Here is a 57,671-nt window from a genome sequence, read left to right on the forward strand (position 1 = left end):
GTCGAGGGCGCCGAAACGGACTAGGCGAAGCCGTGGTTCGTTTCGGCGCCCTCGACACCACCTTCTCGGGGGCGCAATCCACGCCGTGCCGCAGGCGCGGCCATGGGCAAGGACTAGGCGAAGCCGTGGTTCGTTTCGGCGCCCTCGACACCACCTTCTCGGGGGCGCAATCCACGCCGTGCCGCAGGCGCGGCCATGGGCAACAGATAGAAAAGATCTTCCCGATGCATCTCCGCCACTGGCTCCAACAGGTCGGGGTGGCGCAGGAGGATGGAGGCGGCGCTCTCGCGCTCGTCCGGGGCCGTCAGGCGCTGGAATTCGGCGGGGAGGTCTCCCGCGAAGCGGCGGGGGCGCGGGCGGGTGCCGGCCGGGTCGTGGCCCGGTGGGACGGCGGCGGCGACCGCGTCGACCGCGCGGGCGGCCAGGAGCGGGTCGGCGAGCAGGCAGGCGGCCCAGCTGACGACGACCTCGTCGACCCAGGTGCGCCAGCCCTCGTCCTCGGCCAGGTCGTCGTCGGGTTCGCTGCCGGTGCGCCAGTCGAGCACCGCGGAGCCGCCCGGGCCGGCCATGGCGACGAGTTCGGCGTCGACCGGCGTCGGGTAGCGCAGCCACGCCGCCACGGTGATCGCCTGGCGGGCCTGGAGTTCGTTGAGGGTGGGCGCGACCCGGTCCCCGCCGGTCGCCGGGTAGGCGCGGACCAGCCAGTGCGTGCTGGCCGCGATGACCGGCGAGAGCGCGGTCGACGGACCCGCCATGTTTCCCCCAGGGCTCGGTGCGCCCCGTGACGGGGTGCCTCACCGCTATTGCTCGGCGGCTCGGGCCGGACCGTGAGCACCCTCTCCCGATGGCAACGCACGGCAACCGGCGCGCAACGGTCGTCGCGCGGGTGGTGTCCGGCACCGTCACCCCGAAACCGGACCCCGCGCGCTCCGAGGGCTGGACCGTGTGCGTGGACGGGGTGCCGCAGTCATATGTCGATCTGGGCGATCCCACGTTCCTGGCCTTCGAGTACGTGCGCCGGTTGGCGACGGTGCTGCGGGTGGGTGCGCCCACGGCCGTACCGTTGCGGATCTTGCATTTGGGGCGCGGTGGGCTGACGCCGCCCCCGCTTGATCTCCGCGACGCGGGCGCGCGATCCACAGCCCGCTCGGGTGTGGCACGGCACGGTTTTGAGCGACTTTCTCCGGTGGGGCAAAGGCGCGCCTCGACGGGTAGGTCTGAGCTCGCTCCGGTAGGTTGAACAGCGCCGAACGCACTGCCGTTTGCGGTTGCTCCATTGCGGAGAAACTAGCGTGAACGGCCGATGCATTTCGCCCGTCTCCGAGCACCCTCCCGCGCATTCTGACTACGGTGGAGATCATGACCGGACGCTTTCCCATCGACGACGTGACACCGTCCGTGTCCTGCGGCCGCTATCCGGCGAAGGCGGTGGTGGGCGAGCTCGTCCCGGTCTCGGCGGTGTCCTATCGGGAAGGCCACGACGCGCTGGGCGTGAACGTGGTATGGACCGGTCCGGACGGCGAGGCCCAGCCGTTCACCCGGCTGCGGCCGGGCGAGCCGGGCCTGGACCAGTGGCACGGGGTGATCAAGCCGGACCGGGTGGGCCGGTGGACGTTCACGATCGAGGCGTTCGACGACCCCTATCAGACCTGGCGCAACGCGGTCACCAAGAAGATCGGCGCCGGGCAGGGCCTCGAGGACCTCGCCAACGACCTGGCCGAGGGCGCCGAGGTGCTGGACCTGGCCGCCAAGATCGTGCCGCAGGAGGCGGAGGAGCGGGTCCGCGACGCCGCCGCCGCGCTGCGCGACGACCAGCGCTCGCTGTTCTCCCGGGTCTCCCCCGCCCTCGAGCTGGAGGAGCTGCTCTGGGACAACCCGGTGCGCCAGCTCGTGACCACCACCCGTTCCTACGTGATCTGGGTCGACCGCAAGCGCGCCCTCTACTCCGCGTGGTACGAGTTCTTCCCGCGCTCGGAGGGCGCGGAGATCGGACCCGATGCGATCCCGATCAAGCACGGCACGTTCGCGACCGCCGCCGGACGGATCCCGGCGGTGGCGGCCATGGGCTTCGACGTGCTGTACCTGCCGCCGATCCACCCGATCGGCAAGATCAACCGTAAAGGCCGCAACAACACGCTGGTGGCCCGTCCCGAGGACGTCGGCTCGCCCTGGGCGATCGGCTCCGACGAGGGCGGTCACGACGCCATCGAGCCCCGGCTGGGCACGTGTGAGGACTTCCGGGCCTTCATCCGTACGGCGAACGAGCACGGCCTCGAGGTCGCCATGGACCTCGCCCTGCAGGCCGCGCCGGACCACCCCTGGGTCCGCGACCACCCGCAGTGGTTCACCACCCGCGCCGACGGCACCATCGCCTACGCCGAGAACCCGCCCAAGAAGTACCAGGACATCTACCCGCTGAACTGGGACAACGACCCGAAGGGCCTGCGCGAGGAAGTGCTGCGCGTCGTGCTGCACTGGGTCGCGCAGGGCATCAAGATCTTCCGGGTCGACAACCCGCACACCAAGGCCCTGAACTTCTGGCAGTGGTGCATCGCCAAGGTCAAGGCCGTCGACCCCGACGTGCTGTTCCTCGCCGAGGCGTTCACCCGACCCGCGATGATGAACGGGCTCGGCAAGATCGGCTTCTCCCAGTCGTACACGTACTTCACCTGGCGCACGACGGCCTGGGAGATGCGCGAGTACGTCAACCAGCTCAAGGCGTCGATCGACTGGATGCGGCCGAACTTCTGGCCCAACACGCCGGACATCCTGCACGAGACGCTGCAGCACGGCGGCCCGCCGATGTTCAAGATCCGGACGGTGCTGGCGAGCATGCTCTCGCCGTCCTGGGGCATGTACTCGGGGCTGGAGCTGTTCGAGCACGTGGCCCGCCCGGGCGCGGAAGAGTACATCGACAACGAGAAGTTCGAGCTGAAGCCGCGGGACTGGGCCGGCGCGGAGCGGGCCGGGCGGTCGCTGGCGCCCTACATCACCCGGCTGAACGCCATCCGGCGCGACAATCCGGCGCTGCACTGGCTGCGGAACACCGAATTCCACGAGATCGACAACTCCGAGCTGCTGTGCTGGTCCAAACGCGATCCGGAAACGGGCAACACCGTTCTGGCGATCTGCTCGTTCGACTCGGCGAACGTGCAGTGGGGCAACACGACCCTCGACATGCCGGCGTTGGGCATGGACTGGCACGAGCGCTTCGACGTGGTCGACCAGATCACCGGGGCGTCGTACGAGTGGGGCCAGCACAACGCCGTGCGGATCGATCCGTACGTCGAGCCGGCACATGTCTTCGTGGTGCACCCGCGCCGCTGAAGGCGCACGCGATGCAAGTTCCTGCGGGGTTGGGGTAGGTGAAACGTCTGATGGATCTGACGAACGACCTCGGCGATACCGTCGAGCACGATCCCGCGGAGGGCAGCCACGTCGAGGACGGTGTGGTCGAGCACCCCACCGCCGATGACTTCGGGCACGCCCGCGCGTTGCCGGCGGACCGCACGTGGTTCAAGCGCGCGGTGTTCTACGAGGTGCTCGTCCGGGCCTTCTACGACTCCAGCGCCGACGGGTCCGGCGACCTGCGCGGGCTCATCGAGCGCCTGGACTATCTGCAGTGGCTGGGCGTCGACTGCCTCTGGCTGCCGCCGTTCTACGACTCGCCGCTGCGCGACGGCGGCTACGACATCCGCGACTTCTACAAGGTCCTACCGGACTTCGGCACGGTCGACGACTTCGTCGCGCTGCTCGACGCGGCGCACAAGCGCGGCATCCGGGTCATCACCGACCTGGTCATGAACCACACCTCGGACTCGCACGCGTGGTTCCAGGAGTCGCGCCGCGACCCCGACGGCCCGTACGGCGACTACTACGTGTGGAGCGACACGAGCGAGCCGTACTCCGAGGCGCGGATCATCTTCGTGGACACCGAGGAGTCGAACTGGACTTTCGACCCGGTGCGCCGGCAGTTCTACTGGCACCGCTTCTTCAGCCACCAGCCGGACCTCAACTACGACAACCCCCGGGTGCAGGAGGCGATGCTCGACGTCCTGCGCTTCTGGCTCGACCTCGGCATCGACGGCTTCCGGCTGGACGCCGTGCCCTACCTCTTCGAGCGCGAGGGCACCAACTGCGAGAACCTGCCCGAGACGCACGCCTTCCTCAAGCACTGCCGCAAGGTGATCGACGACGAGTTCCCGGGTCGGGTGTTGCTCGCCGAGGCCAATCAGTGGCCGGCCGACGTGGTCGAGTACTTCGGCGACCCGGAGACCGGCGGCGACGAGTGCCACATGGCGTTCCACTTCCCGCTGATGCCGCGCATCTTCATGGCGGTGCGCCGCGAGTCGCGCTTCCCGATCTCCGAGATCCTGGCCCAGACGCCCGGCATCCCGGACATGGCGCAGTGGGGCATCTTCCTGCGCAACCACGACGAGCTCACGCTCGAGATGGTCACGGACGAAGAACGCGACTACATGTACTCCGAGTACGCCAAGGACCCGCGGATGAAGGCGAACGTCGGCATCCGCCGGCGCCTCGCCCCGCTGCTGGAGAACGACCGCAACCAGATCGAACTGTTCACCGCCCTGCTGTTGTCGCTGCCCGGCTCGCCGGTGCTGTACTACGGCGACGAGATCGGCATGGGTGACAACATCTGGCTGGGTGACCGCGACGGCGTCCGTACGCCGATGCAGTGGACGCCCGACCGCAACGCCGGCTTCTCGACCGCCCACCCGGGCCGGCTCTTCCTGCCCGCCAACCAGGACCCGATCTACGGCTACCAGTCCGTGAACGTGGAGGCCCAGCGCGACAGCTCCACCTCGCTGCTCAACTGGACCCGCACCATGCTGGCCGTACGGCGACGCCACGACGCGTTCGCCATCGGCACGTTCCGCGAGCTCGGCGGCTCGAATCCGTCGGTGCTGGCATACCTGCGCGAGGCGGGCGACGACGTGGTGCTCTGCGTCAACAACCTCTCGCGGTTCCCCCAGCCCATCGAGTTGAACCTGCAGCACTGGAACGGGTACACCCCGGTCGAGCTGACCGGCCACGTGAACTTCCCGCGCATCGGCCAGCTGCCCTATCTGCTGACGCTGCCGGGCCACGGGTTCTACTGGTTCCAGCTCTGCGGGTCCGAGGAGAAGCAATGACGCTGCCCTTCGCCGAATGGCTGCCCCAGCAACGCTGGTACGCGGGCCGCAGCCGGACCCTGGCCTCCGCCGAGCCCGGCTCGGTGACGGCCCTGCGCGACGACCTCGACCTGATGCTCGTCGACGCCACCTACACCGACGGCAGCTCGGAGCGCTACCAGGTGCTGGTCGCCTGGGACAACGGCCCGATCTCCGAATACAGCACGGTCGCCACGATCGGCACCGACAACGACCGCACCGGCTACGACGCCCTCTACGACACCGGCGCCGCCAAACACCTGCTGTCCCTCATCGACTCGTCGGCGATCGTCGGCGACGTGGTCTTCGCCAAGGAGCCCGGCACCACGCTGCCGGTGGACGCGGCACCCCGGGTCTTCGACGCCGAACAGAGCAACACCAGCGTGATCTTCGAGCAGGAGGCCATCCTCAAGATCTTCCGGCGGGTCGACTGCGGGATCAATCCCGACATCGAGCTCAACCGCGTGCTCGGCCGGGCCGGAAACCCGCACGTCGCCCGGCTGCTCGGCTCCGTCGAGATGGGCTCCGAGAGCTCGCCCTGCCCACTGGGCATGGTCACCGCGTACGCGGCCAACTCGGCCGAGGGCTGGGCGATGGCCACGGCCAGCGCCCGCGACCTGTTCGCCGACGACGCCGAACTGCGCGCCGACGAAACCGGCGGCGACTTCGCCGGCGAGTCGTACCGGCTGGGCGAGGCGGTCGCCTCGGTGCACCGGACCCTCGCCGAGCAGCTGGGCACCGGACCGTCGCCGTTCCCGGTCGACGCCGTCGTGGCCCGGCTGAACGCCGCCGCCGGCACCGTGCCGGAGCTGCGCGAATACATCCCCGTCATCGAGGAACGGTTCCGCAAGCTGACCGGCGAGCAGGTCACCGTCCAGCGCGTGCACGGCGATCTGCACCTCGGTCAGGTGCTGCGTACCCCGCAGGCGTGGCTGCTCATCGACTTCGAGGGCGAGCCGGGCCAGCCGCTGGAGGAACGCCGGATGCCGGACTCGCCGCTGCGGGACGTCGCCGGCGTGCTGCGCAGCTACGAGTACGCCGCGTACCAGCTGCTGGTGGACCAGGCCGACGAGGATCATCTTGCCGCGCGGGCCCGCGAATGGGTCGACCGCAACCGGGCATCCTTCTGTGACGGGTACGCGGCCGCCGCCGGTGCCGACCCGCGCGAGCAGGGCGCGTTGCTGGCGGCGTACGAGCTCGACAAGGCGGTCTACGAGGCCGCGTACGAAGCCCGGCACCGGCCCGGATGGCTGCGGATTCCGCTGCGGTCCATCGCCCGGCTCGTCGGCTGACACCCCGGAGGAAGAACCGATGATCGGGCAAGCCCCGCCCCCGTCCGCACCATCCAACGTCCCCGGCGGCGCCGACCAACGCCTGCTGCACGCCGTCATCTCGGGCGACACCCACGACCCGCACTCGCTGCTCGGCGCGCATCCCACCGGCGACCACACGGTGATCCGGACGATGCGCAAGGGCGCGAAGACCGTCACCGTCATCGCCGGGGACGAGCGCACCGAGATGACCCAGGTGCACCCCGACGGCGTCTTCGCCGCCGAGGTGCCGGGTTCCGTGTTCGACTACCGCGTCGACGTGGACGGCACGGTCTGCGACGACCCGTACCGGCATCCGCCGACGCTGGGCGAGCTCGACCTGCACCTGATCGGCGAGGGCCGGCACGAGAAGCTGTGGACGGTGCTCGGCGCCCACCCGCGCGGCGAGGGCGTCGCGTTCGCCGTGTGGGCGCCGTCCGCGCGTGGCGTGCAGGTCATCGGCGACTTCGCGGGCTGGGGGCCGTACGACGGGCTGCCGATGCGCTCCCTCGGCAGCAGCGGCGTCTGGGAGCTCTACCTCCCCGGCGCGGCGGCCGGCACCAAGTACAAGTTCAAGATCCTCGGCCGGGACGGCGTGTGGCGCGAGAAGGCCGACCCGATGGCCCAGTACACCGAGGTGCCGCCGGCCACGGCGTCGGTGGTCTTCGAGTCCTCCTACGAGTGGCAGGACGGCCAGTGGATGGCCGAACGCGCCACCCGGCACTGGCACCAGGAGCCGATGAGCGCCTACGAGGTGCACCTCGGCTCGTGGCGGCCGGGCCTGTCCTACACCGAGCTGGCCACCCAGTTGGTCGACTACGTGGTCGAGACCGGCTTCACCCACGTCGAGCTGATGCCCGTGATGGAGCACCCGTTCGGCGGCTCCTGGGGATATCAGGTCACCGGCTACTTCGCGCCGACCTCGCGCTTCGGCAACCCGGACGAGTTCCGCTACCTGGTCGACAAGCTGCACCAGGCGGGCATCGGAGTGATCCTGGACTGGGTGCCGGCCCACTTCCCCAAGGACGAGTGGGCCCTGGCCCGCTTCGACGGCACCCCGCTCTACGAACACGAGGACTGGCGGCGCGGCGAGCACCCGGACTGGGGCACGTACGTCTTCGACTTCGGCCGCCGCGAGGTCCGCAACTTCCTGGTCGCCAACGCGCTCTACTGGTGCGAGGAGTTCCACGCCGACGGCCTGCGCGTCGACGCGGTCGCCTCGATGCTCTACCTGGACTACTCGCGCAAGGACGGCGAGTGGACCCCGAACCAGTACGGCGGCCGCGAGAACCTCGACGCGATCAGCTTCCTGCAGGAGATGAACGCGACGGTCTACAAGCACAACCCCGGCGTGGTCACCATCGCCGAGGAGTCGACGGCCTGGCCCGGCGTCACCCGCCCGACCCACCTCGGCGGCCTCGGCTTCGGCTTCAAATGGAACATGGGCTGGATGAACGACACCCTCTCCTACATGGAGAAGGAGCCGATCTACCGGCAGTGGCACCACCACCAGATGACCTTCGCCACCGTGTACGCCTGGAGCGAGAACTACATCCTGCCGATCAGCCACGACGAGGTCGTGCACGGCAAGGGCTCACTGACCGGCAAGATGCCCGGCGACCTCTGGCAGAAGCTGGCGAACAACCGCGCCCTGCTGGGCTTCATGTGGGCCTTCACCGGCAAGCAACTGCTGTTCATGGGCGCCGAAATGGGCGACGAACGCGAGTGGAGCGAGGAACGGGGCCTCGACTGGGACCTGCTCGCCGACGAGAGCCGCGGCGGCGGCATCCACCGCCTGATCAAGGACCTGAACCGCGAGTACCGGCAGACCCCGGCGCTGTGGACGCAGGACACCACCCCGAGCGGCTTCCGGTGGATCACCTCCGAGGACTCGCAGCACAACACGTTCTCGTTCCTGCGGTTCGCCCCCAACGGCGACACCCTCGCCTGCATCATCAACTTCGCGGCGGTCCCGCACGAGGGCTACCGCATCGGCCTGCCACGCGCGGGCGTGTGGCGCGAGATCATCAACACGGACAGCTCCCTTTACGGCGGCTCCGGCGTGGGCAACCTGGGCGAGGTGCACGCCGAGGCCCTGCCGTGGCACGGGCTGAACGCGTCGGCGTCGCTGCGGGTGCCGCCGCTCGGCGCGGTCTGGCTGCGCCTCGAGAGCTGAACCCGGACCCGGACGGCGGCGAACCCGCCGCAGGGCGCGGCCTGGGCGCGCCTCGAGAGCTGAACCCGGACCCGGACGGCGGCGAACCCGCCGCCGTCCGCCGGTGCCGGTCAGCGCAGAGTCAGGGCCATCCCCTCCGAGGCCGGCGCCGTCGGCTGGAAACCATGCCGTTCGTAGAGCCGGCGGCCCGGCGGATCGGCCAGCAGATTCACGTACGCACCGGGCGGCGCCTCCCGCCGGATGGCCTCCAGGAGCGTGCTGAGCACCGCGTCCCCGATCCCGCGGCGTTGATGCTCGGGCAGGACAGCCATGTCCACCACGTGGAAATACCAGCCGCCGTCGCCGAGCACCCGGCCCATGCCGACCGTCGTCCGGGTCTGCTCGTGCACCACGTGCACGGCCGCCCAACTGCCGCCGAGCGCGGCCGCCGCCTGGTCGGGCCGGCGCGGCGACAGTCCGGCCCGCTCGCGGAGACCCAGGTAGTCGTCGACCTCCGGCGGGCCACTGACCAGGCGGTAACCAAACGGCACCGAGTTAGTTGTCATGACCGATATTGTGCCCCACCCCTTACACCAGGGCTGCTGTCAGCCCGCCCAGACCTCCTGGATGAGCCAGAAGCCCAGACAGAAGGTCATCCAGCTGGTGACAGCCGCGACGGATCCCGCCAGGATCGGCATCTCCCACTTGCGGGCGAGACGCACGCAGAGCGGCACCGCCATCAGAAGACTCGGCGCCAGGACCATCGCCGTCCACAACAGGACGCCGCCGAGGCCGATCGGCTCCGAGGGGCACCCGAACTCGCCGACGCACCGCGTCACCCGGCCCTGGACCTCCGTGTAGCCGGGGGTGTCGCCGACGTTCGAAATGTTGATCAACGTCGCCAGAACCGCCGGCGCGAGCCACACCGCCGCGTACCAGCAAGCGAGCGCCACGTAGGCGCGCCGCATCCGGACGCCCGCCCGCTCCTCGGTCATGATCCGCAGCCTAGAACCGACACGCTCCCGGCAGCCTGGAAACAACACAGCCCGGCTGCATGCCAATGCTCGACGCGATCGACGCGTCGACGGCCTCGAACCGACACGTCAAGGCCTCGCGTGCCCGCTGTCCCCGTCGGCACGGTCGTCGGCGCATGTCTTTCTCCAGCAGCAGGGTCACCGTGCCGCCGCCGGACAACAACCCGGGCCATGGCCGCACCGGCCCCGGAATGCGCTCGCGTCGCGGGCCCGCCGCATGAGCCGGTCGCGTCTTCACGTGCTCACCCGCCTGCTTCGCGTGTGCGGACTCCACGCAAACGGGGTGACGAGATCAAGCGCCGTAGCATGATCTCGAGATACTTTCCGGCCCGCACCTGGAGGTCCGCCAGCCCCGCCGCCCGGGACTACGGGTGGAGGTCACCGGTGGGCGGAGACTGCCGGATAGCACCCCGCGCTCCGCGCGAGACACTCAAGCCGCGCGGCAGCCTCAGGACGGGTCGGTGCGCCGCTGTTCGACCGCGGCCCGCAGCGACTTCGGGGCGACCGTCTGGAACGCGTCCTCGCACAGCTCCGCGATCTCGCCCCAGTCCACCTCACCGTCCAGCCGCACGCCGAGCCAGCCCCGATGGCCGACATACGGCGGCCGGAAGAAGCGGTCGGGGTCGGCCGCGATCAGCTCCTCCTGAGCGCCCGGCGGGGCGGCACACCACAGGTGCGGGAAGTGCAGGTCGTGGTGGCCGTCCGCCATGAGCGACACGAAGGACCGCTTGCCCCGGACGAACCAGGTCGGCGATCCGTGGCTGAGCCGCTCGGTGACCTCCGGCAGGGCGAGGCAGATCCGGCGGAGTCGCTCCAGCACCCGTCAGGATTTCGCCGTGATGTTGACCATCCAGTCGACGCCGAAGCGGTCCTTGCACATGCCGAACTCGTCGCCCCACATCTGCTTCTCCAGCGGCATGGTCACCGTGCCGCCGTCGGACAGCTTCTCCCAGTAGCCGCGCAGCTCGTCGGCGTCGTCGCCGCTGAGGCTGACCGAGATGCTGGTGCCGGCGACGTGTGGCATGCCCGGTGGCGTGTCGGCGCCCATCAGGGTGAACCCGCTCGGGGTCTCCAGCATGCCGTGCATGATCTTGTCGGTCAGGCTGGGGTCGGGCGCACCGTACTCGCCGAAGGTGCTCACGCGCAGGTCGCCGCCGAAGACCGACTGGTAGAACTCCATCGCGGCATGCGCGGTGCCGTCGGGAAACGAGATGTACGGGTTCAGGCGACTGGTCATGACGGCTCCTTTGCCGGACGGACGGGCGGTGACGCACGAGCACCATAGCTCCGGCCGGCCCCGCCGCGCCCTGGTTCCCGCCGAGACTGTGGACAACCGCTCGACCGGGTGGCGAACTACCGGCGCGCGCTCTCCCAGTCGCTCGACAGCAGGCCGTAGAGCAGGTCGTCGGTCCACTCGTTCTTGATCCAGGTGTGCTGCCGGCGCAGACCCTCGCGGGTGAAGCCGACCCGTTCCAGCAGCCGCGCCGACGCCGTGTTGCGGGCGTCGCACTCCGCCGACACGCGCGCCAGCCCCGCCACGGAGAAGAGGTGACCGAGGACGCCGCGAACCGCTTCCGACGCGTAGCCGTGCCCCTGCCAGCGCGGGTCGAGGGTGTAGCCGATCTCGGCCTGCCGCAGGTTGTCGGCCAGGTTGACGCCCACGTCGCCGATCAGCGCCGCCTCACCCGGGAGCTCGACGGCGTACTGAAACCAACCGGGCTGACCGGGATCGGCCGCGACCATCGTCTGGACCGCGTAGCGGGCCTTGTCGAGCGAGTAGGGCGAGCGCCACGACTGGTAGCGGGCGACCTCGGGATCGGAGCGGTACCGAGCCAGCGCCGGGACGTCCTCGAGCCGGAACCGGCGCAGCACCAGACGCTCGGTGGTGATCAGCACCGGTCGATTCTAGTCGTCCGCCGGCTCGAGATCGGCGACGATCACGGTGACGTTGTCCGGCGCGCCCGCCTCCAGCGTCCGCGCGATCAGCTCCGCCGCGCAGACCTGCCGATCCGGGTACGCCCGCAGCGTCGTCGCGATGACCTCGTCCTCGACGTAGTCGCTGAGCCCGTCGCTGCACAGCAGGAACCGGTCGCCCTTCTGCACCGGCACCATCCGCCCGGCCGGCCGGAACGGTCCGCCCTGCACGGCCTGGGTGACCAGCGCGCGCTGCGGATGCCGCCGGGCGTCGTCCGGGGTGAGCACCCCCTGGTCGACCAGGGCCTGCACGTACGTGTCGTCGCGGGTGATCTGGGTCAGGCTCCCCTCGCGCAACAGGTAGCAGCGGGAGTCGCCGACGTTCAGGGCCGCGACGCGGTCACCGGCCAGCAGCAGCGCCGTCACCGTCGTACCCATGCCGTCGCGGGCGTCGTCGTCCGCGACCGCGGCCTCGATCCGCTCGTTCGCCGTGCCGAGCGCGGCGATCAGATCCTGCAGGGGTTCCCCCGTGTCGGGCAGGTCGTCGACGACGGCGACCGAGGTGACCAGGATGTCGCTGGCGAGTTCCCCGGCGGGCAGGCCGCCCATGCCGTCCGCCACGACCAGCAGCCGTCCACCGACGAAGACCGCGTCCTCGTTGTTCGACCGGACCAGCCCCTGATCGGAGGCGGCGACCGCGCGTAGCACCATGCTCATGCTCCAAGACTGCCAAAGGGCGGAGAGCATGTCTGTAGTACGTACTACGTAGTGTTGGGTGGTGATGCCGGTACCGATGGTGGGCCGGGCGGCCGAGCTGGAGGAGTTACGGCACGCCTGGGAACGTGTGCGCGGCGGCGGCCGCTGTGTCCCCGCCGTCCTCACCGGGCTGCCCGGAACCGGCAAAAGCACCCTGGCCGCCGCCGCGGCGCAGGTCGCGGGCGCTGAAGTGGTGCTGTCCGGGTCGGCGCGGCTGCACTCCCCCGCGCCCTACGACTGGCTGGCCGCCGTGCTGGCCACCCACGGGCCGCGCCCGGACCTGCCGGTGCCGCCGGACGCGCTGGCCTGGCTCGCCCAGGACCCCGATGTCCCCCGTGAGCGGTACGCGCCGGACGCCCTGCTGCGGCTGGCGGTGACGGCGGTGCGCGCGCTGGTCGCCGGTCGGCCGGCCGTGCTGCTGGTCGAGGATCTCCACGCGCTGGACCCGGCGAGCCTGAGCCTGATCGCCGAGCTGGCCGGCGCGGATCTTCCCGCGCTGCTCGTGGTGACCTCCCGGCCGCCGGACACCGCGGCCGACCCGGCGCTGGCCGTCCGGGCACTGGAGCGCCTGGCCGGCGCCCCGGGAGCCGTGCGCCGCCACCTGGGTCCGCTCTCCGCCGGGCACGTAGCCCAGATTCTCGGCTACGCGTACGGGGACGACGGGCCACCGCGCGAGCTCTCGGACGCGGTGTGGCGCCGTACGGGCGGCAACCCGTACCGGCTGACCGAGCTGCTGGCCGTCGCCGGAGGGCGGGACGACCTCGCCGAGCACCTGCGCGAGCCTGAGTTGACCGCGCGTGAGCGGGAGGTGCTCGGCTGCCTGGCCGAGGGCAGGAGCAACAAGCAGATCGCCGGAGCGCTCGGCATCTCGGTGCGTACGGTCACCGTGCACGTCTCCAACCTGCTGCGGAAGACCGGTGCCGCGTCCCGGACGGAGGCGGCGCTGTGGGCCGTGCAGCGCGATACGGGCGCCCGGACCGGGTGATCATCTACTCCCGCCTCGCGGGGCGCCGCGACAAGTGTCGGACCCCTGGGCGACAATCGTGCGCGTGACGACAGCCATCCATCAGCGCATCGCCCAGGAGCTCGGGGTCCGTGAGGGCCAGGTCGCCGCGGCCGTCGAGCTGCTCGACGGCGGCGCCACCGTGCCCTTCATCGCCCGGTACCGCAAGGAGGTCACCGGCACCCTCGACGACCAGCAGCTGCGCGTGCTGGAGGAGCGGCTCGGCTACCTGCGCGAGCTCGAGGAGCGGCGCACCGCCGTGCTCGAGTCGATCCGGTCGCAGGGCAAGCTCGACGAGGCGCTCGAGGCCCAGATCATGGGCGCCGAGTCCAAGGCGCGCCTCGAGGACATCTACCTGCCCTTCAAACCCAAGCGCCGGACCCGCGCCCAGATCGCCCGCGAGGCTGGCCTGGAGCCGCTGGCCGACCTGCTGCTCGGTGACGCCGGGCGCGACCCCCGCGCCGAGGCCGCGGCGTTCGTGGACGCGGACAAGGGCGTCGCCGACGCGGCCGCCGCCCTCGACGGCGCCCGGGCGATCCTCGTGGAGCGGTTCGCCGAGGACGCCGACCTGATCGGCGCGCTGCGCGAGCGGATGTGGACCCGCGGCCGGCTGGTGGCAAAGGTCCGCGAGGGCAAGGAGACCGAGGGCGCGAAGTTCGCCGACTACTTCGACTTCGCGGAGCCGTTCACCAAGCTGCCCTCGCACCGGATTCTCGCCATGTTCCGCGGCGAGAAGGAAGAGGTCCTCGACCTCACGATGGAGCCGACCGCCGACGAGGCCGACCTGCCGGCGTTCGAGGCCGCGGTCGCCGGCCGCTTCGACATCGCCGACCACGGCCGCCCCGGCGACCGGTGGCTGCTCGACACGGTCCGTTGGGCCTGGCGCACCCGCATCCTCATCCACCTCGGCGCCGACCTGCGGGTGCGGCTGTGGCAGGCGGCCGAGGACGAGGCCGTGCGGGTCTTCGCGGCCAACCTGCGCGACCTGCTCCTTGCCGCGCCCGCCGGCACGCGCGCCACCATGGGCCTCGACCCCGGATTCCGTACGGGGGTGAAGGTGGCCGTCGTCGACTCCACGGGCAAATGCGTGGCCACCTCGACGATCTACCCGCACGTCCCGCAGAACAAGTGGGACGCGTCGATCCACACGCTGGCGGAGCTCGCCAAGCAGCACAACGTCGACCTGGTGGCGATCGGCAACGGCACGGCGTCGCGCGAGACCGACAAACTGGCGGCCGATCTCATCAAGCGGCATCCCGAGCTGAGCCTCACCAAGGTCATGGTGTCGGAGGCCGGTGCGTCGGTCTACTCGGCTTCGGCGTACGCATCGCAGGAACTGCCCGGCATGGACGTCTCGCTGCGCGGCGCGGTCTCCATCGCCCGGCGGTTGCAGGACCCGCTGGCCGAGCTCGTCAAGATCGATCCTCGCTCGATCGGCGTCGGGCAATACCAGCACGACCTCTCCGAGGTGAAGCTGTCCCGCTCCCTCGACGCCGTGGTCGAGGACTGCGTCAACGCGGTCGGCGTCGACGTCAACACGGCGTCCGCTCCCCTGCTGACCCGGGTCTCCGGCATCGGCGCGGGCCTGGCCGAGAACATCGTGCTGCACCGCGACGCCAACGGCCCGTTCAAGAGCCGCAAGGACATCAAGAAGGTCGCCCGGCTCGGCCCGAAGGCGTTCGAGCAGTGCGCCGGCTTCCTGCGCATCCCCGACGGCGACGATCCCCTCGACGCCTCGAGCGTGCACCCGGAGTCGTACCCGGTGGTCCGCACGATCCTCGCCGCGGCCGGCACCGACCTGCGCAGCGCCATGGGCAACAGCCCCATCCTGCGCGCGCTCAAGCCGGAGCGGTTCGTCACCGACACCGTCGGCCTTCCCACGATCACCGACATCCTGCGCGAGCTGGAGAAGCCGGGCCGCGACCCCCGCCCGGCCTTCACCACGGCCACCTTCGCCGAGGGCGTCGAGAAGATCGCCGACCTACGGCCGGGCATGGTCCTGGAAGGCGTGGTGACCAACGTGGCGGCGTTCGGCGCGTTCGTCGACGTCGGCGTCCACCAGGACGGCCTGGTCCACGTGTCGGCGCTGTCGAACACCTTCGTGAAGGACCCGCGCGAGGTCGTGAAGTCCGGCGACGTGGTCAAGGTTCGCGTGGTCGAGGTGGACGAGGTCCGCAAACGCATCTCGCTGACCATGCGCCTCACCGACGAACCCCGCCAGGGCGGCGGCGACCGCCGCGGTCCCGGCGGCGACCGCCCCCGCCAGGGCGGCCGCGACGCCCGCCCTGCCGGCCCTCGCGACGCCGCCGACGCCCGGCAGGGCGCCCGCGACGGCCGCGCAGGTGGGCAGGGTGGCCGCGACGGCCAGGCGGGCGGCCAAGGCGGCCCGGCAGGCGGGCAGGGCGGCCGCGATGGCCGGCAGGCCGGCGGCCGGGACGGTGGCCGACCCGCTCAGGGCGGCGGCCAGCGCCAGGGCGCAGGCCAGCAGCGCCGCGGCGGGCAGGGCTCGGGTGGCCAGGGCTCCGGCGGCACCAGCTTCAACGGTGGCGCGATGGCCGACGCCCTGCGCCGCGCGGGCCTCACCAAGGACTGACCGCGGCGGTGCCGCCTCGGCGGCCGCCTCCGCAAGCGGGTGGGCACCCAACGTGTCCACCCGCGACACCTCGGGCGCGGACGCGGACCGACGAGCGCGCGGACCGACGAGCGCGCGGACCGACGAGCGCGCGGACCGACGAGCGCGCGGACCGACGGACGCGCACGAGCAGACACCCACGCACAAGCAGATGCCCGCGCATGGGCGGGCGGGTGCTGTGGTCGCTATTCGGCGGCGACGCGGGACTGGCGGCGCAGCGGAGAGCTGGGCTTGGACGCCGCGAGCGGGTCCCATCCCGGGCCGATCGGCGTGAGCTTGGCGGGGTCGGCGATGACCGCGCCGGCCTTGACCTCGGCGCTGAGCGGACGGCGCAGGATCGCTCCGGCCGTGCCGAGGCCGCTGCTGACGGCGCCGACGATGCCGTTGCCCCAGGTGGTGCTGGCGCCGGTGAGCCACAGGCCGGCGATCTCGGTGCGCGGGCCCGGCCGGCGGGGGCCGATCTGGTCGGCGGCCATTTCGATGCCGTAGCAGGAGCCGAGGCTGGAGAGCGTGAACCGCTCGTGGGTGACCGGGCTGGACGCCTCCTGCCAGACGATGTGCTGGCGCAGGTCGGGAATCAGGGTGCCGGCCCGGTCGATCAGCTTCTCGGTGAGGGCGTCCTTGAGCGCGACATAGTCCGGGTCCTGGCGGTATCCGTCGCCGCCGGGCCAGAACGTGCCCTGCGGGGCGAGGCACATCACCTCGAGTGTGCTGTGTCCGGGCGGGGCGGCGTGCGGGTTGCCCGGGTCCTTGGTGGTGGCCGAGGTCAGGAAGATGGGCATCTCGTCCGGGATCCGGCCCTCGTAGGCGTCGCGGTAGGCGCCTTCGACGTCCGTGTGCGGGTAGCACCAGTAGGTGCTGTTCGGCAGGCGGTCGGCGAGGTCGATGTCGAGTCCGAGGTAGACGCTGAACAGCGGGAGCGCCATCCGGTAGCCCTCTACCCGGGCGACGGTGGCCGGCGTCAGGTGCTCGGGGCCGACGAGGTCGAGGTAGGTGCGTTTGAGGTCGGCGTTCGACACCACGATGGGGGCGTGGATCGTCTCGCCTCCGGCCAGTTCGACGCCGACGACCGCGCCGTCGGAGGTGAGGATGCGGGTGACGCGGGCCTTGGTGCGTACGCGGCCGCCGTGGGTCTGGATGACGTCGATGAGGTGGGCGGGGACGACTTGGCCGCCACCTCGCGGATACCAGGCGCCGCCGGTGAGGTAGTGGTCGAGGAAGCCGCCGTGCAGTGCGACCGAGGTTCGCGACGGTGGGGCCCCGTAGTCGCCGGACTCGGCGACGATCACCGCGCGGGCGAGGGGGCTGAGCCGGCACGCGGCGAACAGCCAGGTCAGCGGCAGCTGTCCGGCGGTGGCGACGGTCGGCGCCGTGCGGGCGAACCGCAGGAGGCTTCGCAGGGAACGCCGGGGCAGCACAGCGGTGCGCAGCTCGGCGCCGATCCGGCGCAGGATGCCGACGCAGAGCCGCAGGCCACGCCGCTGGTCGGGGAAGGCCTCGATCAGCCGGGCCAGGTAGGTGTCCCAGTCGCTGGGTACCCGGAAGGTGAGATCGGGGAAGACCAGGGTGGAGTGTCCGTCGGGGTCGAGCTGGCGAAACTCGATCCGGTCCGCGAGGCCGAGGCCGCGAAGGGCGGTCGTCATGCGCCCGCCGGGGTGGCACTCCCCGATGTAGTGCATGCCGACGTCGAACTCGTAGCGGTTGCCCTTGCGCCGGAAGACCTGGCTGCAGCCGCCGGCCACCTGGTTCTGCTCGAGCACCAGGGTGCGTTTGCCGGCGGCGGTGAGGTAGGCGGCGCAGGTGAGCCCGCCGAGGCCGGAGCCGATGACGATCGCGTCCCATTCAGTCATGAAGGACACCTCCGCCGCCACGCTAGCATCTGCTATATCAATTGCTATAGCACTAAGATCGATCCGTGACCGAACGCCGTGCCAACCCCGCGGTGCGCGTGCGCCTGCTCGAGGGAGCCGCCCGTCTGCTCGCCGAGGAGGGCCCCTCGGCGCTCACGTTGCGCCGGGTCGCCACCGAGGCCGACACGTCGACCATGGCGGTGTACACCCACTTCGGCTCCATGGCCGATCTCGCCGACGCGGTGGTCGCGGAGGGCTTCGCCCGGCTGGCCGCGCTGCTCGTCGAGGTGCCGGCCACAGACGACGCGATCGCCGAGCTGGCCGGCCTCGGCCGCGCCTACCTGGTCCACGCCCGGCAGAACCCCCACCTGTACGCCGTCATGTTCGGCACCGCCTCCCTGGGCTCGTACCGGCCGCGGACCGCCGACGAGCGCGAGCGCGGCCGGTACACGTTCGACGAGATCGTCGACGCCGCCCGGCGCGCGGTGGAGCAGGGACGGCTGCGCCCGGCCGAGCCGCGGGCGATCGCGAGCCAGCTGTGGACCGCCATGCACGGTTACGTGATGCTCGACGTCGGCGGCTACTTCGGCGACGACGGCGTCGAGCACGTCCTGGTGCCGATGTTCGCGAGCCTGCTCAGCGGCCTCGGCGCCGACCGCGACGCCGCGCTCGCCTCGATCGGCACCCTCGCGGCGCCGGATACCCCCTAGGGCACCGGCCAGACGGCGACGTCGGTGAACGCCACTTCGTACGGGCCGGTCGCGGGCGCGTACTCCTCGTTGAAGATGCCCAGCACCAGGCTTCCGCTCTTGATGTCGCGGTCGGTGAGGCGCATGCTGCCGACCGGCTTGGCGTCGCGCAGGACCTCGAGAATGCCGCCGTCAACGCTCACGGTGACCTTCGAGGTGGGCGCGCCGACGGTGAGCGGGGTGCCGTCGAGCGGGAAGGTCTTGAGCACCTCGACGACGGACGACTTGTGGGTGCTCACGTACGCGTTGCGTTCGCAGACGCGTACCTGATAGCCCCGGTTCTCGCGAAAGCGCAGCCAGATCGCGGCGCAGCTCTTCGGCGTCAGAATCCGCACGCCGACGTCGATGCGCAGGTCGTTCGGCACGGCCTCCACCGGGCCCCGGCAGCGAAAGACGCCCGCCTTCTGGCGGCGCACGACCAGGCCGTCGCGGAACGAACAGGAGGCCTTCTCGCCGGAATTGTCGGAGGTCTGCCACAGGCGCGGCTGGCGCAACGAGTCCGCAATGAGCGGCGGGGTCGCGGTCGGGGTCGCGGCCGCGCCGACCCCGGGATTCTCCTTCTCGGCCGCCGCGCCGGCGCTCTTCACGGCCTTCGGCCAGAACGCCGCGGTCAGCCCGCCGGCGGCCAACAGCGCGGCCACCAGCAGGGCCACCGCCACGGGCAGGGCCCAGGGCCGCCGGGGGTGCGGGTCGCGCCGGAACGGGGTCGCCGGTGGGGCCGGCACCGGCTGGGTGACGATCGAGTCCTCGGCGTATCCGACCAACTCGGGCGGCGGCGCGAGCGCGGTCAGCTGCCGGGCGTCGTGATAGCCGGTGACCGCCTGCGCCTCCTGCGCCGCGACGCGCAGGCCCGGCTGGTGAGCCAGCGCCGCCGCGGCGGGAGCCGACTGCCGCGGGCCCGCCACGAGCAGGTCGAGCAGTTCGCGGGCGGTGGGCCGGTCGGCCGGGTCCTTCTCCAGGGCGTGCGCGACCAGGTCGCGCAGCGGCCCGCTCAGGCCGGTCAGGTCCGGCGGGCGGGTCAGGATCCGGGCGGCGATCGCCGGCGGCGAGTCGGCGTTGAAAGGGGTACGGCCGGTGCCCGCGAAGGCGACCACCGCGCCCCAGGCGAAGACGTCGGCGGCCGGGGTGAGCAGCGTCGACTCGTCGCCGAAGCGCTCGGGCGCCATGTACGCGACCGTCCCGACCATCTCGCCCGTCTGGGTGTGCCCGCTCGTGGCCTCCAGCGGCCGGGCGATGCCGAAGTCGATGACCTTCGGGCTGCCCGGGGCGAGCAGCACGTTGCGCGGCTTCAGGTCGCGGTGGATGATCCCGGCGCCGTGGATCGCGGTGAGCGCCGTCGCCACGCCGATCGCGACGCCGTGCAGGTTGGCGGCGGTTAGCGGGCCGCGCTTCTCGACGACCTCGCCGAGGTTCGGCCCGTCGACGTACTCGACGACCAGGTAGGGCTGCTCGTGGTCGGGATCGGCGTCGAGCACCTCGGCGGTGCAGAAGGGCGGCACCTGCCGGACCCGGGCGACCTCGCTGCGGAAGCGGCGCCGGAACGCGTCGTCGGTCGCCAGATCGGCGCGCACCATCTTGACCGCCACCAGACCGTCGTCGGCCCGCGCCAGGTAAACGGTGCCCATGCCGCCCTCACCCAGCCGGCCGAGCAGCTCGTACCGCCCGAGCCGGCGCGGGTCGTTCGGGCGCAGCGGGGTCGTCCGCTCGTCCGCCATGCTCGCTGCTCCTACGCCACCGGCGGCCCGTTCGCCGCCCTTCCCACGCCGCGAGGGCGCGGGTGATCACCCCCGACAGGGAGGAACCCTATCGGGCGATGTCACTGCCCGCGAAGGCCCATCCGCCGGTTGCCGCCTAACCGACACCTCGGCTCATTCCACGGCCGGCAGGGCCCGGATGTCGACGTCGGCGAAGGTGACCGCGTACGGCGGGTCGGCGTCGTCCTCCCGCGTGCTCAGGCCGAGCCGGACCTGCCCGGTGTCCGGGCCGCCGGCGGGCAACGCGAACCCGCCGACGAACCCGCCGTCGAGGAAGACCTGCGCCTCCCCCTCGCGCACCACGAGGTGGATCCGGGTCGTCTCGCGCAGGGCGACGCGTTCGTCTAACCGTACGCGTTCGAGGACCGTACGCCGCGCCGGCGTCTCCGTGGCCACGGAGATCTCGTCCTGACAGACCTCCAGGACGTGCCCGCCGCGATCGTCGTCCCAGTGGAACCAGACGGCGGCGCAGCTCCCGGCCGCCAGCAGGGCGGTGGTCACCTCGACGCCGACGTCATCCCGGATCTCGTCGGTGGGTCCGAGGCACTGGAAGGCGCCGCTGACGGCCAGTTCGGCGCGCAGCGCACCGCGGGTGACGCACCGGGCGTCCCCCTCGCGGGTCTGGCTGTCGAACCATTGCCCGGGACGGGCGAGCGAATCCTGGATGATCCGCTTGCCGCCGGTCGGCTCCCGCGACCGTTCCGGCGCCGGCGAGGCCGATTCCTCCTCGTCGGGCGCCGGCGCCCGCGAGGTCGGGGCCGGGGAAGGCTCTCCGCCCCCCTCGCCTCCCTCCGCGGAGGGAGCTGTCGCGGTCGGCGCGCGGCTCCCGGCGCCGGCGTTCACGACGAGGCCGACGGTGACGATGCCGGCGACGACGAGCAACACCGCCAGAGTGGCCAGCAGGGTGTGCCCACGGGACCGTCCGCCGCGGGCCGGCACCGGTGGCGGGCCGAGGTCCGGCGCGACGGCGACCGGCGCGTCGGGCCACGACGACGGGACGGCCGTCGGACGTACGGCGGGACGGTCGCCCAGGAGCATGTCCAGCAGTTCCCGCGCGGTCGGGCGGTCCCGGGGTTCCTTGGCCAGGGCGAGGGCGACCAGGTCCCGCAGCGGCCGCGGCAGGCCCTCCAGCTGCGGCGGTTGGGTCAGGATCCGGGCGGCGGTCGCCGGCGGGGAATCGCCGTGGAACGGCGTCCGGCCGGTGCCGGCGTACGCGACCACGCACCCCCACCCGAACACGTCCGCCGCCGCGGTCAGCGACGTGCCCGGCCCGGACGAGAACCGCTCCGGCGCCATGTACGCCACCGTCCCGACCATCTGATCGGTGCGCGTGTGCTGGCTGGTCGCCTCGAAGGCGCGGGCGATGCCGAAGTCGATCACCTTCGGGCTGCCCGGCGCGAGCAGCACGTTGCCCGGCTTCAGGTCGCGGTGGATGACACCCGCGCCGTGGATGCCGGACAGCGCCGTGGCCACCCCGACCGCCAGCGAGTGCAACGCCGCGGACCGCAGCGGACCCCGCTGCTCCACCACGTCGGCCAGGCTCGGCCCGTCAACGTACTCGACCACCAGGTACGGCGGATCGTGGTCGAGATCGGCGTCGAGCACCTCGGCCGTGCAGAACGAGGGCACCTGCCGGGCGCGCTCCACCTCGCTGCGGAAGCGGTGCCGGAACTCCGGGTCGTGGGACAGGGAGGCGTGGATCAGCTTGATCGCCACGAGGGCGCCGTCGCGCTCCTCGGCCAGATAGACCACGCCCATGCCACCCGAGCCGAGCCGGCCGATGAGCTGATAGTCGCCCAGCCACCGGGGGTCGCCCCGGCGCAGCGGGTCCGCGCGGTCCGCGATGTCCACGATCGATCAGCTCCCCGCCGAGGCGCGGCGGCGGGACACGTATGCCGCCAGCACGAGCAGGGCCAGCGCGAGCGCGAACCAGCCCGCGCCCAGCCGGCCGACCAGACCGCTCAGCGCCCGCTGAACGTCCGCGGCGAGGTTGACCACGGGGTCCCGGCCGGCGGCCCGCAGGTCCGCGGCGAGGCGCAGTTCGTACCAGCCGTAGTAGGCCACGTACGTTCCGGCGGCGACGAGCACGGCGCCGCCGACCCGGGGCACGAACGCCGCGGCCCGCCGCAGCCGGGCGACCGCCGAGACCCGCACCAGGGCGACCGCGATCGCGGTGACGCCGATGACCAGTCCCATGCCCGCGGCATAGCTGACGAACAGCGCCATGCCCGCACCGACGGATCCCGCGCGCAGACTCGAGGCCACGAGCGCGAGGAACGGCCCGATCGCGCAGCCGAGCGACGCCACCGCGTACGCCATGCCGAAGAGCACCATCGACGCCGCCGAGCCGGTCAGGCGCGGCGCCCGGATCCCCCGGCCCAGCGCGGGCAGCGTCCGGCCCGCGAGCAGCCAGCCGCCGACCAGCGCCAGCCCGATCCCGAAGACCACGGTCAGCCACGGCAGGCGCGGCTGCAGCCACCCCGCCATCGGCATGAGGATCAGGCCGAAGCCGGCGAAGACCGTGACATAGCCCAGGGTCAGCGCGGCAGTGCAGCGCAAGGCCCGGCCCACGGCGGCGAGACCCGAGCGCGGCGAGTCCGAGGCCACCAGGACCGACAGGTACGCGGGCAGCAGCGCGAAGCCGCAGGGGTTGACGGCACCGAGCATCCCGGCGGTGAGCGCGAGCAGCAGCGGCGCCTCCACGCCTCAGGCCACCAGCGTCTTGACCCGCGAGGTCAGCTGCAGATCGTCGAGGTAGCCGGTGACGACCGTCCGGCCGGCGCGATCGATGATCACGTACGTGCTCTGCTCGGTGATGCCGAACTTCTTCCAGAGGACGCCGGGCTCGTCGTCGAGGTGGGGCACGGAGCCCACGTCGAGGTCGGAGACGAACTCGTGCATCTCCTTGTTGCCGCCCATGCCGGCGATGCCCAGGATGTTGAGGCGGTCGCCGTATTCCTCGCGGACGTCGGCGATGGACATCGCCTGGCTGGCGCAGGTCGCGCACCACGGCGCCCAGAACCACAGGATCGTGGGTTTGCCCGCCAGGGTGGAGGCGTCGAAGGGTTTGCCGTCGAGGGTCCGGCCCGTGAAGGTGAGCGACGCGGGCACCGTGACCGCGGCCGCCGCGGCCCCTGCCGCCGCGGCCTTGGAAGCCGGTGCGGCCGTGGAGGCCGGTGCGGCGGCGGGCGCCGGCCCGGCCGGCGACGCGGGCGACGCGGTGGTGCCGCAGCCGGCCGCCGCGAGTGCGGCGGCCGTCGCGAGCAGGACCCTGACCCTCACTTCTTGCCCGCCTCCGTGAGCCGCAGCGCCAGGGCCGGGCAGACGTTGACGGCCTTGCGCGCGCCGTTCTCCAGCCACGGCGGCAGCGGGGTCTGCGGGAACGCCGGGAAGCCGTTCGCGTCCAGCCGGATGATCTCGGGGGCGACGGCCGAGCAGAGCCCGTGCCCGTCGCAGCGCGACCAGTCCAGCGCCAGCTTCCGCGCGCCCTGCTGCTGGTGGTACGGCAGCGGCAGAATGCCCCGGACCTGCTTGCCGCAGCCCTCGCCGTTGGCGTGCAGCTCGACGTCGCGGGCGAAGACCTCGAGCGCCGAGAGGGCGAAGCGCGAGGTGCCGTCCGGGTGGCTGCAGGCACCGCGGCCCTTGACCACGCCGGCGGCCTGGCGCACGTTCTCCAGGGCGCTGCCGCCGAGCGCCACCAGCGTCACCGCCCGGGCCAGGTCGGGCAGGCCGAGCCGGCACGGGCCGCACTGCCCGGCGGACTCGCCGGCGAGGTACTGCACGACCTGGGCGACCTCGCCGAGCGGGCAGGTCTGCGAGCCGATCGGGATCAGCATGCCGGCGCCGAGGGTGCCGCCGACCTTGGCGAAGCCCTTACGCGAGATGGTGACCGTCTTCGCGGCCTCGGCGCTGATCCACTTGCCGTGGTAGCCGCCGACGAGCAGGCCGGGACCGATGTCCGCGCCGCACATCTCCAGCACCTCCATGAGGGGGGTGCCGGTGGGTGCCTCGACCACCGCGGGGGCGGTCGACGAGCCGCCGACGGTCAGCATGACCGTGCCCGGCTCCTCGGGGATGCCGACCGCGTTGTAGTCCCACGGACCCAGCCGGGCCGCGATGGCGAGCTGCGAGTACGTCTCCGCGTTGGAGAGCAGGGTGGGCAGGCCGGCGACGCCGTTGTCGCTGGAGCGCACCTTGCGCCCGGGCGGGATGTGCGCCTCGCCGTTGATGCCGCGGACCAGGGCACCGCCCTCGCCGGAGATGAACCGGTGCGGCACGGTGACGATCCGGGTGGGCACCGGCATCCGGCGCTCGGCGAGGGCCGCGGCGAGCGAGTCCTGGCCGATGCCGTCGTCGGCGACGCCGATCACGATCTCCTCGGCGTCGAGCGCGGCCGCGGCCAGCGCGGCACCGTCGAGGATCAGGTGCGGCGCGCGGGTCAGGATCGCCTTGTCCTTCCACGAGGGCGGCTCGCCCTCGGTGGCGTTGACGACGATGATCGGCGGCAGATCCTGGCGCTGGCACGAGTCGAGCACCGCGCGCACCTTGCGGGCGAACGGGAATCCCGCGCCGCCCCGACCGCGCAGCTCGATCCGGTCGGCGAGGCCGATCAGCTCTCCGCTGGACAGGGCCGCGAATCCGCCGTGCACCTCCTGGTGTGCCACGAGGTCGAGTCGCCCGTACTCGTCGAAACCCGCGGTGAGCCGCGGCGTGCCGATCGAGGTGACGGGCGGCACCTTGCCGCCGCTCACGCCGACGCCCCGCTCCACGCGGCGCCGCCGCGACGTCCCCTGATTGATCCCCTGTGCTGCATCACTGTGCTTCCCCTCGCAGCTGCGCCCAGTACCGGTCGTCAGCCGCATCTTCGGTCGGGCGGGTGCGGGATCCTCGGCGGGCCCCCCGGCCCGATCCCGTCCGCACGGGTTCCTGCTGTGTCGCCTTGCGAGCCCGGCGTTGCGCCATGTCAACGAGCGTCGGCGTCTCGTCGGGCTCCAGGTAGTTCGGATCGTCGTAGGCCGGCCGGGCCGGCTCCGGCCCACCGGCCAGGTCCACAAACTCGCTGCGGCTGTGCCGCCCGGAGTCGGCGCGGTCGACGTCGGCGCCCCGGTCGCGCCGGGCCCGGGGCGCGTCGTCGTCCTCCTCGACGTAGCGGGAGGACCGCGATTCCCGCGGGGGGCGCTCCTCGGCGTACCGGGCGGTGCGGCGCCGCGGGGACTGCTCGTACCGGTCGTCGTCGTAGGCGTCGTCGTAGCGGTCCTCGTCGGGGTACCGGCGCGGCCGCACCGGCTCGTCGTCGGCGTAGCGCGACGGCGGCAGGTCGTCGTCCGGCCCCCGGCGGCCCCGGGGGACCGGCACGGCGTCGTCCTCGCCGGCGTACCGGCGGCCCCGGGAGCGCGGGGCCGGTTCCTCGGCGAGGTCGGTCTCGACGTAGTGGCGGCGCCGCCGGCTGGACGGGGCCGGGACCTCGTCCTCGTCGTAACGACGCATGTCCTCCTCGAGGGCCCGGCGCGAGATGGGCCGGGTCGGCTCGTCGAACCGCTCCGCCTCGGCGGCGCGGCGCTGGCGCGGCGCCGGGGCGTCGTCGGCGTAGCGGGAGCGCGCCGCCGGCATGTCGTCCTCGTCCTCGAACTCCCAGCGCTGCGTGGGCGCGTCGTCGAAGTCGCGCCGGCGGCGGGCGCGTTCGTCCTCGTCGACCTGGCGGCGCGGACGGCGCCCGGGTGCCGGGACGGCGCTAACGGGCGCGGCCGGGCTGACCGAGCGGGCGGCGGGCTCGGCGGCGGCCGCGGGGCGGGGCGGGGCGGCGGGCACCCAGGAGTCGACGGCGTTGCCGCGGTCGGAGACCATCGGGTCGTCGAGCCGCTTGCGGGCGCCCCGGCTCTTGGCGATGGGCCCGGCGGGCGCCAGCTTGCCGACCGGCTTCATGCCGCCGGTGCCGCCGGCCGTGCCGGCCTGCGAGGCGAAGTCCTTGCGGCGGTTCAGGCTGACGGCGATGCGGACCGCGAGGCCGATGAGCACGCCCAGCACGCAGATGACGTAGCTGACGTTGACCCAGGTGTCGGCGAGCCGGCCCGCGTTGAGGCCGTGCAGCAGGGCGATCGGCCACATCAGGTAGGAGACGCTGTGCACGGCGCGCCACATCCACGGCTTGCCACGGCCGATGAACCGGGCACGGGCGATGCCGGTCCACATCACCATCACCATGATCCAGCCCGAGATCGTGCCGAACCCGACGTACGTCTTGTTGACGCCCTGGTACAGGAACGGGACGAAAATATCGATCAGGCCGATGTGCTCGCCGGCGAACTTGGTCCAGACATGCACGCCGAGGGCGGAGATCGCCAGGACACCGGTCGTGCGGTGAGCGGACTGCAGGAGCAGGCGCTGGCGGATCGAGAGGACCAGGCGGTCGGTGGAGACCAGTCCCACCATGATCGTGATGGAGAGCGACACGAGCGACACCACGCCCATGTAGAACTCCAGGTACATAAAGATGTAGATGTACGCGACGCGTCCGGCCGGGATGAGCATCATCACGGCCCAGATCGCCGCGAGGATCGACGTGCCGAACAGGGCGACGGTGAGCTTGGAGGGTGGGGTCGGGCCACCCGTGGATCCCATCTCGACGTCCACCCGCGCGGTGGATCGTTCTTTCGTCTTCGTCCGGGCCATGGCTCCTCGTTCTCCGCAGCGGTCAAGGCGTCCGTCGTGGGCATTCGCAGACGTCGGCATCCGTGGGGGATGCCCCGCGCTCATTACTGTCGGGCGGTCCGGTGGGTCCTTCCTTTCCTCACGGTGCGTTGCTGCCGGTCCCTGCCCTCCCCCATCTACGTGTGGCGGCCGGGATCGGATGAACGTTCGGGCACTTCTTTGCCGACAAGTTTGCGCAACTCTGCTAACCAGATCCGGGGAGAAGTCTCTGAGCTGGGGATACGTCGCCGCAAGCACCTTAAGGGCAGCGAAAGAAAATATGCCGGTCGCAGTGATCCTCGCCCCGGCGTGAACCTTTCGGGCCGCTGCGCCGAACTACCTTCCGATGGGGGTCATTAGATGACGTTCCGTAAGGAGTTGATTGCTGTGCGGCATCGCGCTGCGCTGGCGGCGACCGCCTTGGCCGTGGCCGTGGCGACCCTTGCCCTTCCCGGCCGGGCCACCGCGGTGGAACCCGGCATCGAGGTGCGCATCACCGAGCTGCCATCGACGTTCGGGGCGGGCGCCGAGAGCCGGACCCTCACCGTCGTGGCGTCGAGCGACCGCCGCCGCTGCCAGAAGGTGCGGTGGTCGCTGGTGCTGCGGGTGCAGGGCCCCGACCTCGACGAGGTCGACGTCGAACGGGTGGAGAACGACGACGACTTCCCCGTCCGCGTCGAGCGCGACGGCGACATCGCGCGGATCACCGACGAACAGGTGGACCCGGGCGAGCTGTGCCGTGGCAGCACGGTCACCGCCCGCTATCGGATCAGCGTCGACGACGACGCCGAGACGGGACAGGTCGCCTTCGCGTCCCAGGCGTTCAGCGCCAGGGGCACCCTGTTGCAGGAGGCTTCCGGGCTGAGCCCGGTCATCGGGCAGAAGGGCGCGACCACGTCGCCATCGCCATCGCCGGAGGCGAGCGACGCCGAGCAGGCCTCCGAGGACGAGGAGGAGGCCACGCCCGAACCCAGCCGTGAGCGCGACAACCTCGCCGGGGTCCCGGCGTCGTCCAACGGTGGCACACCCTCCCTGCTGGGACCGGGTCTGATCATCGGCGCGGTGCTGATGTTCCTCGGCGTCGGCCTGCTGCTGCGCCTGCGGACGCGCAGCCGTTCCGCCCAGCGCGCGACCATGCCCGCCCGCGCCCGCGCCTGACCGGGCTGCCTGAAACGTTCTCGAGGGGCCGGATGCCGGTGTCCCGCCATCGCGGCGGGGCACCGGCATCCATCTTCGGGCTAGGGAATCAACGCGTCCAACAGGGCGGTACGACCCGCCGGGTCGGGTGTTCGCTGCCACGGGCAGGCGATGTCGAGAACCGCGACCCGACCGGTAGCGCGCAACCGCCGCACCGCCGCCACCACCTCGGACGCCGGTGGGCCACCGGGGGCGGGGAAGAGCAGGCCCGGCAGCTCCGCCGGGTCGACCACGTCCAGGTCGACGTGCACGATCAGTGGGCCCTCCGGCGCGTCGGCGGCGGACAGGCCCGTGACCGTCGTCCGGCGCACCCGGCTGGCGGCCAGGAAGGACACCTCGGGCGGGTCGAGGTCGCGCGCGCCGACCAGCAGGACCCGCTCCTCGGCGACCGGCCGCAGGCCGAGGCGGTCGGCCAGCAGCCCCGGATCGCCGCCCATGGCCAGCCGCAGGGAGAGCCCGCCCGGATAGCCGGACGTGGACGTCGCCATGGTGTGCACGTCGCCGTGCGCGTCGAACCACACGAGTGCCGGGTCCAGGCCGGCACGCTGAGCGCCGGCGAGGGCGGCGACCGCGAGCAGACAGTCGCCGGAGACGACTGTGACCGGGCCGGGGGCGGCGGACACCTCGGCGGCCACCGCGTCGTCGAGGGCGGCGAGGCGGGTCCACAGATCACCCGGCGGCAACACTGGATCGACCACCCGGACCGATTCCCGGTCGGGCAGCGGCAGCAGGTCGCCGGGGAGCCGCTCGTCCTGGTGGTAGGGGACGACGATCACCATCCGGTGATCCTACGGCCCGTCCAGGCGTAACACGGTCTCCTCGATCTCGCGGCCGCGCGCCGTGGCGTACGCGACCTCCTTGCCGACCACCCGGAAACCCGCCTTGCGCAGCACCGCCAGCGAGCCGGCGTTGTCGCTCGCGGCCCGGGCGGTGATGGGACGCACCGGGACGGTCGTGAGGAACATCCGGACGGCGGCGGTGGCGACGCCCCGGCCCCACCAGTCCCGGCCCAGCCAGTACGTGATCTCCGTGTCGTCGCCGACGGCGAAGCTCGCGATCGTCCCGGCGAGCTCGCCGTCGACCGTGACCGCTCGCAGCTTGATCTCCGGCGACGTCCGCAGCCGGACCAGGTGCTCGTCGAAGGCGACCCGGTCGTCGGGGTCCTCGGCGGTGAACGCCGCCATCCGGACCGCCTCGGGATCGCGCATCTGGTCGTAGATGGCGTCCAGGTCCTCGTCGCGCACTAAGCGCAGGCCGATCTCCGTCATGCCGGCTCCCGTCCACTCGTTGTCCGCGTCCGGCGTCCTCAGTGGCGGCAGCCTACCGAACGCCCGACCGTCGCTCGCGCCGGCCGAGGCCGGGCCGGGCGGCGAGTGGCACAAAGTTTCGACACTGTGACAGGTTGCCGCCATGGGAGCGCTCCCATAGGCTGAAAAACGTCGCCGGTCAGTGATGCTTGTCGATCGCTCCGGCGGCTTCCCCCGGCAGCGCCTGCCCCGGGCGCCACCACGTCCTCCAGGAGCGCTCGCTCATGAGACCACGTCCCCCCACCAGCACGAGCCGCGGTCTGACCGCCGCGGCCGCCGTCCTCGTCCTCACCGCGGCCGGAGTCGCCGTCGCCGCCCCGCCGGCCAGCGCCGCGGCCGGTTGCCGGGTCAGCTACTCGGTCAACCAGTGGGACACCGGATTCACCGCGTCGGTCGCGGTGACCAACCTCGGCGACCCCATCACCGGCGGCTGGACCCTGGCCTGGGACTTCGCCGGCAATCAGCGGATCACCCAGGGCTGGAACGGCACCTTCACCCAGGCCGGGCAGCACGTCGACGTCGCCGCACCGCCGTACGCGAGCGCCCTGCCCACCGGCGCGACGGCGACGCTGGGTTTCCACGCCGGCTACTCGGGCGCCAACGCCGCACCGGCCTCGTTCACCCTCGACGGCACCCGGTGCACCGGCTCGGTGCCGACCGATCCACCACCGTCCGATCCACCACCGACCGATCCGCGGGTCGACAACCCGTACGCGGGCGCCCGCGGTTATGTGAACCCACAATGGAAGGCCAGGGCCGAGGCGGAGCCCGGCGGCGGCCGCGTCTCTGGTAACCCGACCGCGGTCTGGCTGGACCGCATCGCCGTCATCCAGGGCACCTCCGACACGATGGGCCTGCGCGCCCACCTGGACGCCGCGCTCGCCCAGGGCGCCGGCTACGCCCAGTTCGTCATCTACAACCTGCCCGGGCGCGACTGCTCGGCGCTGGCCTCCAACGGCGAGCTCGGCGTCAACGACCTCCCCCGATACAAGGCCGAATACATCGACCCCATCGCCGCGATCCAGGGTGACCCGAAGTATCGCGACCTGCGCATCGTCAACATCGTCGAGATCGACTCGCTGCCGAACCTGGTGACCAACACCAACGTCGCCACCTGCGCCACGATGAAGCAGAACGGCGGCTACGTGCAGGGCATCGGGTACGCGCTGCGCAAACTCGGCGCTCTTGGGAACACCTACAACTACCTCGACGCCGCACACCACGGCTGGATCGGCTGGGACTCGAACTTCGGCCCCTCCGCCGACGTCATGCTCGAGGCGGCCCGGGCCTCCGGCGACGTCCGCACCGTGCACGGCTTCATCACCAACACGGCGAACTACTCGGCGCTGACCGAGCCGTACTTCACCGTCGCCACCACGGTGAACGGCACCTCGGTGCGCCAGTCGCGATGGGTTGACTGGAACAGCTACGTCGACGAGCTGTCGTTCGCCCAGGCGTTCCGCCGCAGGCTGGTCTCGATCGGCTTCGACCCCGGCATCGGCATGCTGATCGACACGTCCCGCAACGGCTGGGGCGGCGCCGCCCGGCCCACCGCGGCGAGCACTTCCACCGACGTCAACACCTTCGTCGACCGGTCCCGCGTCGACCGCCGGATCCACGCCGGCAACTGGTGCAATCAGGACGGTGCGGGCCTCGGCGAGCGCCCGAGGCCGGCACCGGCGGCGGACATCGACGCCTACGTCTGGGCCAAGCCCCCGGGCGAGTCGGACGGCTCCAGCACGCTCATCCCGAACGACGAGGGCAAGGGCTTCGACCGGATGTGCGACCCGACCTACGCGGGCAACGAGCGCAACGGCCACAACCCGCCGGGCGCGCTGTCCGGGGCACCGATCTCCGGCGCCTGGTTCTCCGCCCAGTTCCGCCAGTTGATGGCGAACGCGTACCCGCCGCTCTCCTGACCGTTGCCGGGCGGCCCGGCCGCCGGGCCGCCCGATCGATGTGCGACGATGCCGCCGTGCCGGCACCGGTCCTGGAAGTCATCGCGCTCACCGCCGCCGACGCGGTCGCCGCCCGCGAGGGCGGCGCGGACCGGGTCGAACTGGTCACGGACATCGCCCGGCAGGGGCTCACCCCGGCGGTCGACACGTTCGCCGAGGTCCGCGACGCCGGCGGCCTCCCGGTCCGGACCATGCTGCGCGCCCAGGACGGGTACGCGAGCGGCGACACCGCCGGGCTCGTCCGCGCGGCGGCGGCCCTGCGCGACGCCGGCGCCGACGAGTTCGTGCTGGGCTTCCTGGACGCCGGCGGTGCGGTCGACCGGGCCGCGGTCGAGGCCGTCCTCGCCGTCATCGACGGCTGCCGGTGGACCTTCCACCGGGCCTTCGACCACGCCGCCGACCGCGCCGCCGCCTGGCGGGCCCTGGAGGGCCTGCCCGGCCTCGACTTCGTGCTGACGGCGGGCGGCCCGGGCGGCGTGAGCGCCGGGCTGGACACCCTGCGCGCCGAGGCCGGCCGCACCCCGCGGGTCCTGGCCGGCGGCGGGCTGCGCGCGCACCACCTCGCTCCCCTGCTCGCCGCCGGCGTCGACGCCTTCCACACCGGCAGCGCGGTGCGCCCGGGCGGCAGCTGGGACGCCCCGGTCGACGCCGGCCTGGTCCGCGGCTGGCGCGAGCTGCTAGGGGTTCACCGCCCGGTCGCCGACAGATAGCGGTAGCCGAGCTTGGTGAGCCGCGCCGGGTCCAGCACGTGCCGGCCGTCCAGCAGCACCGGGGTACGCATCAGCGACGCCAGCTTGCCCCAGTCGAGGTCGAGGTACTGCGACCACTCGGTCACCAGGACGACCGCGTCGCTGTCGTCGAACACCTCCGACACGTCGTCGGAAAGGTACTGAGCCAGATCCAGCTGCTCGCGCCGGAACCGCTCGGCCGCGACCGGGTCGTGCAGGCGGATGCGGGCGCCCCGGTCGAGGAGCATGCGGGCGATGTCCAGGGCCGGAGCGTCGCGCATGTCGTCGGTGTTGGGCTTGAAGGCCAGGCCGAGCAGGCCGACGCGCCGGCCCTTGAGGATGCGCAGCTCGTCCAGGAGCCGGTCCACCACCAGGCGCCGCTGATGCTGGTTGACCTCCCGGGCCGCCGACACGATCGGCATCTCGTGGTGGTACTCGGCACCGGTCGCGATCAGCGCCGCGGTGTCCTTGCCGAAGCAGGACCCGCCCCAGCCGATGCCCGGTTGAAGGAAGCGCGGCCCGATCCGGGTGTCGAGGCCGATGCCCCGGGTGACCTGGGTGATGTCGGCGCCGACCCGGCCGGCGAGCTGCCCGATCTCGTTGGCAAAGCTGATCTTGAGGGCCAGGAAGGCGTTGGCGGCGTACTTGATCAGCTCGGCCGACGCCAGATCGGTGGAGACCATCGGCACGGCCCCCAGGTCGCCGGGGCGCGGCAGGTAGGTGGGCGGGGTGAACGTCTGGTTCAGGATGGTGCGGTAGAGGCGGTTGAGCACGTCGAGGCTGCGGGGGTTGTCGGAGCCGACAACCACCCGGTCGGGGTACAGGGTGTCCTGGATCGCGGCGCCCTGACGCAGGAATTCCGGGTTGGAAGCCACGGAGAATTCCCCATCGCTGCGCCGCTCCCGGGTGCGCTCCCACGACTCCCGCAGGATGGAGTCGACCCAGTTGCTGCTGCCGATCGGCACGGTCGACTTGTTCACCACGACCGTGAACTCCCCGCCGATGTGCTCGCCCACGCTCTCCGCGGCCGACCGCAGGTAGCGCAGGTCCGGGTTGCCGTCCGGTAGCGACGGGGTCTGCACGGCGATGAACACCACCTCGGCGTCCGGCACCGCCTCGCTGTAGTCGGTCGTGAACGTCAGCCGCTCGGCCGCCTCGGACAGCAGCGCGTCCATGTGCGGCTCGTAAATCGGCGAGCGACCCGCGCTGAGCAGGTCGACCTTGGCCTGATCAAGATCGACACAGGTCACGTCGTGGCCAAGGAACGCCAGGCTGACGCCCGTGGTGAGCCCCACATAGCCGGTCCCGACGACGCACACCCTCATGTCCGCACTTCCTCTCGTCACGCGTCCGGGCCGCGATTCGACCGCACGGTGGCACGGTAATCGTTCGTGTCCCGCACCACGTCACCGCGGGATGCTCAGGCGCGTCCTTCCGCTGCCGATTCATGGGTCCGTGACCCTCAGCAGCGCGATGCGATCCAGTGGCGGCCTCGCCACCGGTACGCTGCTGCCCGAGCTCGACGGCCAGTCCCAGCTGCTCGCGGACCTCGTCGAGGTCATGACCCGCGACATCCCGTCGCTGGACCACATTCTCGCGCTCGTCGACCGCCGGCTGAGCCTGCCGTGCGGGATGACCGCGGCCACCGTCTTCACCCTCGACCCGGACGACGGCAGCCTGCGCGCCGCCGCCACGATCGGTCCCGCCGCCCACGACGACCTGCGGGTCGCCGGCCGGGTGTTCCGCGTGTCGGCCGGCGCGCCGCCGGTGCACGTCGGCGACCGTACGGCGATCCGCCTGCGTATCGGCGGCCAGACCGTCGGCGTCCTCGTGCTGACCGGCACCGACCTCGACCAGCTGCGCCCGGACGTGGCCGCCGGGACCGCCCTCCAGGTCGCCGCCACGCTGCAGGTGCTCGCCGCCGAGGTGCACCGGCAGTACACCGAGCACGCCACCAGCACCATCCGCAAGCTCTTCGAGGAGGGCGCCACGGCGACCTCTGTCGAGGCGGCCGGGCAACTGCTCGCGAAGGCCACCGGCGAAGCGTTCCGCACCGAGCGGGCCGCCGTGCACCTGGTCGGTCCGGACGGCTTGATCCGCTACGCCGTCGGCGTCGGGCTCACCCAGGAGATGAGCGACGACCTGCGCCGCAACCTGGTCGGCAAGCGGGCGGCGGACTCGCCCGTCTGGCAGCTGATGCAGAAGATCAACGGCCCGGTCCTGGTCTCCGACACCGATCAGAGCGACATCAGTACGGGCGGCTTCGTGCAGACCATGAAGCTGCGCTCCTTCCTCGCCATGCCGCTGATGTCGGCCTCCGGCCCGGTCGGCGTGGTGCTCTGCGGCGACACCTCGGTCCGCGACTGGTCGGGCCGCGACCACAGCCTGGCCCGCCAGGTCGCGATGGAGGGCGCCCTCATCGTCGACGGCGCCCGCATGCGCCAGGCCGAGCAGCAGCACGTGGCCGAGCTGACCCGGCAGGCCTACCACGACGCGCTGACCGGCCTGCCGAACCGCTCGCACCTGATGGAGCGCGCGGGGCACGAGGTCGAGCTCGCGACGGCGAACGGCGGGCGGCTCGCGCTGCTCCTGCTCGACCTCGACGGCTTCAAGCGGGTCAACGACACGGTCGGCCACCACGCCGGCGACGCGCTGCTGCAGGCGGTCGGCCAGCGGTTGCAGGCGGCGGTCCGCGACCACGACGTCGTCGCCCGCCTCGGCGGTGACGAGTTCGCGATCCTGCTGACCCGCAACCCCGACAGCGCCTCCGCGGCGACGATCGCCGGCCGCATCCACGCCCGGCTCAGCGAGCCGTTCGACATCGAGGGCCAGGACGTGCTGGTCGGTGCCAGCATCGGCATCGCCCTGTATCCCTCGGACGCCAGCGACATGACCACGCTGATGCGGGGCGCGGACGCCGCGATGTACCGCGCGAAGCGCGCCGGCGGCGGGGTCCGCGCCGCCCTCTGACCGGTCGGGCTGTCGGTCAGGCGGGGGCGAGAGCCAGGTCCCGGGCCAGCACGCCGATGTCCGGCTGGTCGGTGAAGAGGCCGTCGATTCCCGTACGCAGAAAAATGACCTGCTCGTCGAGCGCGCGACCGTACGCGGCCGGATCCGTACCGGTCCGCAGCTCCGCGGGCAGAAACTGATTTTCGGCGCGGAACGTATATGGCATGACCCGGAGCCCCGCGGCGTGCGCGTCGGCGACCAGGCGGGTCGGCGTGCCCAGCGTGCCATCGGCCTCGCGCGGGATGACCTGCCCCTTCTCCGGGCCGACGCCGTCGGTGTAACGGGCGAGCTCGCGCAGCCCGGCCGGGGTCAGATACTCGGCGTAGCTCAACGGATCCTCGAAGGGCCCGCCGGTCGCGCTGGTCAGGAACACCAGCGGGACCCGGAGCCGGTAGTCGTCGTGCAGACTCCGCAGGTTCGTCGCCTCGAACGACTGCACGAAGACCGGGGCGTCCCGCCGGTTCAGCCCTCGCCGCCTCAGCGCCGCGACCAGTGGGGTCTCCAGGTCCAGCCCGAGCCGGCGGAAGTAGGTGGGATGCTTGGTCTCGGGATAGACGCCGATCTCGCGACCCAGGTCCCGGCAGAGCCGCTCCCGCAGCTCCAGCACCTCACTCAGGGTCGGCACCTGGAACAGCCCGTCATACAGGGTGTTGTGCTGGCGTACCTCGGGGATCCGCTCGGTGGCACGCAGCGTCTTCAGCTCGGCCAGCGTGAAGTCATGCGTGAACCACCCGGTGACCGAAACCCCGTCGACCACGACCGTACGCCGGCGCGACGCGAACTCGGGCCTCGAGGCGACGTCGGTGGTGCCGCCGATCTCCGGCTCGTGCCGCGCCACCAGCACATGGTCCTTCGTCGCGACCAGGTCCGGCTCGATGAAGTCGGCGCCCGTCCGGGCGGCCAGCTCGTACGACGCGAGGGTGTGCTCGGGCCGGTAGCCCGACGCGCCCCGATGCCCGATGACCAGCGTCCGTCCTCCCCGGCGCGGCGCCGCCTCGACCGGCGAGCCGACGGCTCCGAGCACGACGGGCGCCCCGGCGGCGATCGCACCGAGACGCAGCACCTGTCGGCGGTCTGCCACGACATCCTCCACGGGTTCTCACCGGCGACGGTCGCCGGACGTCCCGGCAGCATTCCAAGTGATCGTTACGACACTGCGGCGACATTGTCGTGACAGCCGGGAGAACACGGCCGGAAGGATCATCGGCCCAGGTCGGGAACGGCCGATTGGGGCGGACCCGTAACGGGAATGACAAAATCGAGGACGACAGCCGCGGCCATCGTTAGGTGCCACCATGGGATTTCTCGAGCGTCGTACCCGGCCCGACGACCGGTACGGGACCAAGCCCGGCCCGGGCTCGTCCGGATCGAACGAGCCGCTCTACGGCCCCCGGCATCGGACCCCACCCGAGGTCGACCCGATCCCGCTGGCCGCCCCGCCCCCGACACCGGCGCCGCGGCCCGACCTCACCCAACTGCTGGGCCACACCGTCCTCGAGGCCCGCGTCCAGGAGATCTGCCAGGAATACGGCCTCATGCCGCAGCCCGGCACCGCGGCGGGCTCCAGCCTGTCCCGCTCCTACCTGGCCCGCGAGTCCGGCGTCGAACTGGCCGCCGACGCGCACGGTCTCGTGACGACCGTCTTTCTGCACTTCCACGGCGACGACGGGTTCACCTCCTACCGCGGCGAGATCCCGGGAGGCGCCGGTTCCGTTCCCCGGCGCACCGTGCTGTGGGAGCGCCTCGGCCGCCCGGAGGAGATGGGCGAGCCCTACCACGACCGCTTCCTCGGCGACTACGGCCCGTGGGACCGGTGGACGCTGCCAGGCTTCCACCTGCACGCCCAGTTCACCCCGGACGGCGAGACGCTGTCCCGGATCACCCTGACCCTGCCCGACCGCCCACCGTCCGCTGACTGAACCGGAATCTCGCCGTGAGTGACGGTCGTCACCGCCGACGCAGAACCGCGAAAGGCACCGTGATCGTCTAGCCGGACGTGAGACACAGTGCCGCTGTGCTGGACTTTCGTCCCGGCACGCCCCCCGAGTCCCGCCCGTCTCCGCCGACCGCTCCCCCGCGCCGGTCACCGGTTTCCCATGCCGTCGTCACCGGCTGTGTCGGCAGCACATTGATGGTCGCCGCCATCCTGTGCCGGTTCGCGCCGATGCCGGTGACGATGGCGCTCAGCCTGACCGGCATGGGTCTGGTCGTCGCCGCCTGGCTACTCCTGGGCCGCCGCCACCGTCAGCTCCCACCCCGCTCCCTCTATGCCATCGCGGCGGCGTGGAGCCTTCCCCTCGTGGCGGCCACTCCGCTGTTCAGCGGGGACGTCTGGAGCTACCTCGCGCAGGGTCTGATCGCGGCGACCGGGCAGGACCCGTACACGCTCGGTCCGCTCCAGGCGCTCGGGGCTGCCTCCCCCGTGACCCAGCACGTGAGCCACTACTGGGTGGAGACGCCGGCACCGTACGGCCCGGCGTGGCTTACGGTGTCCCGGACGGTCGCGGGCCTGACCGGCGAGCATTTGGTGACGAGCGTGCTGCTGTACCGACTGATCGCCCTCGCCGGCGTCGCGCTCATCGCCTGGGCCCTCCCCCACCTCGCCCGACGCTCGGGCGCCGACCCGTCCTCCGCCCTGTGGCTGGGTCTGCTCAACCCGCTGGTGCTCTGGCACCTCGTGGCGGGTGCGCACAACGACGGCATCATGCTCGGCCTGATGCTCTGCGGAATGGAGATCGCGCTGCGGGGCACCGACCGCGGGCGAAACGCGGCCGGACCGCGCATCGCGGCCGGACTGACGCTGCTCACGATCGCGGCGAACATCAAAGTGGTGGGTTTCGCGGCGGTCTGCTGCCTGGCGGCCGCACTGGCCCGCCGGCACGGCCGGCCGTTCCTGACGGTCCTCGGCATGCTGCTCGGCAGCGCGACGGTCACGGTCGCCATCTCGCTCGGCTCCGGCCTCGGCTTCGGCTGGATCGGCGCGATCCAGTCCAGCACCGCCATCCACAGCTGGCTGGCGCCGACCAACCTGGTCGGCTTCCTGATCGGCGCCATCGGCAGGGCCGCCGGAACCAACCTCACCGACACCGCCATCGAGATCGCGGTAATGCTCGGCGCCGCCGTCTGCGCCGTCCTGGTGGCACGCCTGCTGTGGGCGATGTACCAAGGCCGGCTCGGCGCGATTCGGGGCCTCGGCCTCGTCTTCGCCGCCGTGGTCCTGTGCGGACCGATCGTTCAGCCCTGGTATCTCCTGTGGGCGGTGCTCCCCCTCGCCGCGGCGGCCCGCACCCGTCGCAACCGGACGGTCCTCGCCGTGATCAGCGCACTGATCGCGGTAGCCCTACCGCCCCTCGGCGCCAGCGCACAGCTGATCATCGTGGGATATCTGGCCGCCGCTCTGCTGCTCGCCGGCATCGCTCTGCTGCACCGATCCGAACTCCACGTCGCACAGGCGGCCCCGATCCCGCGCCAGCGCACCATCTCACCGGCGCGCCAGGGCGTGCCCCGCGGATGGTCGTCGGTCACGCCGTGGTGAATACGTTGTCGGTGAGCATGAGGGTGAAAGTGCCCGCGGTGACGAGCGCGCTGACGGGGATGCCCCACCAGCGAGCTCGTGGCACCAGGAACCACCAGGCGACCATGGGTGCGACCATGCATGCGCTCATCGCAATGCCGAAACAGGCGGCCCAGAATGTGAAGGAGCCTGTCCCTGTCATCGGATGGATCTGAAACTCCATCAACACCCAGCAACCAACGGCGAACATGGACGCGAAGTAGCTGATTGCCAGCGTGCTCCCGACGCGCACAACCAGCTCAATCTTCTCACCGGTTGAGCTTTTACCGTGGCCCACGGGTGTCATTGCAGCACCCCGCGTCGGCGTGCGTCCGGCGATCACCTCAGCTGGGGCCAGTCCAGGAGGCCGGATCCCAGGTCCCGCACCGTGGCGAGCAGCCCCAGCCGGGCCGCGCGCACGTCCGGGTCGTCGGCCATCACGTAGACCTCGTCGAAGAAGCGGGTCACCGGCGCGGTGAGCGGCGCCGTCACCGACGCGAAGCGGCTCAGGTCCGCCGACGCCGTCCCGCCGGCGCTGACCGCCGTCACCGCCGTGACCGCCTCGTGCAGCGCAACCTCCGCAGCTTCGGTGAGCCGGGCCGGGTCGTAGCCGGCCGGGGTGCCGGCGGGGACGATGCGCCGGGCCCGCTGGATCGCCTCGGTCAGCGCCCGGAAGTCGGGCTCCGCGACGAGCCGGCCGAGCTGCGCCAGCAGCCGGTCCGCGACCGAGGGGCGGCCGGCGTGCGGCAGCACCGCGCGGACCCGGTCGACCGGGTGGCCCTCCTCGGTGAGGATCTGTTCGAGGCGCCGGGCGAGGAACTCCCGGATGTCGCCGAGCACGGCCGGCGCCACCTCGACGGGTTGTTGTGCCGCCGCCCAGGCCAGCGCGTCGACGAGATCGATGCCGGCCAGGTCCGGATGGGCGCGGTGCACGGCGATCAGGCCGAGCACCGCGCGCCGGACCGCGAACGGATCGCTGCTGCCGGTCGGCAGGCCCACCGTCGCCGCGAGGCCCGCGATCAGGTCCAGGCGGTCGGCAAGCGAAAGCAGGGCCCCGGGTACGGACTCAGGCAGGTCGTCTCCGGCGTGCCGTGGCAGCTCGGCCTCGTACACCGCCTGGGCCACCGCCGTGGACTCGCCCGCGTGCAGGGCGTAGTCGCGGGCCATCACGCCGGCGAGGCTGGTCATCTCGGTGACGAGTTGGGAGCCGAGGTCGAATTTGACGAGCTCTCCCGCGCGCTCGGTGATCGAGGTGCCCACGGAGGCCGCCGAGGCGAGCTCGGCGGTGAGCGCGGCGATGCGCGCCGCGCGGTCGGCCATCGAGCCGAGCTTGTCGGTGAAGGTCAGCCGGTGCAGCCGTTCGAGCATGGCGGCGAGGGGGGTGTCCCGGTCGGCGCGGTAGAAGAACGCCGCGTCCTCGTAACGGGCGCGCAGGACCGCCTCGTTCCCGGCCCGCACGAGGTCGGCGTCGACCGGGCCGTTGGCCACCGTGACGAACATCGGCAGCAGGGCGCCGTCGTCGTCGCGTACCGGAAGATAGCGCTGGTGTTTGCGCATCACGGTGGTGAGCACGGCGTCGGGCAGCTCCAGGTGACGTTCCTCGAAGCGGCCGAGCAGCGCAGTCGGCTGTTCCACCAGGTAGGTGATCTGATCGATCAGGGCGCTCTCGGCGGCAACGTCGACGCGGCCCTCGCCGTACGCGAGCTCCTGCGCGCCGGAGACGATCAGCTCGCGCCGGTCGTCGGGGTCGGCGACGATGCCGTGCACGGAGACGGTCTCCATGAAGGTCTCGGCAGACGCGATCCGCAGGACCGGTTCCGCGGCCGTCCGCAGGACGCGGGTCTCGCGGCCGGCCCGCAGCGCGCCGACGGCGACCGGCACGACGTCGTCGCCCCAGAGCGCGAGCAGCCAGCGGATCGGCCGGGTGAAGGTGAGCCGCGGGTCGTTCCAGCGCATGTTGCGCGCCGAGCGCAGGCCGGCGACGACCTTCGCGAGCACGCCGGCGAGGACGGTCGGTGCGGCGCCGCCGGCCAGGTGCCGCCGCACGACAAGATGGCCGTCTGCGGTCTCCAGCTCTTCCACGGGTACGCCCTGAGCACGCGCGAACCCCTCACGGGCCCGCGCCGGCGCCGTGGTCCGCGGACCCTTCACGGTGTGCGTGTGGTCGTCCTCGCGGGCCGCGACCTCGCCGACGACCGCGATGAGCCGGCGCGGTGTCGCGTACACGCGGACGTCGCCGTGGGCGAGGCGGGTCCCGGCGAGCTGACCGGTGAGCTCGCGGCGCACCTGCTCGCGGGCAGCGCGGGCCTCGGCGGGCGGCATCTCCTCGGTGCCGATCTCCACGACCAGCGTCCGCGGGCGACTCCCGCTCCCGGCGAGAGCCGGGGGCCCGGCGGGCCCGGCCGCCTCGGGTAGGGGGCCGGCGACGCCCAGCGGGTGACCGAGCTCCTCCCGGCGGGCCGCCCAGAGCCGGGCGACGTCGCCGGCGAGCCGGCGCATCCTGGCGAACTCGGCGGCCCGGTCGGCGGTGGAGACGGCGCCGCGCGCGTCGAGCACGTTGAACGCCTGCGAGCACTTGAGGACGTAGGTGTGCGCGGGCACGGGCAGGCCCGCGTCGACGAGACGCCGCGCCTCGGTCGCGTACAGCTCGAGCAACCGCCGGTGGACGGCCACGTCCGCGTCGTCGAGGTAGTAGCGCGACATCTCGTACTCGGACTGGCCGAAGAGCTCGCCGTAGCCGATGCCGGGCGCGTACTCCACGTCCTTGACGTGGGTGGCGCCCTGCAACGCCATGAGGATGCGTTCGACGCCGTAGGTGATCTCGACCGAGACCGGTTCGAGGTCGAGCCCGCCGGCCTGCTGGAAGTAGGTGAACTGGGTGATCTCCAGCCCGTCGAGCCAGACCTCCCAGCCCAGCCCCCACGCGCCGAGGGCGGGCGACGCCCAGTTGTCCTCGACGAACCGCACGTCGTGCGCGGCCACGTCGATGCCGAGCGCGGTGAGACTGCCCAGATAGAGCTCCTGCGGATTGCCGGGGTCCGGCTTGAGGATCACCTGCAGCTGGGTGTGCGTCTGCAACCGGTTCGGGTTCTCGCCGTAGCGCGAGTCGTCGGGCCGCACCGAGGGCTCGGGATAGACCACCCGCCACGGCTCCGGCCCCAGCACCCGCAGGAACGTGGCGGGGTTGAGGGTGCCGGCACCCACCTCGGTGTTCATCGGCTGGACGACCAGGCAACCCTGATCGCTCCAGTACGCGGCCAGCCGGGCCAGCGCCTCCTGCATGGTGAGCATGGGCTCGAAGTCTAGCGATCAGGGCGCCGGCCAACCCGGGCTCAACCGCAGGTGATGTCCTTCGCGAGGACCACGGCGGCCACGACCCGGCCGTCCTTCACCCGGAACGAGTAGCGCCGGTCCGGCTGGGCCTCGGAGGCCGCCACCTCGTAGGTGCTGCCCTCGGTGGGCTTGCGCAGTCCACGGTCGCGGTAGGCCGAGGTCATCGCCGCTTCGTCCGATCCGAGGCCGATGCCCTCGGGCGTGTGGACCTCCGGAGGCGCCGCGATCCGCGCGAGCCGGCCGTCCTTGCCGAACGCGACCCCGCCGGCCGCCTCGATCCTGGTGGACTGCCGCAGCAGGACGCGGGCGACATCGAGCAGCGCGTCGGCGGCGACACGACTGGCCGCCTTGCGTTCCTCGAACCGTTCCACGATTTGGGCGGTATCCGAGGCCTCGGCGGTCACCCGGCGGAGTTCCTTGTTGGCCAGGTCCGCCTTGCGCTTCGCGTCGTCGGCGTTCTTCCGCGCCTGCTCGAGCGCCCGCAGCAACTCGGGGTCCGGCTCCGGGCCGCCTCGCAGGGAGTACCACTCGCAGCCCATCGGATAGCCGACCGGCGCCGTGCCGATCTCCCCGGTGGCGACGGCCTCGGCGCGCGTCATGCCGAGTCGCAGGCGCCCGTACCCGGCGGGTTCCAGCGTGCCGACGCTGCGGCCGGCCCGAGGGCCGTCCTCGCCGGTGCCCCACGTGGCGTAGGCGGCCGCCCCTCCGGCGGCGGTGAGCCCCGCGACGATGACCGCCGAGACGACGGCCGCGCGGCGGCGCGGCGGCCGGCGAGCCGGTCCGGGTGTCGGAGCTGGTGGTGAGGTGTCCCGCGCGGCGGGAGTAGTGGCATTGTCCCCGTTGTTCATGGCCGCGCAGGCTAGCGAGGTCGGGCCCGAACCGCCGGTGGCGGGCCGCGAAATGTGATCTTCGCGGCAGGGATCGATGTCTGACAAAGTGATCAGCTGGGTATCAGGACGCCCATGTCGGAGCTGCTTACGGGTGACCTCTACCGCTTTCAGGACCTGCTGACCCCTGAGGACGCCGAGGTGGTGACGCGCGTCCGCGCCTTCCTCGAAGCCGAGGTGGTCCCGGTCGCCAACGACCACTGGGCCCGGGCCGAGTTCCCGTTCCCCCTCGTCAAGGGCTTCGCCGACCTGGGCATCGCCGGGGCGAAGCACTCCAACCTGCTCTCCGGCTGGATCGCGCTGGAGATGGCCCACGCGGACGCCTCGATGGCCACGTTCTTCGGGGTGCATTCGGGCCTGGCGATGGGCAGCATCGAGACCTGCGGCTCGCCCGAGCAGCGGGAACGGTGGCTGCCGGCGATGCGCACCTTCGACAAGATCGGCGCGTTCGCGCTCACCGAGCCGACCGGAGGCTCCGATGTGGCCGCCGGCCTGCGCACCACGGCCCGCCGGGACGGCGACCGCTGGATCCTCAACGGCGGCAAGCGGTGGATCGGCAACGCGACCTTCGCCGACCTCATCGTGGTGTGGGCCCGTGACCTGGCGGACGATCAGGTCAAGGGCTTCGTGGTGCACCAGGACAATCCGGGGTACGCGGCGACGAAGATCGAGAACAAGATCGCGCTGCGGACCGTGCAGAACGCGGACATCACGCTGACCGAGTGCGAGGTGCCGGAGGCCGACCGCCTGCAGAACGCCCGCTCCTTCAAGGACACCGCCAAGATTCTGCGGCAGACCCGCAGCGGGGTGGCGTGGGAGGCCGTCGGCGTGATGCTGGCGGCGTACGAGATCGCGTTGAACTACGCCAAGGAGCGCGAGCAGTTCGGCCGGCCGATCGGCGCGTTCCAGCTCGTCCAGGATCTGCTGGTGCGCATGCTGGGCAACGTGACCGGCGCGATGGGCATGTGCGTGCGCCTCGCCCAGTTGCAGGACGCGGGCGAGTTCCGCGACGAGCACTCGGCGCTGGCGAAGGCGTACACGACGACGCGGATGCGCGAGGTGGTGGGCTGGGCCCGCGAGTTGCTGGCCGGCAACGGCATCGTGCTCGATTACGACATCGGCCGATTCGTCGCGGACGCCGAGGCGCTGTATTCCTACGAGGGCACCCGCGAGATCAACACGCTGATCGTCGGGCGGGCGGTGACGGGGCTGAGCGCGTTCGTCTGAGCCTTCGCCTGAGAGAAAAGAGAGAGCGGACGACGGGATTCGAACCCGCGACCCTCACCTTGGCAAGGTGATGCGCTACCAGCTGCGCTACGTCCGCGACGGGGAGAACTTTAGCAGTCCGGCTGGATCCAGTCGAAAGTGCGCTCGACGGCGCGCCGCCAGTTCGCGTACTCGGTGTCGCGCCGCCGGGGGTCCATGGCCGGGACCCATTGCCCCGCGCGGTGCCAGTTGCGGCGCAGGTCCTCGAGGTCGGGCCAGTGACCCACCGCCAGGCCCGCCGCGTACGCCGCGCCGAGCGACACCGTCTCGGAGGCGAGCGGGCGCACCACCGGCACGTCCAGGACGTCCGCGATGTACTGCATGAGCAGGTTGTCCGCCGTCATCCCGCCGTCGACCTTCAGCGTCTTCAGCGTCAGGCCCGAGTCGGCGTTCATCGCGTCCACCACCTCGCGGGTCTGCCAGGCCGTCGCCTCCAGCACGGCCCGGGCCAGGTGGCCCTTGGTGATGTACGACGTCAGCCCGACGATCACCCCGCGGGCCTCCGAGCGCCAGTGCGGCGCGTACAGGCCGGAGAACGCCGGGACGATGTAGCAGCCGCCGTTGTCGGCGACCGTCCGCGCCAGCGTCTCGATCTCCGGTGCCGTGGCGATCAGCTCGAGCTGGTCGCGGAACCACTGCACCAGCGAACCGGTGATCGCGATCGAGCCCTCGAGCGCGAAGTGGGCCGGCTCGCCGCCGATCTGGTACGCGACCGTGCTGAGCAGCCCGTTGTCCGAGCGGACGAGCTCCGTGCCGGTGTTCAACAGCAGGAAGCTGCCGGTGCCGTACGTGCACTTCGCCTCGCCGGGCGTGAAGCACGTCTGCCCGAACAGCGCCGCCTGCTGGTCGCCGAGCGCCGCCCCGATCCGTACCCCCGGAAAGGCCGCCGTCGCCGTCCCGAAGACCGCCACCGACGGCCGGACCTCGGGCAGCATTTCCCGGGGGATGCCGAAGAAGTGCAGCGCCTCGGGCGACCAGTCGAGGGTATGCACGTCGAGCAGGTTGGTGCGGCTCGCGTTGGTCACGTCCGTGACGTGCAGCCCGCCGGTCAGGTTCCAGATCAGCCAGGTCTCCATCGTGCCGAACAGGATCTCGCCGCGTTCGGCCCGTTTCTGCAGGCCCGGCGTGTGGTCGAGCATCCAGCGCAGCCGGGGCCCGGAGAAGTAGGTCGCCAGCGGTAGCGCCGACTGCCGCTGCACCTGCTCGGCGCCCGGCTCGGTGAGCAGCCGGTTCACCAGCGAGTCGGTGCGGGTGTCCTGCCAGACCAGCGCTCGGCCGATCGGCGCGCCCGTACGCCGGTCCCAGAGCACCGTCGTCTCCCGCTGGTTGGCGATGCCGACCGCGGCGACCTGGTCCAGGGTGATTCCGGCGCGGCTCAGCGCGAGCGGCGCCAGGCGTTCCACGTTGCGCCAGATCTCGGCGGCGTCGTGCTCCACCCAGCCGGGCTTCGGAAAGAACTGCTTGTGCTCCTGCTGGGCGAGGGACACGAGCTGACCGCGCCGATCGAACACGATGCACCGCGTCGACGTGGTTCCCTGGTCGATCGCGACCACGAAGCGTTCGGCCATCAGATGCTCCCTGCTGCTCAGTGCCGGGCGGCTCCCAGGTCACGGGAGACCGCCCGGGCGGCGTCCCGGACATAGCCGACCAACCTCGCCCGCGGCCGGTATCTGCTGTCGCAGACCCGCTCGACCAGCCCGGAGACGCCGATGGCGCCGACGACCAGGCCGCCGTACCCCCGGATCGGCGCCGCGACGGCCGCCTCGCCGACGGTGTACTCCTCGATCTCGGCGGCCCACCCCGCCTCGCGCACCTTGTCGAGCTCCGCGGCGAGCTCCTTCGACGCCACGACCGTGCGGTGCGTGAACGGCTCGGGCGACGCCGGTGGGCGGGCCGCCCGGTACGCCAGCAGCACCTTGCCGAGCGCGGTCGCGTGCAGCGGCAGGAGCGAGCCGATGTCCAGGGTCTGGAAGGTGTCGTCGGGACGGAAGACGTGGTGCACGACCAGCACGCGTCCTTCCAGGACCGTGCCGATCCGGACGGCCTCGCCGGAGCGCGCCGCCAGCGGGTCCGCCCAGTTGATCGAACGGGACCGCAGCTCGTTGATGTCCAGATAGCTCGTGCCCAGGTGCAGCAGCGCGGCACCGAGCTGGTAGTGGCCCGAGGCCCGGTCCTGCTCCACGAAGCCGACGTGCTGCAGCGTGCGCAGAATACCGTGCACCGTGCCCTTGGCCAGGTCGAGCGAGCGGGAGATCTCGGCGAGCCCGAGCCGCCCCGAGCCGCCGGCCAGCATCCGCAGGATCGCGGCCGCTCGCTCGATCGACTGGACCGTTCCGGGCACGTGAACGACTCTATGCCACGAGGTAACACCAGCCCACCGGTTCCCGTTCGACAATGTCGAACGGCGTTCATTGCCCGACTGTGACGCCGTTCATAGCTTCTTCCCATGGCAGCCCGATTGAAAGTCCCGGGCCTCGCGGGCGAACTGGCCGCGGAATTCGCCGGGACAATGATCCTCATCCTCTTCGGTGTCGGTGTCGTCGCGCAGGTCGCTGGCGGCGGTATCGGCGACCACGACAGCATCGCCTGGGCCTGGGGGCTGGGCGTGATGCTCGGCGTCTACGTCGCCGGACGCATCAGCGGCGCCCACCTCAATCCCGCGGTCACCATCGCGCTCGCCGCCTTCAAGGGCTTCGAGTGGCGCAAGGTGGCGCCCTATATCGGCGCACAGTTCCTCGGCGCGTTCGTCGCCGCGCTGCTGGTGCGCTGGAACTACACCGAGGTCCTGCACCAGGCGGACCCCGAACTGACCATCAAGACCCAGGGCGTTTTCTCCACCCTGCCGGGAAATGGGACACTTCCGGTCGGCGAGTGGGGCGCGTTCCGGGACCAGATCATCGGCACGGCGATCCTGTTGTTCCTGATTCTGGCCATCACCGACGCGGCCGGCACCCCGCCGGCGGCGAACCTCGCACCGTTCATCATCGGCCTGCTGGTGGTCGCCATCGGCATGGCCTGGGGCACCAACGCCGGCTACGCCATCAACCCCGCCCGTGACTTCGGCCCGCGCCTGGCGAGCTTCTTCACCGGGTACGGCGGGGCGTTCCGCGACCAGACCGGCTACCTGTATTTCTGGATACCGATCGTGGCACCGATTCTGGGCGGTCTGCTCGGCGCAGGACTCTACAAGGCGCTGATCGGACGGTTCCTGCCCAAGGAAGACGCCCCCGAACCGGGCCGCCTACCCGACACCCCCGAGACCGTGGAGGCACGACGTGGCTGACTTCGTCGGCGCAGTGGACCAGGGCACCACCAGTACGCGTTTCATGATCTTCGATCATGGCGGCAACGAGATTGCCCGCCACCAGCTGGAGCACGAGCAGATCCTGCCGCAGGCCGGCTGGGTCGAGCACAACCCGAACGAGATCTGGGACCGTACGGCCTCGGTGATCCGCACGGCGATGCAGAACGCGAACCTGCAGGCCAGCGACCTGGCCGCGCTGGGCGTCACCAACCAGCGCGAGACGACGGTCGTGTGGGACCGGCGCACCGGCCGGCCCCTCTACAACGCGATCGTCTGGCAGGACACCCGCACCGACCGGATCGCCTCCGCGCTGGACCGCGACGGGCGCGGCGACGTCATCCGGCGCAAGGCCGGCCTGCCACCCGCCACGTACTTCTCCGGCGGCAAGATCCAGTGGATCCTGGAGAACGTCGGCGGAGTCCGGGAGGCGGCCGAACGCGGCGACGCCATCTTCGGCAACACCGACAGTTGGCTGCTGTGGCATCTGACCGGCGGCGTTGACGGCGGCAACCACGTCACCGACGTGACCAACGCCAGCCGCACCATGCTGATGAACCTCGAAACTCTCGACTGGGACGACGAGCTGCTCGGGTTCTTCAACATCCCCCGGCAGATGCTGCCGGAGATCCGGCCCTCGTCGGACCCGAACACCTACGGCGTCGCCCGCTTCCCGGGCTCGCTGGGCGGGGAGGTGCCGCTCACCGGCGACCTCGGCGACCAGCAGGCCGCCACGGTCGGGCAGGTCTGCTTCAACGTCGGCGAGGCCAAGAACACCTACGGTACGGGCAACTTCATGCTGCTCAACACCGGCAACGAGCTCGTACGCTCGGAGAACGGCCTGCTGACCACGGTCTGCTACAAGTTCGGCGACGCCGCACCGGTCTACGCCCTGGAGGGCTCGATCGCGGTCACGGGATCGGCCGTGCAGTGGCTGCGCGACCAGCTGCACGTCATCAACTCGGCGGCGGAGAGCGAGACGCTGGCCGCCTCGGTCCCGGACACCGGCGGCGTCTACTTCGTCCCGGCGTTCTCGGGCCTGTTCGCGCCGTACTGGCGTTCCGACGCCCGCGGCGCGATCGTGGGGCTCTCCCGCTTCAACACCGACGCGCACCTGGCCCGGGCCACCCTCGAGTCCATCTGCTACCAGACCCGCGACGTGGTCGAGGCGATGGCGCAGGACTCCGGCGTGACCCTGGACGTGCTCAAGGTCGACGGCGGCATCACCGTCAACAACCTGTGCATGCAGATCCAGGCCGACGTCCTCGGCGTCGCGGTGAGCCGGCCCGTGGTGGCCGAGACCACCGCGCTCGGCGCCGCGTACGCGGCCGGTCTCGCGGTCGGCTTCTGGAAGTCGACCGACGAGCTGCGCGAGAACTGGAACGAATCACAGCGCTGGCAGCCGGAGTGGTCCGCGGATCAACGCGAGCACGGATACGGCCGCTGGAAGAAGGCCGTCCAGCGCACTCTCGATTGGGTAGACATTGACTGACAACACAGCTCTTTCCCCCGCCGGTCGTGAGGCGGCCCTGACCGCCATGGCCGAGGGCGAGCTGGACGTGCTGGTCGTGGGTGGCGGCGTGACGGGCGCGGGTTGCGCCCTGGACGCCGCCACCCGCGGCCTGTCCGTCGGGCTCGTCGAGGCGCGCGACTTCGCGTCGGGCACCTCCAGCCGCTCGAGCAAGCTCATCCACGGCGGCCTGCGCTACCTGGAGATGCTCGACTTCGCGCTGGTCCGCGAGGCGCTGCGGGAACGCGGCCTGATCCTGCAACGCCTCGCGCCGCACCTGGCCCGCCCGGTGCCGTTCCTCTACCCGCTGCAGCACCGGGTCTGGGAGCGGCTGTACGCGGGCACCGGCGTACAGCTCTACGACCTGATGGCCACCACCAGCGGCGGCCTGCCCCGGCACCGCAACCTGTCGCGCCGCGGCGCGCTGCGGGCCGCCCCGGCCCTGAAGAAGGACTCCCTGGTCGGTGCGCTGCAGTATTACGACGCCCAGATCGACGACGCCCGGCACACCATGTTCCTGGCCCGCACGGCGGCGTCGTACGGCGCCCACGTCGCCTCCCGCGCGGAGGTGGTGGGCTTCCTGCGCGAGGGCGAGCGCGTCACCGGCGTCCGCGTGCACGACCTCGAACACGACCGCACCTTCGAGGTCCGCGCCCAGCAGGTCGTCAACGCGACCGGGGTGTGGACGGACGACACCCAGGCGCTGGTCGGCGAGCGCGGCCAGTTCCACGTCCGCGCGAGCAAGGGCATCCACCTGGTGGTGCCGCGCGACCGGATCCAGTCGTCCACGGGCCTGATCACGCGTACGCCGAGCAGCGTGCTCTTCGTCATCCCGTGGGGCCGGCACTGGATCATCGGCACCACGGACACCGACTGGGCCCTGGACAAATCGCACCCGGCGGCGTCCAGCACCGACATCGACTACCTGCTGAGTCAGGTCAACGAGGTGCTGGCGACCCCGCTGGACCGCACCGACGTCCAGGGCGTCTACGCCGGCCTGCGGCCGCTGCTGTCCGGCGAGTCGGAGTCGACCTCGAAGCTGTCCCGCGAACACACGGTCGCCAGCCCGGTGCCCGGGCTCGTGGTGGTGGCGGGCGGCAAGTACACGACCTACCGCGTGATGGCCAAGGACGCGATCGACGCGGCCGTGCACGGCCTCGGCCGCTCGGTGCCGAAGTCGTGCACGGAACGCGTGCCCCTGCTCGGCGCCGAGGGCTACACGGCGCTGTGGAACCGCCGCCGGGTGCTCGCCGAGGAGTCGGGCCTGCACGTGGCCCGCGTCGAACACCTCCTGAAGCGGTACGGCTCCCTGGTGCACGAACTCCTCGACCTGATCCGCGAGGACCCGTCGCTGGGCCGCCCCCTGGACGGCGCCGACGACCATCTGCGTGCGGAGATCACGTACGCGGCCGGCCACGAGGGCGCCCGGCACCTGGAGGACGTGCTCACCCGCCGTACCCGAATCTCGATCGAGACCTTCGACCGCGGGGTGACCGCGGCGCCGATGGCCGCGGAGCTGATGGGCGACGTGCTCGACTGGACGAAGGAGCAGCGGGAACGCGAGGTCGAGAACTACCGCCTGCGGGTGGAGGCGGAGCGGGCCTCGCAGGAACAGCCCGACGACGAGACGGCGGACGCCGCCCGCCTCGGCGCTCCCGACGTCGTTCCGTTGCAGCTGCAATGACCCGCCGGGGCCGGCCGGGAGATTCCCTCCCGGCCGGCCGGGAAACGCCGCCTACTGTGGCCTGCGATGCTCCCGGAACAGTCGTAGCAGGTCCAAGATCGTTAGAGTGACGAGAACCGCAAGCGGAGCGACGAAGCAGACGTGCAAGCCGATTGCCGTAGCGGTCGGGAAGGGCACTCCGTTCTCGTCCTTGAGGCCTCCCCGAACCGTTTCGACGATCGCAATTGTCTCGGTGATGGCAAGGAAAACGATGAACAGCCACATCAGCGGACGAGAGACCCATCGAATCACCGTCCTGCGGTTGGCGCGGCCACGGGCCTTACGGAGGTCCGCGATGGTGGTCGCCGCCGGAACACCGGGGAGTCGTGGATCCCGGGGCTGCGCGATCCACCGCATGAACGCCGGATGATCGGCGGGCACGAGGCCGGACCGCACCTCGCCGTACCACGTCCGCCGCATCCCCTCGCAATATCCCGCGAGGTACGCTGGTGACGGCCAGAAATCCCCGTTCGTGCATCCGTCCGGTGCCGCGTATCCGCCCAGGGACCGCGCGAGAGCCGGTAACCATGGCGCCGGCTGCTGACCCGAGGCCCACTGCGCGCGCCATGGTCCGAGCCAACGCACCACGTCGAACTGGCAGGACACCAGGCCGTCCACCGCGATCATGGGCAGTGAGGTCATGGCCTCGGCACCGTCGCGTTCGCCGGCGTTCGCCTCGGCGCGAGGCTCGTGAGCAACCGGGTCGTGCGGCACGGTGGTCCGGGCGGCGCTCCTCGACGCGGCGGAGTGCGTTGGTGTCGCTGATCGATCGCTCGAGGCCGCAGAGCTCACGAATGTCGCCGCCGGCGCTTCGATGGTGGGCTTGATGCCCTTCGCCACATCGATGGCAGCCTGCACTGCCGCACTGAGGCGCTCGGCGTTCGCGTTCGCCTTGTAGGGATACGAGATGGACGCGACGTCGTCCATCGGAGGAAGGCCGGCGTGCGCGCCGAACCGTGAAACGGGTGCGGGTCCGACTCCCTCGAGCAGGACCTGGAAGAACCCGTGATGGAGTCGGGTGGCCGGCCGGCCCGCGACGCCGACAAGACGACCGACGTCGAACCGCCGCTCGCTCTTGTGTGCCTGACCGACGCCGTCCTTGCCGACCACCACCCACCGCCCGTCGAAGGAGGCGTACCCCATCACCCCTTGCAGACGAAGGACCTCCGACTGCCGCGAGAGCGGTGGGGGCTGCTCGGCAGGCGCCGGGTCGGGCGGTGGGAGTGGTGGGGCCACCGGTGCGTATGCCCGCGTCGGCGCGTCGGCCACCACCAAGGTCCCCTCGCCCATGCCGAGCTTGCGCGGCCGTTGCGGCGAGGGGCCGCTGACGATCCGGTCGTATACGTATTCGTACAGCTCGTCCACGGTCACTCGACCGTCGCGGTTGAGGTCCGCAGCGCCGGAGGACAGGCCCGCGATGAGCGCCTCGGTGAAGTACGAGGGTCGGACCTCGGTGGAGTCGGCGTCCTCCAGACTGATCTCCGTCTCCCCGGAGGCGGTCAGGACCGCCAGGCGGCGACCCTGCGAGACTCCGCTCACGAGGGACTCGACATTCACGGCACCGCTCGAACGGGGTCTCATGCCTTCGATGAACGCCCCACTGAAACAGCAGTCGATCAGCATCAGCGTCGACTTCGACCGGCTCGCATCAAGGCGCTCCGTGACCCAGTCGCCAGCCACCGCGGTGGAGCTCAGATACTCCTTTTCCGTATCCGCAAAGGCGAAGTGGAGTCGCCCGCGGGCATCCTGGATTCCGTGGCAGGACAGATAGAGGACATTGATGCCATCGGTGGTCCTGGCCCGCGCCAAGAAGCCCTCGATCGCCCGCTGAGCGGTTCGACTCGTGCAGTCCAGCTCGGCGCTGACCGTGTAGCCACAGGTCCCTGAGCGGCTCAGCACCCCCGCCAGTTCCTCGACATCGCGTCGCGGCGACCGCAACGGCGCCAGCGTGGGATCGGCGAAGGTGGTGCACCCGAGAAGCAGCGCCCGCCGCGAGGAGGCGCCGCTCATTGCGTCTCATCGAGCCGTCGCAGATAGGCGGCCACCATATCGTCTCGTTGGGCCTTGGTGACGTGTCCCCTGAACCGCTGACCGTCGATCTCCATCTCGATGTCGTCGGGCTGACGGCTGAGCCACGAGGCAACCACGCCCATCATGGCTTCCAGGACTGTCGGAGCCAACGTCACCATCAGCGCCCCGACGGCGAGCATCTCCCCCGATTTGGCGCCCGCGGGAGCCGATCCCGCAACCGCCGGCCTCGCATCGTCGACGTCCGCGGCAAGGATCGAGGTGCGGAGGGAACGCACACATTCCTGGATCTGCTCGGCGTCAAGGTCGGCACCGAGAACCCGGACGTCGAGTGTCAACGTTTCCATGTCACACCATTTCGGTTGGGCAGCATCAGCATGGAACACAAGAACACTAACGACCCCGCGACCGTGAAGCGTCACGAATTTGGGTGACCACGGCGTTCGGTGGTGGCGATACCAAGATTGGCAAGATTCTGCTCAGACGTGGATACGCTCAGCCGCCCGCCAGCGCGGCGCAGATCCGGGGCAGCGCGGTGCCGATGGGTTCCCGGATCACCGCGGTGGCCAGGTCGTCGTACGGCGTCGGATCCCGGTTGACGATCACCAGGCGGTTGCCGCCGTTGACGGCCACCGCGCACAGCGAAGCCACCGGCTCCACCAGCAGGGAGCTGCCGACGACCAGCATGAGCTCGCTGTGCGAGGCGATCCGTTCGGCCAGGCCCACGGTGGCCGGGTCCAGGTGCTCGCCGAACATGACGACGCCGAGCTTCAGGATGCCGCCGCAGTCCGCGCACCGACGATCTTCGTCGCCCTCGTCGATGCTGGTGGGGGTCCGGGCGCCGCATCCGGTGCAGACGGTCTCGCGGATCGAGCCGTGCAGTTCGAGCACCTTGCGGGGGCTGGACCCGGCACGCTGATGCAGGCCGTCGACGTTCTGGGTGAGGACGCGCACGGCGAACCCGCCCCGCTCCAGGTCGGCGAGCGCGCGATGCGCCCCGTTGGGCCGGGCGCTGAAGGCGGGATGGCCCCGGTACGTACGCCAGAAGGTGGCGCGCACCTCGGGATCGACCATGAAGGACCCGTAGGTGAAGGCTTCGATCAGCGTGGGGTCGCGCGTCCAGACGCCGGACGGGCCCCGGTAGTCGGGGATGCCGGAATCCGTCGAGATTCCGGCCCCGGTCAGCACCGCCACCCGCGTGACGCCGTCCATCCAGCTCGTGGTCATGGTCGCCGAGCGTAGAAGCCGGCGCCGCTCCCGGCGACCGCGTTACCGCCGCGACCTGCCGCCGGAACAGCCGGGGGCGCGCCGCCGGCGGGCGGCGCTCCCCCGGGTCCGGTCGTCAGCCGTTGAGGCCGCAGGGGGCGAAGCGTTCGAGGCCCTCCGGCTTGGCCGCGTGTCGGCCGATCGCCGTCTCGATGCGGTTGAGCGCCGCGACGCGCTTGTCCTCCAGCGGGCCGAGAATGGCGTTGCGGATGAAGTTGGGGCCGCCCTGTCCGACGCTGGTCGCCAGGCGCTTGTTCGCCTCGGCGATCTGGGTGTCGAGCTGCGCCAGGTTGCGGGCCACCTCGTCGCGGGCCGGCGCCGGGATGGACGGCAGCCCACTCACCGCCGGGCACTTGACGGTGGGCGCGGCACCGGAACCCGCGCCTGCCTCGGGCGGGGCGGTCCTGACGGCGGTCGGCTCCGGTGCGGCGACGGCGCCGCCGCCGCCGCCGTTCAGGGTGCAGGTCGCGAGCGCCTGGACGTCGAGGGTCGGCTTCGGGGCGGTGCGGCCGATCGCGGTGGCCATCCGGTTGATGGCGGCGACGCGCTTGTCCTTCAGCGGGCCGAGGATCGCGTTCTGGACGAAGTTCGGGCCGCCCTGGCCCACGGTCGACGCCAGCCGCGCGTTCGCCTCGGAGATCTGCGTGTTGAGCTGCGCCAGGTTGCGTTCGATCTCGGCCCGGGCGGTGGCGGGGACGGCGCCGAGCTTGCCCGCGACCGCGGGACAGTTCACCGTGCGTGCGCTGCCCGCGGCGGGCTTGTCGCCGGCCGTGGCCACACCGAGGCCGGCGCCCGTGAGCGCCACGGCGACGGCGACGACGCCGGCGACCTGCCAGCGACGGGCGGAACTACGGGAGAATTGCATCTTCGCCTGAGCCTTCCTGTCAGAGGACCTCGGCGAGCAGTACGGGAGCGCTCCCAGCGCGGATCAGGCTCCGGCGGAGCCTAAGGAAGACTTAATGATCGCGCCGTTGCGGGCCAGCTCCGCGAGAACCTCCGGGGGTACCCCCACCACGTCCGCGAACACCGCGCCCCGCACCTTGCGGCTGAGGGTGACCGAGTCCACCTCGGCGCCGGAGCGCAGGTCGTACGCGGCCACTCTCCCGTAGATCGACGTGACGACCAACAGGTCCGTGCCCGGCAGCCGGGCCAGGCTCGTGACCATCGGCACGTCCTCGATCACGAAGCGGGTCCGGATCGGATCGGACATCTCGAGGACGTGCACGTGACGGTCGTCCGTCACCACGGCCACCACGGTCGTCGCCGCGTCGATCGCGCAACGCCCCCGGCTGCTGAACGGATAGTCCTGGAGGTAGCCCGTGGCAAGGCCCGGTGGGAGGTGGACCTCGCGGTGCGTCCCCCGCACCATGTCGACCAGCGACACGATCAGGTTCTCCGCCGCGGACCGGACGACGGCGAGGCCTCCGGGCCGGAACCAGAAGATCTCCACGCCGCCCTCGTGGTCCCGCAGGTCGTCGAGGGCGACGGCCTCGGACCGCACCGCACCGCCGTCGGTCATCGTGAAAGCGACGAGCGAACGCGCCAGCGGTTCCGACGATGACGGGTCCGCGCTCACCAGCCCCACCACCCGGCCCGCCCCGTCGGAGCGGATCGCGACGATTCTGGCGCCGGGGACGCGCACCTCGGCGAACGGGGTCAGGTCCGACGCGTCCATCACCGTGACGAGGGTGCCTCCTTCCGAATAGGACCGGATGATGATCACGGGACGCTCGCCGAGCAGCGCCCCGCTCGCCCAGCCACCGTGCGGCAGGTGGAGGGTGCGCGTCTGTCCGGTGCGATGATCGACGACGAGGCATTGTTTTCCCTCGTCGTCGTACGCGTAGGTGGTGACGACCAGCCGGCCGTCCGGAAGGAACGAGATCTCGTCGTCGAGCGCCTCGGCCTCGAGCAGAGTTGTCGGTCGTTCGCCGACGGTCCAGCGCGAGATCGTGTTCTCCCGGTCGATGAGGAAGGCCTCGCCGGCGGCGCTCGCGTCGACGCGGACGGCGGCGCACCGCTCGAAGCCCAGATAGTCCGCGTCGGTGAGGTCCGCCCCGGTCAGATCCGCGTCGACCAGCACCGCGTCCTCCAGGTCCGCACGGCGCAGGCGGGCACCGCGCAGCGAGGCACCGGTCAGGTCCATGCCGGCGCCGAACTGGTCGATCTCCGCGCCGTCGAGGACCGCGCCGTCCAGGCGGGCGCCGCGCAGCGCGGTGCGGTCGACCGCGCCGATGATCGCGACCAGGTCGGCGCCCATCCGGCCGGCGTCGTCGGGTGCGAGGTGGCACGTGTCCTCCAGCGCCCGGACGAGCGTCGGGAGCGCGCCGGGAACGAGCATGGGGATCAACAGACCGACGAACGTGTTGTCGAGCGCCAAGGAGCGGAAGCTCGCCACCACCACCTCCAGCGGCTCGGCCCTCCATCCTCCGGCGGACCGCCGCCGCGCCGCGGTCGTGGCGGGCAGGTCGGACCACGAGAAGGCCGCGGGTTCCGAAGGCTCGACCGACCCGACGAGGGCGAGGAAGTCGCCGTCCATGACGCCGAGCTCCGCCGCGATCTTGTACGCCGCGAAGAACTCGAGCAGCGACCGGTGCGCCGGCGTGTAGTTGCCCTCGGCGTCGCGGACCAGCATGGTCTGGCCCATCATGTCGTAGTGCCAGTGGTCGAGGTCGCGCTGCTCCCGCACGACGTCGGAGAAGCAGGCCCTGATCCGGTCCGGGATCTCGCGGTAGTTGATGGTCATCGTGGACTCGGCCAGCATGTGCCACGACAGTTCGCACAGGAAGTAGACCTTGTCCGCCAGCGACGTGAAGGTGCGCTCCGCCCGGATGTCGGCCTCGATCTTGCCCTGCACCGCGTACAGGTAGACGCGGGAGATGTCCACCTTGGCGCCCCGCGCGATGGCCGGGAGCGCGTCGAGGACGAGCTCCGACATCACCGGCCGGCGCATCAGGTCCATCAGCTCGCCGTGGCCGAGGACGAGGTCGCGGGTCCGCTCGTCGGTGAGCCGGGACAGCAGGGTGTCGATCTGCGCGTCCTCGAACGGTCGCAGCTCGACGACCTCGAACTGCGGCGGCTCACCGCTGAGGGCCGAGGTCGAGGCGGCGAGCCGGGCACCGAGCACGTCGCGGCCCTGCTGCGCCTCCGGGAAGTGCTCCGTGCGGCAGGTCAGCAACACCTTCGAACCGGGTACGACCGCGCGCGCCAGCTCCCAGAAGTTGTTGATCATCGCCTGCTTGTCGACCCGGGCGGCCATCTCGTCGAAGCCGTCGAAGATGAGCAGCAGGCGCCCGAGCCGGTTGAGCGTCTCGAACACGCGGTAGTGGTCGGGAAGGATCTCGTGCTTGCGGAAGAAGAACTCGGAGAAGAGCGACTCCACCGTCACCGCCTTGGCGTAATCGCGCAGCGGAACGACGAGCGGCAACCGTGGCCGCTTGCGGCCGGCGGCCTTGGCCTCACGCCACCGCAGGGCCAGGGTCCACGCGTAGTGCAGGCAGAACCAGCTCTTGCCCATGCCGAACTCGCCCAGCACGGACAGGTGCTCCTTGGAGTCGTCCTCCAGCCAGCGGCTGACATAGGCGTCCAGGCCC

46 protein-coding genes and 1 tRNA gene (1 of these 47 cut by a window edge) are annotated in these 57,671 nt (G+C 71.6%); 18 read left to right on the forward strand and 29 right to left on the reverse strand.

Features of this window, described 5'->3' with window-relative positions; genetic code table 11:
• Window positions 1-113: 113 nt before the first annotated feature.
• Window positions 114-755: a hypothetical protein gene (locus AB0M36_RS22360; RefSeq protein ID WP_364160439.1), complete on the reverse strand. Its 642-nt coding sequence runs from the start codon at window positions 753-755 to the stop codon at window positions 114-116.
• An 89-nt stretch (window positions 756-844) separates the two neighbouring features.
• Between AB0M36_RS22360 and AB0M36_RS22365 the strand changes: the two genes are divergently transcribed.
• From AB0M36_RS22365 to glgB, 5 genes are all read left to right on the forward strand, one after another.
• Window positions 845-1,240 (forward strand): hypothetical protein, encoded by a 396-nt coding sequence (locus tag AB0M36_RS22365; protein ID WP_364160441.1) that lies wholly within the window; start codon window positions 845-847, stop codon window positions 1,238-1,240.
• 119 nt (window positions 1,241-1,359) lie between these two features.
• The gene (locus tag AB0M36_RS22370) at window positions 1,360-3,327 is read left to right on the forward strand and encodes a maltotransferase domain-containing protein (protein ID WP_364160443.1); all 1,968 of its coding nucleotides are present in this window, start codon (window positions 1,360-1,362) and stop codon (window positions 3,325-3,327) included.
• A gap of 50 nt (window positions 3,328-3,377) precedes the next feature.
• Window positions 3,378-5,153, forward strand: a complete 1,776-nt coding sequence (treS, locus tag AB0M36_RS22375; protein WP_364160445.1) for a maltose alpha-D-glucosyltransferase — start codon at window positions 3,378-3,380, stop codon at window positions 5,151-5,153.
• Window positions 5,150-6,463 (forward strand): maltokinase, encoded by a 1,314-nt coding sequence (locus AB0M36_RS22380; protein ID WP_364160447.1) that lies wholly within the window; start codon window positions 5,150-5,152, stop codon window positions 6,461-6,463. The genes treS and AB0M36_RS22380 overlap by 4 nt, the downstream gene beginning before the upstream one ends.
• An 85-nt stretch (window positions 6,464-6,548) precedes the next feature.
• A complete protein-coding gene (glgB, locus tag AB0M36_RS22385; protein WP_364161046.1) occupies window positions 6,549-8,657 on the forward strand; it encodes a 1,4-alpha-glucan branching protein GlgB in 2,109 nt (702 codons plus the stop codon).
• 110 nt (window positions 8,658-8,767) lie between these two features.
• On the opposite strand, the gene AB0M36_RS22390 is transcribed toward glgB, so the two are convergent.
• From AB0M36_RS22390 to AB0M36_RS22415, 6 genes are all read right to left on the reverse strand, one after another.
• The gene (locus AB0M36_RS22390; protein ID WP_364160449.1) at window positions 8,768-9,202 is read right to left on the reverse strand and encodes a GNAT family N-acetyltransferase; all 435 of its coding nucleotides are present in this window, start codon (window positions 9,200-9,202) and stop codon (window positions 8,768-8,770) included.
• Window positions 9,203-9,241: 39 nt separating this feature from the next.
• Window positions 9,242-9,631: a hypothetical protein gene (locus AB0M36_RS22395; RefSeq protein WP_364160451.1), complete on the reverse strand. Its 390-nt coding sequence runs from the start codon at window positions 9,629-9,631 to the stop codon at window positions 9,242-9,244.
• A gap of 487 nt (window positions 9,632-10,118) precedes the next feature.
• Window positions 10,119-10,490, reverse strand: a complete 372-nt coding sequence (locus tag AB0M36_RS22400) for an MmcQ/YjbR family DNA-binding protein (RefSeq protein ID WP_364160453.1) — start codon at window positions 10,488-10,490, stop codon at window positions 10,119-10,121.
• Window positions 10,491-10,493: 3 nt separating this feature from the next.
• On the reverse strand, window positions 10,494-10,907 hold the full coding sequence (locus AB0M36_RS22405; RefSeq protein WP_364160455.1) for a VOC family protein: 414 nt from the start codon (window positions 10,905-10,907) through the stop codon (window positions 10,494-10,496).
• 116 nt (window positions 10,908-11,023) lie between these two features.
• Complete coding sequence (locus tag AB0M36_RS22410) at window positions 11,024-11,566, reverse strand: GNAT family protein (RefSeq protein ID WP_364160457.1); 543 nt, start codon at window positions 11,564-11,566, stop codon at window positions 11,024-11,026.
• 9 nt (window positions 11,567-11,575) lie between these two features.
• Entirely contained in the window at window positions 11,576-12,301 is a 726-nt protein-coding gene (locus tag AB0M36_RS22415) for a protein phosphatase 2C domain-containing protein (protein WP_364160459.1), read from the reverse strand.
• 64 nt (window positions 12,302-12,365) lie between these two features.
• Here AB0M36_RS22415 and AB0M36_RS22420 point away from each other — a divergent pair, with 64 nt between their 5' ends.
• Entirely contained in the window at window positions 12,366-13,325 is a 960-nt protein-coding gene (locus AB0M36_RS22420) for a LuxR C-terminal-related transcriptional regulator (RefSeq protein ID WP_364161048.1), read from the forward strand.
• Between the two features lie 64 nt (window positions 13,326-13,389).
• Entirely contained in the window at window positions 13,390-15,936 is a 2,547-nt protein-coding gene (locus tag AB0M36_RS22425) for a Tex family protein (RefSeq protein ID WP_364160461.1), read from the forward strand.
• 224 nt (window positions 15,937-16,160) lie between these two features.
• Here AB0M36_RS22425 and AB0M36_RS22430 read toward each other — a convergent pair whose 3' ends face one another.
• Window positions 16,161-17,825, reverse strand: a complete 1,665-nt coding sequence (locus AB0M36_RS22430) for an NAD(P)/FAD-dependent oxidoreductase (RefSeq protein ID WP_364160463.1) — start codon at window positions 17,823-17,825, stop codon at window positions 16,161-16,163.
• A gap of 65 nt (window positions 17,826-17,890) precedes the next feature.
• Between AB0M36_RS22430 and AB0M36_RS22435 the strand changes: the two genes are divergently transcribed.
• Entirely contained in the window at window positions 17,891-18,535 is a 645-nt protein-coding gene (locus tag AB0M36_RS22435; RefSeq protein WP_364160465.1) for a TetR/AcrR family transcriptional regulator, read from the forward strand.
• On the opposite strand, the gene AB0M36_RS22440 is transcribed toward AB0M36_RS22435, so the two are convergent.
• From AB0M36_RS22440 to AB0M36_RS22465, 6 genes are all read right to left on the reverse strand, one after another.
• Window positions 18,532-20,289, reverse strand: coding sequence for a serine/threonine-protein kinase (locus tag AB0M36_RS22440; protein ID WP_364160467.1), 1,758 nt, complete (start codon window positions 20,287-20,289; stop codon window positions 18,532-18,534). The two genes, AB0M36_RS22435 and AB0M36_RS22440, sit on opposite strands and share 4 nt — an antisense overlap.
• Before the next feature lie 153 nt (window positions 20,290-20,442).
• A complete protein-coding gene (locus tag AB0M36_RS22445; protein WP_364160469.1) occupies window positions 20,443-22,179 on the reverse strand; it encodes a protein kinase in 1,737 nt (578 codons plus the stop codon).
• 6 nt (window positions 22,180-22,185) lie between these two features.
• Window positions 22,186-23,031: a cytochrome c biogenesis protein CcdA gene (locus AB0M36_RS22450; RefSeq protein WP_364160471.1), complete on the reverse strand. Its 846-nt coding sequence runs from the start codon at window positions 23,029-23,031 to the stop codon at window positions 22,186-22,188.
• Window positions 23,032-23,034: 3 nt separating this feature from the next.
• On the reverse strand, window positions 23,035-23,610 hold the full coding sequence (locus AB0M36_RS22455) for a redoxin domain-containing protein (protein WP_364160473.1): 576 nt from the start codon (window positions 23,608-23,610) through the stop codon (window positions 23,035-23,037).
• The gene (locus tag AB0M36_RS22460) at window positions 23,607-25,079 is read right to left on the reverse strand and encodes an NADH-ubiquinone oxidoreductase-F iron-sulfur binding region domain-containing protein (RefSeq protein WP_364160475.1); all 1,473 of its coding nucleotides are present in this window, start codon (window positions 25,077-25,079) and stop codon (window positions 23,607-23,609) included. Before AB0M36_RS22460 ends, AB0M36_RS22455 begins: the two co-directional genes overlap by 4 nt.
• 61 nt (window positions 25,080-25,140) lie before the next feature.
• Complete coding sequence (locus AB0M36_RS22465; RefSeq protein ID WP_364160477.1) at window positions 25,141-26,997, reverse strand: translation initiation factor III; 1,857 nt, start codon at window positions 26,995-26,997, stop codon at window positions 25,141-25,143.
• Window positions 26,998-27,402: 405 nt separating this feature from the next.
• Here AB0M36_RS22465 and AB0M36_RS22470 point away from each other — a divergent pair, with 405 nt between their 5' ends.
• Window positions 27,403-28,173, forward strand: coding sequence for a hypothetical protein (locus AB0M36_RS22470; RefSeq protein ID WP_364160479.1), 771 nt, complete (start codon window positions 27,403-27,405; stop codon window positions 28,171-28,173).
• An 80-nt stretch (window positions 28,174-28,253) separates the two neighbouring features.
• Here AB0M36_RS22470 and AB0M36_RS22475 read toward each other — a convergent pair whose 3' ends face one another.
• Together AB0M36_RS22475 and AB0M36_RS22480 are read right to left on the reverse strand one after the other, a co-directional pair.
• A complete protein-coding gene (locus AB0M36_RS22475; RefSeq protein WP_364160481.1) occupies window positions 28,254-28,991 on the reverse strand; it encodes an arginase family protein in 738 nt (245 codons plus the stop codon).
• Window positions 28,992-29,000: 9 nt separating this feature from the next.
• A complete protein-coding gene (locus tag AB0M36_RS22480; RefSeq protein ID WP_364160483.1) occupies window positions 29,001-29,480 on the reverse strand; it encodes a GNAT family N-acetyltransferase in 480 nt (159 codons plus the stop codon).
• 263 nt (window positions 29,481-29,743) lie between these two features.
• On the opposite strand from AB0M36_RS22480, the gene AB0M36_RS22485 reads away from it, so the two are divergent.
• Entirely contained in the window at window positions 29,744-31,438 is a 1,695-nt protein-coding gene (locus AB0M36_RS22485) for a glycoside hydrolase family 6 protein (RefSeq protein ID WP_364160485.1), read from the forward strand.
• A gap of 56 nt (window positions 31,439-31,494) precedes the next feature.
• Window positions 31,495-32,187, forward strand: coding sequence for a copper homeostasis protein CutC (locus AB0M36_RS22490; RefSeq protein ID WP_364160487.1), 693 nt, complete (start codon window positions 31,495-31,497; stop codon window positions 32,185-32,187).
• On the opposite strand, the gene AB0M36_RS22495 is transcribed toward AB0M36_RS22490, so the two are convergent.
• Window positions 32,163-33,530 carry a UDP-glucose/GDP-mannose dehydrogenase family protein gene (locus AB0M36_RS22495; RefSeq protein ID WP_364160489.1) on the reverse strand — a complete coding sequence of 456 codons (1,368 nt, stop codon included), beginning with the start codon at window positions 33,528-33,530 and terminating at the stop codon, window positions 32,163-32,165. The genes AB0M36_RS22490 and AB0M36_RS22495 overlap by 25 nt on opposite strands.
• Window positions 33,531-33,660: 130 nt before the next feature.
• Between AB0M36_RS22495 and AB0M36_RS22500 the strand changes: the two genes are divergently transcribed.
• Window positions 33,661-35,175, forward strand: coding sequence for a sensor domain-containing diguanylate cyclase (locus AB0M36_RS22500; protein ID WP_364160491.1), 1,515 nt, complete (start codon window positions 33,661-33,663; stop codon window positions 35,173-35,175).
• 16 nt (window positions 35,176-35,191) lie between these two features.
• Here the strand turns inward: AB0M36_RS22500 and AB0M36_RS22505 are convergent, their stop codons facing one another.
• Window positions 35,192-36,295, reverse strand: a complete 1,104-nt coding sequence (locus AB0M36_RS22505; RefSeq protein WP_364160493.1) for a glycerophosphodiester phosphodiesterase — start codon at window positions 36,293-36,295, stop codon at window positions 35,192-35,194.
• 214 nt (window positions 36,296-36,509) lie between these two features.
• On the opposite strand from AB0M36_RS22505, the gene AB0M36_RS22510 reads away from it, so the two are divergent.
• Window positions 36,510-37,133 carry a hypothetical protein gene (locus AB0M36_RS22510; protein WP_364160495.1) on the forward strand — a complete coding sequence of 208 codons (624 nt, stop codon included), beginning with the start codon at window positions 36,510-36,512 and terminating at the stop codon, window positions 37,131-37,133.
• 95 nt (window positions 37,134-37,228) lie between these two features.
• Window positions 37,229-38,749, forward strand: coding sequence for a polyprenol phosphomannose-dependent alpha 1,6 mannosyltransferase MptB (mptB, locus tag AB0M36_RS22515; RefSeq protein ID WP_364160497.1), 1,521 nt, complete (start codon window positions 37,229-37,231; stop codon window positions 38,747-38,749).
• Here mptB and AB0M36_RS22520 read toward each other — a convergent pair.
• The 3 genes from AB0M36_RS22520 to AB0M36_RS22530 are packed head-to-tail and all read right to left on the reverse strand — an operon-like array spanning window position 38,736 to window position 42,948.
• Window positions 38,736-39,074 carry a hypothetical protein gene (locus tag AB0M36_RS22520; RefSeq protein ID WP_364160499.1) on the reverse strand — a complete coding sequence of 113 codons (339 nt, stop codon included), beginning with the start codon at window positions 39,072-39,074 and terminating at the stop codon, window positions 38,736-38,738. The genes mptB and AB0M36_RS22520 overlap by 14 nt on opposite strands.
• 32 nt (window positions 39,075-39,106) lie before the next feature.
• Window positions 39,107-42,058, reverse strand: coding sequence for a glycine--tRNA ligase (locus tag AB0M36_RS22525; RefSeq protein ID WP_364160501.1), 2,952 nt, complete (start codon window positions 42,056-42,058; stop codon window positions 39,107-39,109).
• Window positions 42,059-42,099: 41 nt separating this feature from the next.
• The gene (locus AB0M36_RS22530) at window positions 42,100-42,948 is read right to left on the reverse strand and encodes a hypothetical protein (RefSeq protein ID WP_364160503.1); all 849 of its coding nucleotides are present in this window, start codon (window positions 42,946-42,948) and stop codon (window positions 42,100-42,102) included.
• 114 nt (window positions 42,949-43,062) lie between these two features.
• Here AB0M36_RS22530 and AB0M36_RS22535 point away from each other — a divergent pair, with 114 nt between their 5' ends.
• Complete coding sequence (locus tag AB0M36_RS22535) at window positions 43,063-44,214, forward strand: acyl-CoA dehydrogenase family protein (protein ID WP_364160505.1); 1,152 nt, start codon at window positions 43,063-43,065, stop codon at window positions 44,212-44,214.
• Window positions 44,215-44,238: 24 nt separating this feature from the next.
• Here AB0M36_RS22535 and AB0M36_RS22540 read toward each other — a convergent pair.
• The 3 genes from AB0M36_RS22540 to AB0M36_RS22550 form a co-directional block, all read right to left on the reverse strand.
• A tRNA-Gly gene (locus AB0M36_RS22540) sits at window positions 44,239-44,311 on the reverse strand.
• A gap of 13 nt (window positions 44,312-44,324) precedes the next feature.
• Complete coding sequence (gene glpK / locus AB0M36_RS22545) at window positions 44,325-45,821, reverse strand: glycerol kinase GlpK (protein WP_364160507.1); 1,497 nt, start codon at window positions 45,819-45,821, stop codon at window positions 44,325-44,327.
• A gap of 17 nt (window positions 45,822-45,838) precedes the next feature.
• Window positions 45,839-46,594 carry an IclR family transcriptional regulator gene (locus AB0M36_RS22550; protein WP_364160509.1) on the reverse strand — a complete coding sequence of 252 codons (756 nt, stop codon included), beginning with the start codon at window positions 46,592-46,594 and terminating at the stop codon, window positions 45,839-45,841.
• A 105-nt stretch (window positions 46,595-46,699) separates the two neighbouring features.
• On the opposite strand from AB0M36_RS22550, the gene AB0M36_RS22555 reads away from it, so the two are divergent.
• From AB0M36_RS22555 to AB0M36_RS22565, 3 genes are read left to right on the forward strand one after another with little or no spacing between them, the layout of a single operon-like run.
• Window positions 46,700-47,536: an MIP/aquaporin family protein gene (locus AB0M36_RS22555; RefSeq protein WP_364160511.1), complete on the forward strand. Its 837-nt coding sequence runs from the start codon at window positions 46,700-46,702 to the stop codon at window positions 47,534-47,536.
• Window positions 47,529-49,046 (forward strand): glycerol kinase GlpK, encoded by a 1,518-nt coding sequence (glpK, locus tag AB0M36_RS22560; RefSeq protein ID WP_364160513.1) that lies wholly within the window; start codon window positions 47,529-47,531, stop codon window positions 49,044-49,046. The genes AB0M36_RS22555 and glpK (AB0M36_RS22560) overlap by 8 nt, the downstream gene beginning before the upstream one ends.
• A 46-nt stretch (window positions 49,047-49,092) precedes the next feature.
• On the forward strand, window positions 49,093-50,748 hold the full coding sequence (locus tag AB0M36_RS22565) for a glycerol-3-phosphate dehydrogenase/oxidase (protein ID WP_364161050.1): 1,656 nt from the start codon (window positions 49,093-49,095) through the stop codon (window positions 50,746-50,748).
• Window positions 50,749-50,799: 51 nt separating this feature from the next.
• Here AB0M36_RS22565 and AB0M36_RS22570 read toward each other — a convergent pair whose 3' ends face one another.
• From AB0M36_RS22570 to AB0M36_RS22590, 5 genes are all read right to left on the reverse strand, one after another.
• Window positions 50,800-52,797 carry a caspase family protein gene (locus tag AB0M36_RS22570; RefSeq protein ID WP_364160515.1) on the reverse strand — a complete coding sequence of 666 codons (1,998 nt, stop codon included), beginning with the start codon at window positions 52,795-52,797 and terminating at the stop codon, window positions 50,800-50,802.
• Entirely contained in the window at window positions 52,794-53,153 is a 360-nt protein-coding gene (locus tag AB0M36_RS22575; RefSeq protein ID WP_364160517.1) for a hypothetical protein, read from the reverse strand. The genes AB0M36_RS22570 and AB0M36_RS22575 overlap by 4 nt, the downstream gene beginning before the upstream one ends.
• A gap of 157 nt (window positions 53,154-53,310) precedes the next feature.
• Window positions 53,311-54,042: a Sir2 family NAD-dependent protein deacetylase gene (locus AB0M36_RS22580; RefSeq protein WP_364160519.1), complete on the reverse strand. Its 732-nt coding sequence runs from the start codon at window positions 54,040-54,042 to the stop codon at window positions 53,311-53,313.
• 115 nt (window positions 54,043-54,157) lie between these two features.
• On the reverse strand, window positions 54,158-54,946 hold the full coding sequence (locus AB0M36_RS22585; RefSeq protein ID WP_364160521.1) for a hypothetical protein: 789 nt from the start codon (window positions 54,944-54,946) through the stop codon (window positions 54,158-54,160).
• Between the two features lie 63 nt (window positions 54,947-55,009).
• Window positions 55,010-57,671: the 3' portion of a pentapeptide repeat-containing protein gene (locus AB0M36_RS22590; RefSeq protein WP_364160523.1), read on the reverse strand. It continues 1,004 nt past the right edge of the window; 2,662 of the gene's 3,666 nt are visible here — the last part of the coding sequence; its start codon lies beyond the right edge, outside the window — the gene reads right to left on this strand; it ends in the stop codon at window positions 55,010-55,012.

Origin of the sequence: Actinoplanes sp. NPDC051346, assembly GCF_040682215.1 — a bacterium.
In the GTDB taxonomy this organism is placed as follows: Bacteria; Actinomycetota; Actinomycetes; order Mycobacteriales; family Micromonosporaceae; genus Actinoplanes.

Bases quoted from the DNA above. Each gene is read 5' to 3' on its own strand.
- AB0M36_RS22360 (WP_364160439.1), bottom strand. From the start codon at position 755: ATGGCGGGTCCGTCGACCGCGCTCTCGCCGGTCATCGCGGCCAGCACG.
- AB0M36_RS22365 (WP_364160441.1), top strand. From the start codon at position 845: ATGGCAACGCACGGCAACCGGCGCGCAACGGTCGTCGCGCGGGTGGTG.
- AB0M36_RS22370 (WP_364160443.1), top strand. From the start codon at position 1,360: ATGACCGGACGCTTTCCCATCGACGACGTGACACCGTCCGTGTCCTGC.
- treS (WP_364160445.1), top strand. From the start codon at position 3,378: ATGGATCTGACGAACGACCTCGGCGATACCGTCGAGCACGATCCCGCG.
- AB0M36_RS22380 (WP_364160447.1), top strand. From the start codon at position 5,150: ATGACGCTGCCCTTCGCCGAATGGCTGCCCCAGCAACGCTGGTACGCG.
- AB0M36_RS22390 (WP_364160449.1), bottom strand. From the start codon at position 9,202: ATGACAACTAACTCGGTGCCGTTTGGTTACCGCCTGGTCAGTGGCCCG.
- AB0M36_RS22395 (WP_364160451.1), bottom strand. From the start codon at position 9,631: ATGACCGAGGAGCGGGCGGGCGTCCGGATGCGGCGCGCCTACGTGGCG.
- AB0M36_RS22405 (WP_364160455.1), bottom strand. From the start codon at position 10,907: ATGACCAGTCGCCTGAACCCGTACATCTCGTTTCCCGACGGCACCGCG.
- AB0M36_RS22415 (WP_364160459.1), bottom strand. From the start codon at position 12,301: ATGAGCATGGTGCTACGCGCGGTCGCCGCCTCCGATCAGGGGCTGGTC.
- AB0M36_RS22420 (WP_364161048.1), top strand. From the start codon at position 12,366: ATGCCGGTACCGATGGTGGGCCGGGCGGCCGAGCTGGAGGAGTTACGG.
- AB0M36_RS22430 (WP_364160463.1), bottom strand. From the start codon at position 17,825: ATGACTGAATGGGACGCGATCGTCATCGGCTCCGGCCTCGGCGGGCTC.
- AB0M36_RS22440 (WP_364160467.1), bottom strand. From the start codon at position 20,289: ATGGCGGACGAGCGGACGACCCCGCTGCGCCCGAACGACCCGCGCCGG.
- AB0M36_RS22465 (WP_364160477.1), bottom strand. From the start codon at position 26,997: ATGGCCCGGACGAAGACGAAAGAACGATCCACCGCGCGGGTGGACGTC.
- AB0M36_RS22475 (WP_364160481.1), bottom strand. From the start codon at position 28,991: ATGGTGATCGTCGTCCCCTACCACCAGGACGAGCGGCTCCCCGGCGAC.
- AB0M36_RS22480 (WP_364160483.1), bottom strand. From the start codon at position 29,480: ATGACGGAGATCGGCCTGCGCTTAGTGCGCGACGAGGACCTGGACGCC.
- AB0M36_RS22485 (WP_364160485.1), top strand. From the start codon at position 29,744: ATGAGACCACGTCCCCCCACCAGCACGAGCCGCGGTCTGACCGCCGCG.
- AB0M36_RS22495 (WP_364160489.1), bottom strand. From the start codon at position 33,530: ATGAGGGTGTGCGTCGTCGGGACCGGCTATGTGGGGCTCACCACGGGC.
- AB0M36_RS22510 (WP_364160495.1), top strand. From the start codon at position 36,510: ATGGGATTTCTCGAGCGTCGTACCCGGCCCGACGACCGGTACGGGACC.
- AB0M36_RS22520 (WP_364160499.1), bottom strand. From the start codon at position 39,074: ATGACACCCGTGGGCCACGGTAAAAGCTCAACCGGTGAGAAGATTGAG.
- AB0M36_RS22525 (WP_364160501.1), bottom strand. From the start codon at position 42,058: ATGCTCACCATGCAGGAGGCGCTGGCCCGGCTGGCCGCGTACTGGAGC.
- AB0M36_RS22530 (WP_364160503.1), bottom strand. From the start codon at position 42,948: ATGAACAACGGGGACAATGCCACTACTCCCGCCGCGCGGGACACCTCA.
- AB0M36_RS22535 (WP_364160505.1), top strand. From the start codon at position 43,063: ATGTCGGAGCTGCTTACGGGTGACCTCTACCGCTTTCAGGACCTGCTG.
- glpK (WP_364160507.1), bottom strand. From the start codon at position 45,821: ATGGCCGAACGCTTCGTGGTCGCGATCGACCAGGGAACCACGTCGACG.
- AB0M36_RS22555 (WP_364160511.1), top strand. From the start codon at position 46,700: ATGGCAGCCCGATTGAAAGTCCCGGGCCTCGCGGGCGAACTGGCCGCG.
- AB0M36_RS22565 (WP_364161050.1), top strand. From the start codon at position 49,093: ATGGCCGAGGGCGAGCTGGACGTGCTGGTCGTGGGTGGCGGCGTGACG.
- AB0M36_RS22570 (WP_364160515.1), bottom strand. From the start codon at position 52,797: ATGAGCGGCGCCTCCTCGCGGCGGGCGCTGCTTCTCGGGTGCACCACC.
- AB0M36_RS22580 (WP_364160519.1), bottom strand. From the start codon at position 54,042: ATGACCACGAGCTGGATGGACGGCGTCACGCGGGTGGCGGTGCTGACC.
- AB0M36_RS22585 (WP_364160521.1), bottom strand. From the start codon at position 54,946: ATGCAATTCTCCCGTAGTTCCGCCCGTCGCTGGCAGGTCGCCGGCGTC.